This window comes from Streptomyces sp. NPDC050738, from assembly GCF_040654175.1.
In the GTDB taxonomy this organism is placed as follows: domain Bacteria; phylum Actinomycetota; class Actinomycetes; order Streptomycetales; family Streptomycetaceae; genus Streptomyces.
This window is the reverse complement of sequence record NZ_JBFAHN010000010.1, coordinates 228,819-276,122: the sequence shown is the minus strand read 5'-3', so window position 1 is coordinate 276,122 and position 47,304 is coordinate 228,819. Positions and strand designations below refer to the sequence as shown.

Annotated in this window: 45 protein-coding genes and 1 tRNA gene; 29 read left to right on the top strand and 17 right to left on the bottom strand. The window is 69.9% G+C overall.

Features of this window, described 5'->3' with window-relative positions:
• Positions 1 to 497: 497 nt before the first annotated feature.
• From AB0H78_RS25625 to AB0H78_RS25615, 3 genes are read left to right on the top strand one after another with little or no spacing between them, the layout of a single operon-like run.
• Positions 498 to 1,259, top strand: coding sequence for a DeoR/GlpR family DNA-binding transcription regulator (locus AB0H78_RS25625; protein ID WP_363236908.1), 762 nt, complete (start codon positions 498 to 500; stop codon positions 1,257 to 1,259).
• Complete coding sequence (gene pfkB, locus AB0H78_RS25620) at positions 1,256 to 2,209, top strand: 1-phosphofructokinase (RefSeq protein WP_363236907.1); 954 nt, start codon at positions 1,256 to 1,258, stop codon at positions 2,207 to 2,209. The genes AB0H78_RS25625 and pfkB overlap by 4 nt, the downstream gene beginning before the upstream one ends.
• Complete coding sequence (locus AB0H78_RS25615; protein ID WP_363236906.1) at positions 2,206 to 4,185, top strand: fructose-specific PTS transporter subunit EIIC; 1,980 nt, start codon at positions 2,206 to 2,208, stop codon at positions 4,183 to 4,185. The genes pfkB and AB0H78_RS25615 overlap by 4 nt, the downstream gene beginning before the upstream one ends.
• A 21-nt stretch (positions 4,186 to 4,206) precedes the next feature.
• Here AB0H78_RS25615 and AB0H78_RS25610 read toward each other — a convergent pair whose 3' ends face one another.
• From AB0H78_RS25610 to AB0H78_RS25595, 4 genes are all read right to left on the bottom strand, one after another.
• Positions 4,207 to 4,902, bottom strand: a complete 696-nt coding sequence (locus tag AB0H78_RS25610; RefSeq protein ID WP_363236905.1) for a VC0807 family protein — start codon at positions 4,900 to 4,902, stop codon at positions 4,207 to 4,209.
• A gap of 110 nt (positions 4,903 to 5,012) precedes the next feature.
• Positions 5,013 to 5,735: a DUF6227 family protein gene (locus AB0H78_RS25605; RefSeq protein WP_363236904.1), complete on the bottom strand. Its 723-nt coding sequence runs from the start codon at positions 5,733 to 5,735 to the stop codon at positions 5,013 to 5,015.
• 142 nt (positions 5,736 to 5,877) lie between these two features.
• Positions 5,878 to 6,906 carry a P1 family peptidase gene (locus AB0H78_RS25600; RefSeq protein ID WP_363236903.1) on the bottom strand — a complete coding sequence of 343 codons (1,029 nt, stop codon included), beginning with the start codon at positions 6,904 to 6,906 and terminating at the stop codon, positions 5,878 to 5,880.
• The gene (locus AB0H78_RS25595; RefSeq protein ID WP_363236902.1) at positions 6,903 to 8,075 is read right to left on the bottom strand and encodes a low temperature requirement protein A; all 1,173 of its coding nucleotides are present in this window, start codon (positions 8,073 to 8,075) and stop codon (positions 6,903 to 6,905) included. Before AB0H78_RS25595 ends, AB0H78_RS25600 begins: the two co-directional genes overlap by 4 nt.
• Before the next feature lie 169 nt (positions 8,076 to 8,244).
• On the opposite strand from AB0H78_RS25595, the gene pflB reads away from it, so the two are divergent.
• The 9 genes from pflB (at position 8,245) to AB0H78_RS25550 (ending at position 18,228) form a co-directional block, all read left to right on the top strand.
• A complete protein-coding gene (gene pflB, locus AB0H78_RS25590) occupies positions 8,245 to 10,512 on the top strand; it encodes a formate C-acetyltransferase (RefSeq protein WP_363236901.1) in 2,268 nt (755 codons plus the stop codon).
• Between the two features lie 94 nt (positions 10,513 to 10,606).
• Entirely contained in the window at positions 10,607 to 11,464 is an 858-nt protein-coding gene (gene pflA, locus AB0H78_RS25585; RefSeq protein WP_363236900.1) for a pyruvate formate-lyase-activating protein, read from the top strand.
• A gap of 66 nt (positions 11,465 to 11,530) precedes the next feature.
• A complete protein-coding gene (locus AB0H78_RS25580) occupies positions 11,531 to 12,658 on the top strand; it encodes an MFS transporter (protein WP_363236899.1) in 1,128 nt (375 codons plus the stop codon).
• Positions 12,655 to 14,946: a molybdopterin oxidoreductase family protein gene (locus AB0H78_RS25575; protein WP_363236898.1), complete on the top strand. Its 2,292-nt coding sequence runs from the start codon at positions 12,655 to 12,657 to the stop codon at positions 14,944 to 14,946. The genes AB0H78_RS25580 and AB0H78_RS25575 overlap by 4 nt, the downstream gene beginning before the upstream one ends.
• Positions 14,947 to 14,954: 8 nt before the next feature.
• Positions 14,955 to 15,554, top strand: a complete 600-nt coding sequence (locus AB0H78_RS25570; protein WP_363236897.1) for a 4Fe-4S dicluster domain-containing protein — start codon at positions 14,955 to 14,957, stop codon at positions 15,552 to 15,554.
• Positions 15,551 to 16,219, top strand: a complete 669-nt coding sequence (locus AB0H78_RS25565; protein WP_363236896.1) for a Rieske (2Fe-2S) protein — start codon at positions 15,551 to 15,553, stop codon at positions 16,217 to 16,219. Before AB0H78_RS25570 ends, AB0H78_RS25565 begins: the two co-directional genes overlap by 4 nt.
• Positions 16,216 to 16,584: a hypothetical protein gene (locus tag AB0H78_RS25560; protein ID WP_363236895.1), complete on the top strand. Its 369-nt coding sequence runs from the start codon at positions 16,216 to 16,218 to the stop codon at positions 16,582 to 16,584. The genes AB0H78_RS25565 and AB0H78_RS25560 overlap by 4 nt, the downstream gene beginning before the upstream one ends.
• 2 nt (positions 16,585 to 16,586) lie before the next feature.
• Complete coding sequence (locus AB0H78_RS25555; protein WP_363236894.1) at positions 16,587 to 18,011, top strand: NarK family nitrate/nitrite MFS transporter; 1,425 nt, start codon at positions 16,587 to 16,589, stop codon at positions 18,009 to 18,011.
• 22 nt (positions 18,012 to 18,033) lie between these two features.
• Positions 18,034 to 18,228 carry a hypothetical protein gene (locus AB0H78_RS25550; protein WP_363236893.1) on the top strand — a complete coding sequence of 65 codons (195 nt, stop codon included), beginning with the start codon at positions 18,034 to 18,036 and terminating at the stop codon, positions 18,226 to 18,228.
• 1 nt (position 18,229) lies between these two features.
• On the opposite strand, the gene mscL is transcribed toward AB0H78_RS25550, so the two are convergent.
• The 6 genes from mscL to AB0H78_RS25520 form a co-directional block, all read right to left on the bottom strand.
• Entirely contained in the window at positions 18,230 to 18,709 is a 480-nt protein-coding gene (mscL, locus tag AB0H78_RS25545; protein WP_363236892.1) for a large conductance mechanosensitive channel protein MscL, read from the bottom strand.
• A gap of 135 nt (positions 18,710 to 18,844) precedes the next feature.
• A complete protein-coding gene (locus AB0H78_RS25540; protein WP_363236891.1) occupies positions 18,845 to 19,339 on the bottom strand; it encodes a hypothetical protein in 495 nt (164 codons plus the stop codon).
• Positions 19,340 to 19,464: 125 nt separating this feature from the next.
• Positions 19,465 to 20,298 carry an S-methyl-5'-thioadenosine phosphorylase gene (locus AB0H78_RS25535; RefSeq protein ID WP_363236890.1) on the bottom strand — a complete coding sequence of 278 codons (834 nt, stop codon included), beginning with the start codon at positions 20,296 to 20,298 and terminating at the stop codon, positions 19,465 to 19,467.
• A 95-nt stretch (positions 20,299 to 20,393) separates the two neighbouring features.
• Positions 20,394 to 20,714: an FmdB family zinc ribbon protein gene (locus AB0H78_RS25530; RefSeq protein WP_363236889.1), complete on the bottom strand. Its 321-nt coding sequence runs from the start codon at positions 20,712 to 20,714 to the stop codon at positions 20,394 to 20,396.
• 66 nt (positions 20,715 to 20,780) lie between these two features.
• Positions 20,781 to 22,004: an MFS transporter gene (locus AB0H78_RS25525; RefSeq protein ID WP_363236925.1), complete on the bottom strand. Its 1,224-nt coding sequence runs from the start codon at positions 22,002 to 22,004 to the stop codon at positions 20,781 to 20,783.
• A 266-nt stretch (positions 22,005 to 22,270) separates the two neighbouring features.
• Complete coding sequence (locus AB0H78_RS25520; RefSeq protein ID WP_363236924.1) at positions 22,271 to 23,800, bottom strand: potassium/proton antiporter; 1,530 nt, start codon at positions 23,798 to 23,800, stop codon at positions 22,271 to 22,273.
• Positions 23,801 to 23,971: 171 nt separating this feature from the next.
• Here AB0H78_RS25520 and AB0H78_RS25515 point away from each other — a divergent pair, with 171 nt between their 5' ends.
• Positions 23,972 to 26,722 (top strand): penicillin acylase family protein, encoded by a 2,751-nt coding sequence (locus AB0H78_RS25515; protein ID WP_363236887.1) that lies wholly within the window; start codon positions 23,972 to 23,974, stop codon positions 26,720 to 26,722.
• Here the strand turns inward: AB0H78_RS25515 and AB0H78_RS25510 are convergent.
• Positions 26,719 to 27,312, bottom strand: a complete 594-nt coding sequence (locus AB0H78_RS25510; RefSeq protein WP_363236886.1) for a 5-formyltetrahydrofolate cyclo-ligase — start codon at positions 27,310 to 27,312, stop codon at positions 26,719 to 26,721. The two genes, AB0H78_RS25515 and AB0H78_RS25510, sit on opposite strands and share 4 nt — an antisense overlap.
• Before the next feature lie 57 nt (positions 27,313 to 27,369).
• Between AB0H78_RS25510 and galU the strand changes: the two genes are divergently transcribed.
• The 7 genes from galU (at position 27,370) to AB0H78_RS25475 (ending at position 32,555) form a co-directional block, all read left to right on the top strand.
• Positions 27,370 to 28,272 carry a UTP--glucose-1-phosphate uridylyltransferase GalU gene (gene galU, locus AB0H78_RS25505; RefSeq protein WP_363236885.1) on the top strand — a complete coding sequence of 301 codons (903 nt, stop codon included), beginning with the start codon at positions 27,370 to 27,372 and terminating at the stop codon, positions 28,270 to 28,272.
• Between the two features lie 4 nt (positions 28,273 to 28,276).
• Positions 28,277 to 29,560, top strand: coding sequence for a gephyrin-like molybdotransferase Glp (gene glp, locus AB0H78_RS25500; protein ID WP_363236884.1), 1,284 nt, complete (start codon positions 28,277 to 28,279; stop codon positions 29,558 to 29,560).
• 62 nt (positions 29,561 to 29,622) lie between these two features.
• Positions 29,623 to 30,105, top strand: coding sequence for a cyclic pyranopterin monophosphate synthase MoaC (gene moaC, locus AB0H78_RS25495; RefSeq protein WP_363236883.1), 483 nt, complete (start codon positions 29,623 to 29,625; stop codon positions 30,103 to 30,105).
• Positions 30,102 to 30,572 carry a MogA/MoaB family molybdenum cofactor biosynthesis protein gene (locus AB0H78_RS25490; protein ID WP_363236882.1) on the top strand — a complete coding sequence of 157 codons (471 nt, stop codon included), beginning with the start codon at positions 30,102 to 30,104 and terminating at the stop codon, positions 30,570 to 30,572. The genes moaC and AB0H78_RS25490 overlap by 4 nt, the downstream gene beginning before the upstream one ends.
• Entirely contained in the window at positions 30,569 to 31,198 is a 630-nt protein-coding gene (locus tag AB0H78_RS25485; protein ID WP_363236881.1) for a GNAT family protein, read from the top strand. The genes AB0H78_RS25490 and AB0H78_RS25485 overlap by 4 nt, the downstream gene beginning before the upstream one ends.
• A gap of 167 nt (positions 31,199 to 31,365) precedes the next feature.
• Positions 31,366 to 32,412: a gephyrin-like molybdotransferase receptor GlpR gene (glpR, locus tag AB0H78_RS25480; protein WP_363236880.1), complete on the top strand. Its 1,047-nt coding sequence runs from the start codon at positions 31,366 to 31,368 to the stop codon at positions 32,410 to 32,412.
• 69 nt (positions 32,413 to 32,481) lie between these two features.
• Positions 32,482 to 32,555 (top strand) — tRNA-Ala (locus AB0H78_RS25475).
• A 109-nt stretch (positions 32,556 to 32,664) separates the two neighbouring features.
• Here AB0H78_RS25475 and AB0H78_RS25470 read toward each other — a convergent pair.
• Both AB0H78_RS25470 and AB0H78_RS25465 read right to left on the bottom strand, forming a co-directional pair.
• Positions 32,665 to 34,089, bottom strand: coding sequence for a PQQ-binding-like beta-propeller repeat protein (locus AB0H78_RS25470; protein WP_363236879.1), 1,425 nt, complete (start codon positions 34,087 to 34,089; stop codon positions 32,665 to 32,667).
• 39 nt (positions 34,090 to 34,128) lie between these two features.
• Positions 34,129 to 35,133 carry a glycosyl hydrolase gene (locus AB0H78_RS25465; RefSeq protein WP_363236878.1) on the bottom strand — a complete coding sequence of 335 codons (1,005 nt, stop codon included), beginning with the start codon at positions 35,131 to 35,133 and terminating at the stop codon, positions 34,129 to 34,131.
• Positions 35,134 to 35,344: 211 nt separating this feature from the next.
• Here AB0H78_RS25465 and AB0H78_RS25460 point away from each other — a divergent pair, with 211 nt between their 5' ends.
• The 4 genes from AB0H78_RS25460 to AB0H78_RS25445 are packed head-to-tail and all read left to right on the top strand — an operon-like array spanning position 35,345 to position 39,696.
• Positions 35,345 to 35,617 (top strand): hypothetical protein, encoded by a 273-nt coding sequence (locus tag AB0H78_RS25460; RefSeq protein ID WP_363236877.1) that lies wholly within the window; start codon positions 35,345 to 35,347, stop codon positions 35,615 to 35,617.
• Positions 35,618 to 35,648: 31 nt separating this feature from the next.
• Positions 35,649 to 37,835, top strand: coding sequence for a bifunctional polysaccharide deacetylase/glycosyltransferase family 2 protein (locus AB0H78_RS25455; RefSeq protein WP_363236876.1), 2,187 nt, complete (start codon positions 35,649 to 35,651; stop codon positions 37,833 to 37,835).
• Positions 37,832 to 39,109: an acyltransferase gene (locus AB0H78_RS25450; protein WP_363236875.1), complete on the top strand. Its 1,278-nt coding sequence runs from the start codon at positions 37,832 to 37,834 to the stop codon at positions 39,107 to 39,109. The genes AB0H78_RS25455 and AB0H78_RS25450 overlap by 4 nt, the downstream gene beginning before the upstream one ends.
• A 2-nt stretch (positions 39,110 to 39,111) precedes the next feature.
• Positions 39,112 to 39,696, top strand: coding sequence for a hypothetical protein (locus tag AB0H78_RS25445; RefSeq protein WP_363236874.1), 585 nt, complete (start codon positions 39,112 to 39,114; stop codon positions 39,694 to 39,696).
• On the opposite strand, the gene AB0H78_RS25440 is transcribed toward AB0H78_RS25445, so the two are convergent.
• Complete coding sequence (locus tag AB0H78_RS25440; RefSeq protein ID WP_363236873.1) at positions 39,697 to 40,179, bottom strand: GNAT family N-acetyltransferase; 483 nt, start codon at positions 40,177 to 40,179, stop codon at positions 39,697 to 39,699.
• A gap of 50 nt (positions 40,180 to 40,229) precedes the next feature.
• Between AB0H78_RS25440 and AB0H78_RS25435 the strand changes: the two genes are divergently transcribed.
• A complete protein-coding gene (locus AB0H78_RS25435) occupies positions 40,230 to 41,027 on the top strand; it encodes an exodeoxyribonuclease III (RefSeq protein ID WP_363236872.1) in 798 nt (265 codons plus the stop codon).
• Here the strand turns inward: AB0H78_RS25435 and AB0H78_RS25430 are convergent.
• Positions 41,024 to 41,686 (bottom strand): MerR family transcriptional regulator, encoded by a 663-nt coding sequence (locus AB0H78_RS25430; protein WP_363236871.1) that lies wholly within the window; start codon positions 41,684 to 41,686, stop codon positions 41,024 to 41,026. The genes AB0H78_RS25435 and AB0H78_RS25430 overlap by 4 nt on opposite strands.
• A gap of 131 nt (positions 41,687 to 41,817) precedes the next feature.
• Here AB0H78_RS25430 and AB0H78_RS25425 point away from each other — a divergent pair, with 131 nt between their 5' ends.
• The 4 genes from AB0H78_RS25425 to AB0H78_RS25410 all read left to right on the top strand — a co-directional run bounded on the left by AB0H78_RS25425 (position 41,818) and on the right by AB0H78_RS25410 (position 45,416).
• Positions 41,818 to 43,344 carry an NAD(P)/FAD-dependent oxidoreductase gene (locus AB0H78_RS25425; RefSeq protein ID WP_363236870.1) on the top strand — a complete coding sequence of 509 codons (1,527 nt, stop codon included), beginning with the start codon at positions 41,818 to 41,820 and terminating at the stop codon, positions 43,342 to 43,344.
• Positions 43,341 to 44,222, top strand: a complete 882-nt coding sequence (locus tag AB0H78_RS25420) for an alpha/beta hydrolase (RefSeq protein WP_363236869.1) — start codon at positions 43,341 to 43,343, stop codon at positions 44,220 to 44,222. Before AB0H78_RS25425 ends, AB0H78_RS25420 begins: the two co-directional genes overlap by 4 nt.
• Positions 44,219 to 45,121: an SDR family oxidoreductase gene (locus AB0H78_RS25415; protein ID WP_363236868.1), complete on the top strand. Its 903-nt coding sequence runs from the start codon at positions 44,219 to 44,221 to the stop codon at positions 45,119 to 45,121. The genes AB0H78_RS25420 and AB0H78_RS25415 overlap by 4 nt, the downstream gene beginning before the upstream one ends.
• A 100-nt stretch (positions 45,122 to 45,221) precedes the next feature.
• Positions 45,222 to 45,416 carry a hypothetical protein gene (locus AB0H78_RS25410; protein WP_363236867.1) on the top strand — a complete coding sequence of 65 codons (195 nt, stop codon included), beginning with the start codon at positions 45,222 to 45,224 and terminating at the stop codon, positions 45,414 to 45,416.
• A gap of 81 nt (positions 45,417 to 45,497) precedes the next feature.
• Here the strand turns inward: AB0H78_RS25410 and AB0H78_RS25405 are convergent, their stop codons facing one another.
• Both AB0H78_RS25405 and AB0H78_RS25400 read right to left on the bottom strand, forming a co-directional pair.
• Positions 45,498 to 46,430, bottom strand: coding sequence for a ketopantoate reductase family protein (locus AB0H78_RS25405; protein WP_363236866.1), 933 nt, complete (start codon positions 46,428 to 46,430; stop codon positions 45,498 to 45,500).
• The gene (locus AB0H78_RS25400; protein ID WP_363236865.1) at positions 46,427 to 46,999 is read right to left on the bottom strand and encodes a helix-turn-helix domain-containing protein; all 573 of its coding nucleotides are present in this window, start codon (positions 46,997 to 46,999) and stop codon (positions 46,427 to 46,429) included. The genes AB0H78_RS25405 and AB0H78_RS25400 overlap by 4 nt, the downstream gene beginning before the upstream one ends.
• Between the last annotated feature and the right edge of the window lie 305 nt (positions 47,000 to 47,304).

Sequence of the window (47,304 nt, the reverse complement as noted above, 5' to 3'; positions counted from 1 at the left end):
CCCGCTCTCCCTATCTCACGTACCGGCCCCCCCCTCGTGGCGGGGGTTTTTGGGGGGGGGGGGGGGGGGGGGGGGTATTTCCCCCACCCCGCCCCTTCCCGCAACTGGGGCTGCGCCCCAGACTCCCGGGCCCCGGTAAGCGGGGGCTTCGCCCCCTGCGCCCCCGTACGCGACCTTCGGCCGCGTGTCCTCAATCGCCGGACGGGCCGGATTTTGCTGAACCCGGCTCGCAGGATCAAAGCGGTGGTGGGCAAAATCAAGCCCCTCCGGCGATTGAGGAGCGGGGGTCCGGGGCGGCAGCTCCGGTTTCGGGAAGGGGCGGGGTGGGGGAGAAGGGCCCGCGCAGCGGTGGGCCGCGCGGTCTGCGGGCCCGGGACCTACGGCCCCTATCTGCCCGAACATGCCCAACCATGCCCGATCGTGTTTACTTCGACGACTCGACGTCGTAACCTGGCGGAGAATCAACGAGTTCGGGCACGAAACGGACGTAAATCCACATGTACGCAACGGAGCGCCACCAAGAGATCCTGCGCCTGGCCCGCGAGGGCGGCCGCGTGGACGTCCTCTCCCTCGCGGACCAGTTCCAGGTCACCGCAGAGACCATCCGCCGCGACCTCAAAGCACTGGACCGCGCAGGCCTCCTGCGCAGAGTCCACGGCGGCGCCATCCCCGCAGGCCGCCTCGACTTCGAGCCGGACCTCGCCGAGCGGGAGTCGACCGCCGCCGACGAGAAGGACCGCATCGCGCAGGCCGCCGTCGCCGAACTCCCCACCGAGGGCAGCGTCATCCTCGACGCGGGCTCGACCGTCGCCCGCCTGGCGAACGTCTTCCCCCTGGAGTGCGGCCTGACCGTCGTCACCCACGCCCTCCCCGTCGCGGCCCGCCTCGCCGACCATCCCGGCATCGACCTCCACCTGGTCGGCGGCCGCGTCCGCAACCGCACCCGTGCTGCGGTCGACGCCTGGGCGCTCCGTGCGTACGGCGAGATCCACGCCGACGTCGTTTTCGTCGGCGCCAACGGCTTCTCGCCCGCCACAGGCCTCACCACCCCCGACCTCGCCGAGGCCGCCGTGAAGCGCGCCATCCTCGCCGCGGCCCGCCGGGTCGTCCTGCTCGCCGACTCCGCCAAGTACGGCCAGGACCATTTCGCCCGCTTCGGCGACCTCCGCCAGGTCGACCTGCTCATCACCGACACCAGCCTCAGCCCCCAGGACGCCGCCGCCATCGAGGCCGCCGGCACGGAGGTCGTACGCGCATGATCCTCACCGTCACCCCCAACCCGTCCCTGGACCGCACCTACGAGGTCCCGGCCCTGGAACGCGGCGAGGTGCTCCGCGCCACCGGCGACCGGATGGACCCGGGCGGCAAGGGCGTCAACGTCTCGCGCGCCGTCGCCGCCGCAGGCCACCGCACGGTCGCGGTCCTCCCGCTCGGCGGCGCCCCCGGCGCACTCGTGGCCGAACTCCTCCTCGCGGAGGGCATCGTGGTGGCCCCGGTCCCGGTGGCCGGCGACACCCGCTCGAACATCTCCGTCGCCGAACCGGACGGCACCCTCACCAAGATCAATGCGGCGGGCCCCGAACTCACCGCAGCGGAGACCGAGTTGCTGCTCTCCACCGTCCGCAGCCGCTCCGCCGGCGCCGACTGGATCGCCTGCTGCGGCAGCCTGCCCCCGGGCCTCGCGCCCGAGTGGTACGCGGCCCTCGTGGCCAGGGCCCACGGCGCGGGCGTCCGTATCGCCCTCGACACCTCGGGCCCCTCGCTCCTCGCGGCGCTCCCCGAGCGCCCCGACGTCGTCAAGCCCAACGCCGACGAACTCGCCCAGGCCGTGGGCCGCCCCCTCGCCACCGTCGGCGACGCGGTCAAAGCAGCCGAAGAGCTGCGGGAGTTGGGCGCGGCCGCCGTGCTGGCCAGCCTCGGCGCGGACGGCCAGCTGTTGGTCGCCGCCGAGGGCACGTACTTCGCCTCGGCCCCCGTCGAGACCGTACGCAGCAACGTAGGCGCCGGCGACGCCTCGCTGGCCGGGTTCCTGGCGGCCGGCGGCACGGGCCCCGAAGCCCTGCGCTCGGCGGTCGCCCATGGAGCGGCCGCCGTGCAACTCCCCGGCAGCGTGATGCCGACCCCCCAAGACCTGGACCCGGCCGCCGTCACCGTGACGGCCGACGTCCCGCTGGACCGCGTACTGACGGAGCAAGGGAGCCCCCGATGAGCGAGATGATCACCGCAGCCCTGGTCGACCTCGACCTGGACGCGACCGCCACGACCAAGCAGGAGGCGGCCCGCTCACTCGCGGAACGCATGGTCGCCCTCGGCCGGGTCACCGACCTGGACGGCTTCCTCGCCGACGTCGCGGCCCGCGAGGCCCAGATGCCGACCGGCCTGGACGGCGGCATCGGCATCCCGCACTGCCGCAGCGCCCATGTCACCGAGCCCACGCTGGCCTTCGGCCGCAGCGCGCAGGGCATCGACTTCGGCGCCCCGGATGGCCCGGCGGACCTGATCTTCCTGATCGCGGCCCCGGCGGGCGCGGACGACGCGCATCTGACGATCCTCTCGTCGCTGGCCCGCCAGCTGATGAACGAGGAGTTCACGACGGCGCTGCGCAACGCGGCGGACGCGGCACAGGCGGCGGCACTGATCAGCGGTGACCAGCCCGCACAGGCCGAGCCGGCGCCGGAGTCCGTCCCCACCCCCACCCCCGCCACCCCCTTCCGTATCGTCGCCGTCACCTCCTGCCCCACCGGTATCGCCCACACCTACATGGCCGCCGAGTCCCTGGAGAACGCCGGCCGCGACGCGGGCGTCGAACTCACCGTCGAGACCCAGGGATCCGCCGGCTTCACCCGGCTCACCCCCGCGGCCATCGCCGCCGCGGACGCCGTGATCTTCGCCCACGACGTCCCGGTCCGCGAGAAGGAACGGTTCGCCGGAAAGCCCACAGTCGACGTCGGTGTGAAGGCGGGCATCAACCGCCCGGCCGAGCTCATCGCCGAGGTGCGGGGCAAGGCCGAGCGCGGCGAGATCACCGCAACCGGCGGCGCGGCGTCCCCCGTGGAATCGGCCGGCGAATCCGACGACGGCTACGGCACCAAACTCCGCAAATGGCTGATGTCCGGGATCAGTTACATGGTTCCGTTCGTCGCCGCGGGCGGCCTCCTGATTGCTCTCGGCTTCGCCCTCGGCGGCTACAAGGTCGACAAGGCCCCGTCCGTGATGGAGCACTTCATCTGGACCGACACCACCAGCTGGGCCGCGCTCCTCTTCCAGGTCGGCGGCCTCGCCTTCGCCTTCCTCGTCCCGGTGCTCGCCGGGTACATCGCGTACGGAATGGCCGACCGGCCAGGCCTGGTCCCCGGATTCGTGGGCGGCTCGATCGCCGTCGCGATCAACGCGGGCTTCCTCGGCGGCCTGGTCGCGGGTCTCATGGCGGGCGCGATCGTCATGTCCATCCAGAAGGTCAGGATCCCCGCACCCCTGCGCGGCATCATGCCGGTCGTGGTGATCCCGCTGATCTCCACGGCGGTGGTCGGCTTCCTGATGTTCCTGGTCGTGGGCAAGCCCATCGCCAAGCTCCAAGAGGCCCTGACCGACTGGCTCAACGGCCTGTCCGGTGCCAACGCGATCATCCTCGGCGTGATCCTGGGCCTGATGATGTGCTTCGACCTCGGCGGCCCGCTCAACAAGGTCGCGTACGCCTTCGCGGTCGGCGGCCTCGCCAACCCGACTGACGGTTCGCTCAAGGTGATGGCCGCGACGATGGCGGCCGGCATGGTCCCGCCGCTCGCGATGGCCCTCGCCACGACCGTACGCGGACGCCTCTTCACCAAGACCGAGCGGGAGAACGGCAAGGCGGCCTGGGTGCTCGGGGCCTCCTTCATCACCGAGGGAGCGATCCCCTTCGCGGCGGGCGACCCGCTCCGGGTGATCCCGGCCTGCATGGCGGGCGGAGCGGTCACCGGCGCACTGTCGATGGCCTTCGGCTGCACCCTGCGGGCTCCGCACGGCGGCATCTTCGTGGTCCCGCTGATCGGAAACCCGTTCCTGTACCTCCTCGCCATCGTGGCGGGTGTGGTGGTCTCGGCCGCCCTGGTGATCCTGCTCAAGGGGATGCGCAAGCCGGTCGCCGACGCGGCCGCCGACCGGGCCCTGGCTCCGGAAGAGGCCAAGGTCCCGGTGGCGGCCTGAGGTTCGGCGCCCCGGGCGCGATCAGGCTTCGACCGGCGGAGGTGTGACCCCCAGGGGCTGCGCCTCCGCCGACTGGGCTTCGGCCGCCTCCGTCGCGGCCCTGCGGGCCCGCCCCTTGCGGCCGGTGCGGATCGTGTAGACCATCAGCAGCCCGAGCACCACGAACGGCAGCACATTCGACACCCCGACCATCGTCCCGGTGTCCAGCATGTACACGAGCGCCGCCTTCACCCCGGCCTCCAGCAGGAAGGCCACGCCCCACACCACCGTCAACTTCCGCTGCGAGGTGCGGAAGCCGGGGTACTTGTCCCACATGGCGTTCCAGTCCGCGACCCCCTCGGCTGTCCCGTCCGTACCGAACTTCCGGCCGAAGTAGAAGATCAGCGGCCGCTTCAGCGCCAGGCTGACCAGGAACGCGATCCCCAGCAGCCCGGTCAGGGCGGAGTCCTTGAGGAAGAGCAGCTTCGCGCTGTTGTACGCGAGTGCGCTGAGCGCCCCCAGCACCAGGGTGATCAGGATCAGCATGGAGAACTCGTCCACGCGCCGGTGGATCCCGAAGTAGATCGCGAGCTCCGCGACGGGCCAGCACGAGATCAGCAGCAGTGCGGGGACCTCGTGCATCCCGTGGTCGGTGAGCATTCCGTAGGTGATCCAGGGCAGCACGATACTGAACAGGATCGTGGGTCCCCAGACCGTCAGTATGTTGGTTTTACGCATGGTCGATTCCCTTCCCCCGAGCGGCAGTCAACCGCGTGGTCGGCGGAAGCGAACCATGGGAGTCGGACGTCTTCCGCCACTTGGGAAGGTCTTGACCTCAGGCGTTCATCTCAGCGCACCCGGGAGCGGAGCTCCATCGCGTCGCGGGCCGCGTTTTCCGTTGCGTACACCTCGCACATGTGGCGTCCGTCGGGTGTCGCCGTGTGCTCGACCTCCCAGAGGCTGACCTCGCTGCCGTCGAGCAGCAGGAAGGCGTGCTCGTACAGCGTGAAGCCGCTGGTCTCGAAGAAGCAGCCGGCGCCGAACGCCTGGATGATCTCGTGGGCGAAGGCGCGCCGCAGCAGCCGCGCGGTCACTTCGCCGGGGCGGTCCGCGTTCTCCGCGCGGCGCAGCACGCGGCGGGCGTGGTCCGCGGAGTTGTCCGGGACGTACACCCGGGGGATCTCCATCGCGGGCGCGGACATCAGCGACCTGAGGATCTCCAGATCGGCTTCCGGTTCCTCCTCGGGGGACGCCCCCTCCAGGGGATAGGACGCGCGGACCCGTGAGGCGGCGAGGCGGGCCTCGTCCTCCGACACGTACAGCTCGTGCTCCGTGTTGTGGACCATCTCCCAGAGGGTGAGATGGCTGCCGTCGGCGAGCAGGAACGTATGGCGGTAGGTCTCGCGGTGCAGTCCGGACAGCGAGCTGTGGTGCGAGGAGTGCAGTGAAGTGCTGTGCGCCAGCGAGGAGTCGAGGCGCCCGACAACGCTGTCGGGCAGCTCAAAAGAATTGAGGGCACGCCCGAGGAGCTTCGCGAGGTGCTCCTCGGTGGTCTCGGAGGGATCGCTCAAGGTGACTCCAGGCCGTCGCGGCTTGTGACGAGTGTTGGACTTAACGTAGCTCCTGGGTCTGACAATGGTGCCTTGGTTTCAAAAACGACCGGGGGCGCACACGAAGTTCCCGTACGCCCCGTCAATTCCCGTGCCCTGTATGTCAGTAGACGCCGGGCGGGCCGTAGAGATCGCGGTACGCGGGGAACGTGCCGCCGGGCCCTTCGACGGACCGGGCCGCCCGCACCGCTTTCACCACGGCACGTGCCAGTGCGTCCGCCCCGGCGGCCAGGATCTCGTTGAGCGCGGCCGCGTCGGGCGCGGGTCCTGTGCAGGTGGCGAGGGTGAAGACGGTGTCGCCGTCGTGCATCAGATGGACGGGGCGCACCGCGCGGGCGAGCCCGTCGTGGGAGGTGCCTGCCAGCTTCTGCGCCTGCGCGGGGGTGAGCGCGGCGTCGGTGGCGACGACGGCGATCGTGGTGTTCAGCGGGGGGCGCACGTTCGCCGCGCGCGCCTCCGTGAGGCGGCTCTGTGCCGTCGCGTGGATCTCCGCGTCCGGGTACGCGGGCCGCTCCGGGCCGCCGTACTCCCCGTACAGCACGCCCGTCAGCGGATCGATCGGCGAGCCGACGGCGTTGACGACGGCGATCGCCCCGACCCTCGCCCCGGAGGCGGTCGTCACGCTCGCCGTGCCGACGCCGCCCTTCATGCCGCCCGCGACCGCGCCCAGGCCCGCGCCGGCGTTGCCCTCCTCGACCGTCGCGCCGACTCCCGTACGGGCAGCGGCCTCCACGGCCGCCCGCCCCGTCGACGCGTCGGGCCTGGCGTGCCAGTCGCCGCCCCGCCCCAGGTCGAAGACGCACGCCCCGGGGACCACCGGCACGACGCCGGGACCCACCGGGAAGCCGCGGCCCTGCTCCTCCAGCCAGGCCATCACCCCGGACGCCGCGTCGAGTCCGTACGCGCTGCCGCCCGTCAGCACCACCGCGTCCACCCGCTCGACGAGGTTGCGCGGATCGAGGGCGTCCGTCTCGCGCGTGCCGGGCCCGCCGCCGCGTACGTCGGCACCGGCGACCGCGCCGCCCTCGGGGGCGAGCACGACGGTGGTGCCGCTGAGCGCACGCTCCCCGGGTACGCGCGCGTGCCCGACCCGGATCCCTGCGACGTCGGTGATCGCGTCTGCTGTTGTCATACGGCCGATTCTGCTTCCGCCGCGCCCTGTCGCGACAGCGTCACGCCGACGACCACGGTCAGCGCGGTCACCAGACCGGCCACCAGGACCGCCCGGTCGCCCGCGAACGTCGAGGCGAGCACCGCCAACGTCGATACGGGCAGCGTCAGTTGCTGCGCGGTGGTCCGCTTGAAGTGGCGTGCGTGCAGCAGCCACACCGTCAGCAGGAACACCGCGGCCGGAACCGTCACCGCTGCCGATGCGGCCCGTACCGAGATCTCCGCCTTGCCCGAGGCCTGCTCCACCACGACCTCCATGCCCGCCCCGATCGCGGCCGCCGACCCGAAGACGAGGAAGTGCCCGTATCCCCACAGGAATCCGTTCCGGGCGCTCGCCAGATACTCATGGATCGGCACCGCGAAGTAGATCCACCAGGCGGCGAAGACGATCAGCAGCCCGCCGCCCGCGATCGGCAGCAGCTCGCCCAGCGCCTGGTGCTCGTCGATCGACTCCTGTACGGCGACGGTCGCCGCGGCCACCGTCTCGCCGAGCACGATCAGCGTGAACAGCCCGTACCGCTCGGCGATGTGCCCGGGATGCCAGGGCAGCGGCGACGGGCGCTCCGCCCACCACGGCACCAGCATCTCGGCGACGGCCATGGCGGCGTAACCGACGGGCCCCGTGTCGAACACGAGCAGGGCGAGCACCCACCCGACCTGGCAGAGCGCCACGCCGCCGGCGTACCGCAGCGCCGTACTGCGAGCCCCCGGGTCGGTCTCGGAGAGGGCGGCCCGCAGCCACTGGCTGCAGAGCGCGAGGCGCATCACCAGATAGCCGGCGACGACGAGGCGGTAGTCGGCGTCGTCGAAGGCGCGGGGCACCCCGGCGGCGAGGACCAGGACGCCGGCGATCTGCACGAGCGTGACGACGCGGTAGAGGGTGTCGTCGATGTCGTAGGCGCTCGCGAACCAGGTGAAATTCATCCAGGCCCACCAGATCCCGAAGAAGATCATGACGTAGTGGAGGATGCCCTCGCCCGGGTGCCCGGCGGCCAGCGCATGGACGAGACGGCCGCCCGCCTGGGCGACGGCGACCACGAAACACAGGTCGAAGAAGAGCTCCAGCGGGGTCGAGGCACGGTGCGCCTCGTCGCGTGAGCGTGCGGTCATCAGTCGTGGGGTGAGCGGCATGGGCCCAGGACATCAGAGAAGTGGGCCGCAAGGCCTTAGGTCCCGGATAAAACACCAGGTCGGCGGGACCTTCGGTACCGGAACGAGGACCATTGCGGGCTGCGGGACCGCCCGTACAGGAGTGGAATGGGGGAGAAGGCAGAGCACGATGATTCGGAAGGTGCGGGCCATGACTGCAGCGGCAGCGGAGCCGAGGACCAACGGGGACGCGGGGAAAGCCTGGGAGGGCTTCAAGGGCGGGCTGTGGCGGGATGCCATCGATGTCCGTGACTTCATCCAGCAGAACTACGCCCCGTACGAGGGCGACGCCTCCTTCCTCACCGGCCCCACCGCACGCACCACCGCCGTCTGGGACAAGCTCCTGGGGATGTTCCCCGAGGAGATCGCCCGGGGCATCTACGACGTGGACGTGAAGACCCCGTCCCGTATCGACGCCTTCGAGCCCGGCTACATCGACAAGGACCTCGACCTCATCGTGGGCCTGCAGACCGACGCCCCGCTCAAGCGCGCGATCATGCCCAACGGCGGCTGGCGGATGGTCGAGTCCTCGCTGAACGACTACGGCTACGAAGCGGACCCCGAGGTCCGCGAGATCTACACCAAGCTCCGCAAGACCCACAACGCCGGCACCTTCGACGCGTACACCCCCGAGATCCGCGCCTGCCGCTCCTCGGGCGTCATCACGGGCCTGCCCGACGCGTACGGCCGCGGCCGGATCATCGGCGACTACCGCCGCGTGGCCCTGTACGGCGTGGACCGCCTCATCGAGGCGAAGGAAGCCGAGAAGGCGTACGTCGGCGAGCAGTGGGCCACCGAGAGCATCATCCGCGACCGCGAGGAGATCTCCGAGCAGATCAAGGCGCTCGGCGAGCTCAAGGCCATGGCGGCTTCGTACGGCTGCGACATCTCGGGCCCCGCCACCACCGGCCGCGAGGCCATCCAGTGGACGTACTTCGCCTACCTGGCGGCGGTCAAGGAGCAGAATGGCGCGGCGATGTCGCTGGGCCGCACCTCGACCTTCGTCGACATCTACCTCCAGCGGGACATCGAGGCGGGCCGGATCACCGAGGCCCAGGCCCAGGAGTTCATCGACGACTTCGTCATCAAGCTCCGTATCGTCCGCTTCCTGCGCACCGAGGACTTCAACCAGGGCTTCTCCGGCGACCCGACCTGGGTGACCGAGTCGATCGCCGGCATCGGCGAGGACGGCCGCCCGCTGGTGACCCGCTCCTCCTTCCGCTACCTGCAGACGCTCTACAACCTCGGCCCGGCCCCCGAGCCGAACCTCACGGTCTTCTGGTCGCCCGAACTCCCCAAGGGATTCAAAGACTTCGCGTCGAAGGTGGCCATCGACACCTCGGCGATCCAGTTCGAGTCGGACGAGCTGATGCGCCCGAAGTACGGCGACGACACGGCGATCGCGTGCTGCGTCTCCCCGTCCGCCATGGGCAAGCAGATGCAGTTCTTCGGCGCGCGCGTGAACGTCGCCAAGGCGCTGCTGTACGCGATCAACGGCGGCCGCGACGAGAAGTCCGGCAAGGTCGTCGCGAAGGGCTTCGAGCCCCTCACCGACGAGGTCCTCGACTACGAGACCGTCGCCGAGCGGTACGACGCGATGCTGGACTGGCTGGCCAAGACGTACGTCCACGCCATGAACGTCATCCACTACATGCACGACAAGTACGCCTACGAGCGCATCGAGATGGCGCTCCACGACTACAACCCGATGCGCACGATGGCGTTCGGAGCGGCCGGCCTCTCGGTCGCCGCCGACTCCCTGTCCGCCATCAAGCACGCCAAGGTCCGCCCGATCCGCGACGAGACCGGTCTGGCGGTCGACTTCGAGATCGAGGGCGACTACCCGGCGTACGGCAACAACGACGACCGCGCCGACGGCCTCGCGGTGCAGATCGTGCACGACTTCATGGGCAAGCTGCGCCAGTACCCGACGTACCGCGACGCGGTGCACACCCAGTCGATCCTGACGATCACCTCGAACGTCGTGTACGGCAAGAAGACCGGCAACACCCCCGACGGCCGCCGCGCCGGCGAGCCCTTCGCGCCGGGCGCCAACCCGATGAACGGCCGCGACGAGCACGGCTACATCGCCTCCGCCCTCTCCGTCGCGAAGCTGCCGTACGACGACGCCGAGGACGGCATCTCGCTGACCAACACCGTCACCCCCGACGCACTGGGCCGCAGCCCCGAGGAGCGCATCGGCAACCTCGCGGGCGTCCTGGACGGCTACATCGCGGCCGGCGGCTTCCACATGAACGTCAACGTCCTGAACAAGGCGACCCTGCAGGACGCCATGGAGCACCCGGAGAACTACCCGCAGCTCACCATCCGGGTCTCGGGCTACGCGGTGAACTTCGTACGCCTCACCCGCGAGCAGCAGCTGGACGTCATCAACCGCACGTTCCACGGCTCGCTCTAGACAGTCTCCGCAGCCCGGGGCCGCGCTTCCTCGCTCCGGCCCCGGGCTGCGGTGCCATCCACCAGGTCATACCGTGAGACCAGGAGGTCCTGCCATGACCGCCGTACTGCTGGGATCCGACATCCCCGTCGGAGAGCCGCCCAACGCCGACGCCCCCGATGCCCCCGGGGTCGCCGCCTGCGCGGAGGCCGCGACACCGGCCGGGGCCGCCACGCACCGCCCGATCTCCGGATCGGTGCATTCCTGGGACCTGTCGACCGGGCTCGACGGCCCGGGGACGCGTTTCGTCACGTTTCTCGCGGGCTGCCCGCTGTCCTGTCTGTACTGCCACAACCCCGACACGATGAAGATGCGCAACGGCAAGCGCACGTCGGCCGACGAGATGGTCGCCGAGGCGGCCAAGTACACGACCTTCATCAGGGCGTCGGGCGGTGGCGCGACCATCAGCGGCGGCGAACCGCTGCTGCAGCCGGTCTTCGCCGGTGAGCTCTTCCACCGCTACAAGCATGAACTGGGCCTGCACACCGCCCTGGACACCTCGGGATATCTGGGTGCGCGCGCCACCGACGCGATGCTGCGCGACGTGGATCTGGTGCTGCTGGACATCAAGTCCTGGGAGCCCGCCACGTACCGCGAGGTCACCAGCCGTGACCTGCGGCCCACCCTGGATTTCGCGCGCCGTCTCGCCGATCTCGGCAAGGAGGTGCATGTGCGCTTCGTGCTCGTCCCCGGACTGACCGACGCCCCTCACAACATCGACGGCGTCGCCGCCTTCGCCGCGTCCCTCGGCAATGTCTCGCGGGTCGACGTGCTGCCCTTCCACAAGCTGGGCGAGGCGAAGTGGGAGGCGCTCGGCAAGGACTTCACGCTGCACGACACCCCGTCGCCGACCCCGGACCAGGTCGCGGCGGCCAAGAAGATCTTCGCGGGACACGGGCTGCAAGCCATCTGAATGAACCGACCACCCGTCTGTCCCCTAAAAACGGCATAAAACGGGCGTAATTCCTAAAGTGGCGGGGTGACCGAGCCGCCTGCACCCCCCGCCGCACCACCGCCCGTCCCCGACGGGCCCCCCGCGCCACCCGTATCGACCGCGCCGCCCGCACCGGCCGCCGCAGCTCCCCGTTCCGTCGCCACGAAGGCCACGCTGGTGGGCGCGGCGGTCTCGCTGCTTCTGGTGGTGGCGATCGTCCTCGGCAGCCGCTTCCTGGAGAGCTTCGACTCGGCGCTCCTGCCGTACGCCGTCGCCTCCGTCTTCCTCGCCTTCGGCGTCGCCTACCGCTACACGGTGTGGATCTCCGCCCCCGGCGCCCGCCGCCTCTTCCGCCAGGGCTGGCGCAGCCTCTTCTCGATGGACAACTTCCGCAAGGCGCCCGTCGCCCTGCCGAAGATGATCGCCACCTACCTCGGCTTCCAGAAGTTCCTCGGCGCCCGCTCGCACGCCCGCTGGGCGGCCCACCAGCTGATGTTCTGGGGCTGCCTGCTGGCGGCCGCGATCACCTTCCCGCTCGTCTGGGGCTGGTTCACCTTCACCTCGTCGACCGGCTCGGGCCCGGGCTACGAGATGCGGATCTTCGGCTTCAAGGTGCTCGGCTACGACTCCTCCAGCGTCATCGGCTGGCTGATGTTCCACGGCCTGGACATCGCGGCCGTGCTGGTCATCCCGGGGGCCGCGTACTTCCTGTGGCGCCGGATGAAGGACCGCGGCGCGATGACGGGACAGCGTTTCGCCTACGACCTGGTGCCGCTCATCGCGCTGATCGTCGTCTCGGTGACGGGGCTGCTGCTGACCTTCTCGTCGCTCTTCCTCCACGGAGGCGGCTACGAATTCCTGGCGATCATGCACATGGTCTCGGTGGTCTTCACCCTCATCTACATCCCGTTCGGGAAGTTCTTCCACATCGTCCAGCGGCCCGCCGCCGTGGGGATGCAGCTCTTCAAGTACACGGCACGCCAGGACGAGCAGATCTTCCACTGCCGCCGCTGCCAGGAGCCGGTGGACACGGGCCCGTACGTCGAGAACCTCCGCTCCACCATGCGCGACCTCGACCTCGACTTCGACCAGTGGGCCGAGTACTGCCCGCGCTGCAAGCGGGTGCTGCGCGGCAGCGCCTACCTCACCCAGGTGAAGAAGGGCTTCAAGTGACGCTCCCGCTCGACCCGTCCATCGCACCGCCCGGCACCCGCAACTTCCGCGACGCGGGCGGCATCCCGGCCGACAAGTGGCACGCCGACCAGAACGGCGAGACCCTCGTCCCCACCCACTGCTGTTTCTGCGGAGTGCAGTGCGGGATGTATCTGCGCGTCGACAAGGGCGGCAAGGTCTTCGGCGTGGAGCCGCGCAACCACGACATCAACCGGATGCGCCTGTGCCCCAAGGGCATCAACGCCTACCAGCAGGTCAACCACCCCGACCGGCTGACCGCCCCGCTGATGCGCCGCTCCCGCGACGAGGAGTTCCGCGAGGTCTCCTGGGACGAGGCACTGGACTTCACGGTCTCCGAGGTCCGCCGCATCCAGTCGGCGTACGGAAACGACGCCTTCGGCCTCCTCGGCGGCGCGAGCCTCTTCTCCGAAAAGACGTACCTGGTCGGCAAGTTCGCCCGGATCGCCCTCAAGACCAAGCACGTCGACTACAACGGCCGCCTCTGCATGGTCAGCGCCGCCGGCGCCAACAAGCTGGCCTTCGGCATCGACCGGGCGGGCAACCCCTTCTCCGACATCCTCCTCTCCGACTGCCTGCTCATCGCGGGCTCCAACCTCGGCGAGTGCTTCCCCGTGATGACGCAGTACGTGTGGGGCGCCCGCGACCGCGGCGCCTCGCTCATCGTCGTCGACCCGCGCGAAACGGCCGTCGCCCGCACCGCCGACATCCATGTCGCGCTCAAGCCGGGCACGGACGCCGCCTTCTTCAACGCGGTCCTGCACGTGATCGTCAAGGAGAACCTCACCGACGAGGAGTTCCTCGCCGCCCACTGCACCGGTTGGGACGAGGTCAAGGCCAAGGTCGCCGAGTACACCCCCGAGCGCGCCGCCGAGATCTGCGGCATCCCCGCATCCCAGGTCGTCCAGGTCGCCCGCACCTTCGCCGCCGCGGACAAGGCGATGGCCTGGCACGCCCGCGGCATCGAGCACCACTCGCAGGGCGTCGAGAACTGCCTCACCGTCATCAACCTCTGCGCAGCCACCGGCAACATCGGCAAGCCCGGCGCCGGTTACGGCACGATCACCGGCCAGGGCAACGGCCAGGGCGGCCGCGAACACGGCCAGAAGTCCGACCTCCTCCCCGGCGGCCGCTCCATCCTCAACGAGGAGCACCGCAAGCAGATCTGCGAGATCTGGGGCATCGAGGAGTCCGAACTCCCCACCGCCGGAACCTCGATGATGGAAATGGTCTGGCAGATGCAGCGCCGCGAGATCCGCGGGCTCATCGGCATCTGCAACAACCCCTTCGTCTCCCTCCCCAACTACGCCGTGGTCAAGGAGGGTTACGACACCGCCGAGTTCCACGCCCAGTTCGACTTCTTCCTCTCCGAGACGGCGGCCAACGCCCACGTCGTCTTCCCCGTCACCACCTGGGCCGAGGACGAAGGCGTCATGGCGAACGCCGAGGCCCGCGTCGTCAAGCACAACAAGGCGCAGGAACCGCCCTCCGGAGTGCGCACCGACACCTGGGTGATGTGCGAACTCGCCCGCCGCCTCGGCGCCGGCGACAAGTTCGACTTCCCCGACTCCCGCTCGGTCTTCGAGGAACTGCGCGTCGCCTCCGCGGGCACGGTCAACGACTACTACGGCATCACCTACGAGCGCCTGGAGGAGACCGGGGGCATCGCCTGGCCCTGCCCCACCACGGATCATCCCGGCACCCCCCGCCTGTTCGAGGACGGCCGCACGTACCACCCCGACGGCATGATCCACATGCAGGTCGTCGACTGGCACCTCCCCATGGACCCGTACGACGACAACCACCCGATGTCGCTCACCACGGGCCGCACCGTCGCCCACTTCCTCTCCGGCAACCAGACCCGCAGGCTCGGTGGCCTCGTCGAACAGACCCCGCGCCCCTGGGTGGAGGTCCACCCCTCGCACGGCTTCAAGTCCGGCGACCCCGTCCGGGTCGTCACCCGGCGCGGCAGCGAGGTCTTCCCCGCCCTGGTCACCGAGGCCATCCGCCCCGACACCGTCTTCATTCCGTACCACTGGCCGGTCCCCACGGCCGCCAACGCGCTCACCATCGACGCCCTCGACCCCCGCTCCAAGATCCCCGAGTACAAGGTCTGCGCCTGCCGCATCGAGGCCGCCGATCGGATCGACGAAGTCCCCGCACCTCCCACCGCGCCGGGCCACCAGGCCTACCCGGAGACCCAGGTCTCGCGCACCGACCCCCTGCCGCCCACGTCCCCGCAGGGCCGTGGCACCGCAGACAGGAGCTGAGCCCCGCCATGATGGGTAAAACGATCTTCATCGATCCGGGCCGCTGCATCGGCTGCCAGGCCTGTGTCTCCGCCTGCCGCGAATGCGACTCCCACCGAGGCAAGTCGATGATCCACCTCGACTACACCGACCCCGGCCAGTCCGTCGCCTCCCTCCCCACGGTCTGTATGCACTGCGAGGACCCGGTCGCCCCGTGTGCCGAGGTCTGCCCCGCCGACGCGATCCTGGTGACCGCCGACGGAGTGGTGCAGCAGGCCGACACCACCCGCTGCATCGGCTGCTCGAACTGCGTGAACGCCTGCCCCTTCGGCGTCCCCAAGATCGACCTCCAGGCGAAGCTGCAGATGAAGTGCAACCTCTGCTACGACCGCACCGCCTACGGTCTCGCCCCCATGTGCGCCACGGTCTGCCCGACCGGAGCGCTCTTCTACGGAACGCTCGAAGAGCTCCAGGCGGAGCGCCCCGGTGTCCAGGTCGCCGACTCCTTCGCCTTCGGCGACGTCGTCGTCTCCACGGGTGTGGCCATGGTCGTCCCCGCAGACAAGGTCCAGTGGCCGGTGCCCGGCGGGCTTCCGGTCGTCGAGGTGAATGGAGTCGACGTCCGTTGAGCGTCACCGAACAGCCCCCCGCCCAGCCGCCAGGCGGCGACCCGCACCAGGAGCCGGACCTCGCCCGCGCCGCCCTGCACGACCGGATCGCCGCGGACTCGCTCACCACCCGCCGCGACTACCTGCGCATCGTCGCCACCGTCTCCGGCGGCCTCGCCGTCGGCGGCCTGGGCGTCGCCGCGGGAGTCCTGCCCCGCCACGGGGACACCGAGGGAGTCCCCGAACCCAAGAAGGTCACCGACCGGCTGCTGCCCGGCCAGTCCATCTCCTTCCGCTACCCCGGCGAGGAGGACCGCGCCGTCGCCGTACGCCTGACGGACGGCACCCTCGCCGGCTACTCCGCCATCTGCACCCACCTCGCCTGCGCCGTCCTGTGGCGCAAGGAGCGGGGCAGCGAGGGCGAGCTGTACTGCCCCTGCCACGAAGGTGTCTTCGACGTCCGGACCGGCGAGGTCACCGCGGGCCCGCCGCCCCGGCCGCTGCCCAGGGTGCTCCTGACCGAGGAGGCCGACGGCAGCGTCTGGGCCGTCGCCACCGCACGCTCGGGGGAGTCCACCAAGGACGCCCTGTGCCGTGAGTTCAAGGACTCCGACTCCCCGGTGGCCGGCCGGCTCGGCTGCCGGGGGGCCGCCGTACAGGACCAGAACCAAGGGGAGCAGCGATGAGCGACGCACAGCCCCCGCCCCGGCCCGAATACCACCCCGGCAGCGCCGATCCGAGGCTCAACCGACCGGTCGCCGAGCGCTATCCACAGATCCGCCCGACCAGCGGCTACGCCGACCCGCGGGTCCGGCACACCGGCCCGGGACCGGGCGCCGGCACCGACCAGGAGCCGGAACGCTCCGCCCGGCTGACCGCCCGCCTCGTCCTCGCCCTCACCGTCGTGGTCGGCCAGCTCTGGGCGCTGACGGTGACCGTCGACACCTGGATGGAGGGCCACACCGGAACAGCCTGGTGGGGCGCCGGATTCCTCTGTCTCTCCTTCCTCGTCGTCCTCGCCCTGTGGCGCCTCGACCCCAAGGACCGCTGACCATGAGCACCACAGCACCGACACCGCCGCCGACCGGGACGGACACCTATCGCCCCGGCACCACGATCAACGACTGGCGCCCCGAGGACGAGTCCTTCTGGGAGTCCACAGGTCGCAAGGTCGCCAACCGCAACCTCTGGGTCTCCGTACCGGCGCTGATGCTGGGCTTCATCGTCTGGCAGGTCTGGTCGGTCACCGTCGTCCAGCTCACCGACGTCGGCTTCAGCTACAGCGAGTCGCAGGCGTTCTGGCTGACGGCGATCCCCGGCATCACCGGCGGTACCTTCCGCATCCTCTACACCTTCATCGGGCCGATCTTCGGTGAGCGGAAGTTCACCGCGTTCTCCACCTTCATCCTGGTCGGACCGATGCTCTGGCTGGGCTTCGCCCTGCAGGACACCTCCACCCCCTACTGGGAGATGGCGCTGATCGCCGCGGCCTGCGGCATCGGCGGCGCGAACTTCGCCTCCTCCATGGCCAACGTCGGCTTCTTCTTCCCCAAGAAGGAGAAGGGCAACGCCAACGGCATCAACGGCGGCCTGGGCAATCTGGGCGTCTCGGTCGTCCAGCTGGTCGCCCCGCTCGTCGTCACCGCCGCCGTCCTCGGTTCCCCGGCCGGTGACCCGCTCACCAGCGCCAAGAACGGTGATGACGTCTGGCTGCAGAACGGCGCCTTCCTCTGGGTGCCGATCCTGGTGATCCTGGCGCTGCTGGCCTGGTTCCTGATGAACGACCTGAAGGTCGCGGCCGCCCCCTTCAGCAAGCAGAAGATCATCTTCAAGCGCAAGCACAACTGGATGATGACCTGGCTCTACGTCGGCACCTTCGGCTCGTTCATCGGCTTCGCCGCCGCGCTGCCGAACCTGATCAAGACGACCTTCACCCCGATCGACTCGGCCTACTCGGCCACCACCTACGCCTGGGTCGGGCCCTTCATCGGCGCACTGATGCGCTGGGCCGGCGGCTGGCTCGCCGACAAGATCGGCGGCGCCCGCGTCACCATGCTGTCCTTCGTGGGCATGGCGGTCTCCCTGGTCGTCGTGATCAACGCCCTGCCCTCGGGCGGCGACGACGGCAACTTCTGGGTCTTCTACGGAGGCTTCCTGTTCGCCTTCTTCTTCTCCGGACTCGGCAACGGATCCACCTTCCGCCAGATCCCGGTGATCTTCCGGGACCAGCACATGAAGGGCTCGCTGCGGAGCGAGTCGGAGAACGAGGCGCAGGCGCTGAAGCAGTCGGAGATGGAAGCGGGGGCCGTCGTCGGCTTCAGCTCCGCGATCGCCGCCTACGGCTTCTTCTTCATCCCCGCGATGTTCGCGAACTTCGCGATCACCAGTTCGCTCTGGTGCTTCATCGTCTTCTACGCCACCTGCCTGGTGGTCTGCTGGTGGTTCTACGCCCGCAAGGGTGCCGAGGCGCCGAGCTGACACTCCGCCGTACCCTGGATGCATGAGCGCCACCGACCCCACCCCGGCCCCCGAACCGAAGCCCAGGCCCAAGCCGAAACTGGATTTCGACGACCCGATGGACCAGCAGTCCTCGGACGACACGGACCAGGGGTGGGGCGAGCGCCCGTCCGGCGGCAGCAGCAGCGCCGCCGACCTGGCGCGTTTCCTCGACGAGAAGCCGCCCCACCACCTCTGAGCTACGGGCTGACCCGCCCCGGCCCGCCCTGGGCGACCAGTGCGTCGCGGATCTCCTTCAGCAACACCAGTTCCGTGACCTCGATGGTCTCCTGCACGGCCTCCTTCATCGTGGACTTCTCCCTGGTGGCCTGCCGGGCCAGGTACTTGGCCATCGGCACCACCATCAGGAAGTAGACGACCGCGGCCGTCGCGACGAAGGAGATGACCGCGCCGAGGACCGCACCCCAGCCGATGTAGACGCCGCTGACCTTGCCGGCCGCATCCGCCACACACGGGCCCTTGAGACAGAGCCGGTACCCATCGAGGTTGCTCGTGCCGAACGCACCGACCAGCGGGTTGATGACGTTGTTGACGACGGAGTTGATCACCTGGGTGAACGCGGCACCGATCACCACCGCGATCGCCAGGTCCACCACATTCCCGCGTGTCAGGAAGGCCTTGAAGCCTTCCAGCAGGCTCGTCTTTTCCTCGCTCGTCACAGCGCACCTCTTCACAGTCGCGATCGGGGGAAGGCCCCCCGGCGCCACCTAAGTCGGGGCGTCTCGGCGGTGTCCAATCCGCCGAATCGATCGAGTGAACCGCAGGAACGGCGGTACGAATCAGCCGTGTTGAGCTCAGCACAGTGTTACCGCCAGCCGTGACGTCGCACTCGCCCCGGCCAGCTCCGCCGCCGTCGCCCGCCCCACGCTGAGCACGACGAGCGCCCCGCCGTCGCCACCGGCCCCGTCGTCCCGCACCTCGGGGACCCTGGCGACCCGGGCCCCCGAGGCCACGACCCGTGCCTTCTCGTCTCCGGCCGCGATCACATCGACCCGGTCCCCGGGCCGCAGCAGCCGCACCGTCGCCGCATCCGCGATCCGTACCGGCGCCGACACCACATCGGCGCGCGGCCGCTCATGGAGCGGCAGTGCGTGCTGTTGCTGAGGACGCCCCGGATCGCGCGGCGCCGAAGCCGCCAGCGCCGCCGCGGTCATCGCGAGCCCCGCCGCCATCGCCCGCCGCCTGCGGTGCACGACCCGCCGCAGCCGGTGCCTTCCGCCGTGCACCCGCAGCGGGGCGAAGGGAGGAACCGCGGACGTGGGAGGAGGTACGTACGGTACGAGTCCCATGGCAACCACCGCCTGATCGTGAGGAGCCCGGGCAGTTCACCGGGCGCTCCTCACGATCCACCGTCCACCGAAATCCCGCTGAGCCCTGTGGACCACCAGCCGGATGTGGACAACTCGCTCACCCGCTAGGGGAGTTCGATCCCCGTATCGAGACCGTCCAGCGCGTGCGAGCACAGGCAGTCGCGCCCCTCGCTCGGCTGCAGCCCCGCCACCGCGTCGAAGAGCACAGGGCGCAGCCGGTCCACATTGGCCGCGAAGACCTTCAGTACTTCCTCGTGCGAGACGCCCTCACCGGTGTCGGCGCCCGCGTCCAGGTCGGTCACCAGCGTCATCGAGGTGTAGCAGAGCCCCAGTTCACGCGCGAGGATCGCCTCCGGGTGCCCGGTCATGCCCACCACCGACCAGCCCATCGCCGCATGCCACCGCGATTCGGCCCGCGTGGAGAAGCGCGGCCCCTCGATCACGACCAGCGTGCCGCCGTCGACCGGCTCCCACGAACGCCCACGCGCCGCCGCCACGGCGGCCTTGCGCCCCTCGGGGCAGTACGGGTCGGCCAGCGACACATGCACCACATTCGGCACAGAGCCGTCGGCCAGCGGCTCACCGTCGTAATAGGTCTGCGCACGCGACTTCGTACGGTCCACCAGCTGATCGGGTACGAGCAGCGTCCCCGGCCCGTACTCGGGCCGCAGCCCGCCCACCGCGCAGGGCCCGAGCACCTGGCTCACGCCCACCGACCGCAGCGCCCACAGATTGGCCCGGTAGTTGATCCGGTGCGGCGGCAGATGGTGACCGCGCCCGTGCCGGGGGAGGAAAGCGACCTTGCGCCCGCCGATCTCACCCAGGAAGAGCGAGTCGCTCGGCTTCCCGTACGGGGTGTCCACCTCGACCTCGGTGACGTCCTCCAGGAAGGAGTAGAAGCCCGAGCCGCCAATCACGCCGATCTCTGCGTTCGCCATGCGCATCACAGTACTTGGGCCCAAAAACCCGGAAAACGCCGAGGGCCCCACCGCCGGTGTACGACGGTGGGGCCCTCGGTGAAGTGGATCAGTGATCAGGCAGCGGACGAACCGCTGGACGCACTGGACGTGCTCGCCGGCTTGGCGGCGGCCGCGGGCTTCGACTCCGCCGGCTTCGACTCGGCAGGCTTCGACGCCGAGGACGACGACGTCGTCGCAGGCGTGGAGCTCGACGACGAGCCACGGCTGTCGTTCCGGTAGAAACCAGAGCCCTTGAAGACGATGCCGACCGCCGAGAACACCTTCTTCAGGCGTCCCTCGCAGTTCGGGCACACGGTCAGGGCGTCATCGGTGAACTTCTGCACCACCTCGAGGCCCTCGCCGCACTCGGTGCACTGGTACTGATAGGTCGGCACTTGATCCTCCTGGCACTCTCACTCAGTGAGTGCTAACGACGCTCCATAGTGACGTATTCCGCTGGATCAGTCCACTGAGACGGGCACGCGGTGACCCACGCCACGCGCGACGACCCGCGCCTCACCCCTCCTGGGCGCCAGCCGCGAACGCAGTACGAACAGCGTGATCAGCGCCAGCACCGTGCCGCCCATCGGCACCAGGAACCCGGCCCCGTCCCAGAAACGGTCCTCCAGCTGACCGGCCAGCGTGACCGCGCCCGCCTGCCCCAGCGCGACCGCACCGGTCAGCCAGGTGAAGGCCTCCGTACGGGCGCCGGGCGCGACCAGCGAGTCCACCAGCGTGTATCCGGTGATCAGCGCGGGCGCGATGCAGCAGCCCACCAGGAGCCCGATCCCGGCCAGCAGCAGCGCCGAGTGCGCCGTCCACAGACCGGAGGCGGTGACGGCGAGCGCCGTGTACCCGACCAGCAGGCGGCGCTGCGGCGCGACCTTCCAGGCGATGGCCCCGCAGACGAGCCCGGAGATCATGTTGCCCGCGGCGAAGACGCCGTACATCAGCCCGTTCCAGCCGGGGTGCCCGATCGACTCGGTGAACGCGGCCAGCGAGACCTGCATCCCGCCGAAGACGGCACCGATCCCCAGGAACGCGACGAGCAGCACCCGGACGCCCGGCACCGCCAGCGCGGAACCGTGGCGATCGGCCCCCGCCAGATGCCCCGAAGGCACCGGCTGGGTCGCCTTCTGAGCGGCGAAGAGCAGCCCGCCGACCAGCGTCAGCGAGGCCTCGGTGATCAGCCCGGCGGCCGGGTTCACCGCGGTGCACAGGGCCGTCGCGAAGAGCGGCCCGAGCACAAAGGTGAACTCGTCCGTGACCGACTCGAAGGCCGCGGCGGTCGGCATCAGCCTGCTCCCGCCCACCTTCACGCCCCAGCGCGCCCGGACCATCGGTCCGATCTGCGGTACGGAGGCGCCGGTCGGCACGGCGGCCGCGAAGAGCGCCCACAGCGGTGCGTGCGTCAGCGCGAGCACGGTGAGCGCGACGCCGGACGCGGTGTGCACCAGCACGCCGGGCAGCAGGACGGCCCGCTGGCCGTGACGGTCGGCGAACTTGCCGGTGAAGGGCGCGAAGAGCGCCATCGAGACACCGGCGACGGCGGAGACCGCGCCGGCGGATCCGTACGAACCGGTGGTGTGCTGCACCAGCAGCACGATGGAGATGGTGAGCATCGCGAACGGCTGGCGCGCGGCAAAGCCGGGCAGCAGGAAGTTCCATGCTCCAGGGGTACGCAGAAGCTGTCCGTATCCGGGGCGCTTCTCAGCGCCGGTGCCGGTGCCGGAGTCAGCGTCGGAGTCGGTCGTGACCGCGGTCGCCACGGCCTGGCCTTTCTGCTGCCTGGTAGCGCGCCCCGGGTCGCGGGGCTGCCGAGAGCTGTCCTCATGCGCGAAAGCGCGGTAGATGCCGGGCTGCCCGTCACTTACGAGGAGGGCGCCTCGACCGCCATACGGTCGCGCCAGCTCTGCTTCAGACAGAGTTGGTCGATCAGTGTCCCGCCAGTCTACCGACCGGACCGGCGCCCCGTGCCGGACTGCGGGCCCGTGCCCAGCCAGCCCGCCAGCTTGCCGCCCTGCCCGATCGCCCGAAGCCGAGCTTCGGCCTGGTCACGTACGGGATCCGTGGCGACGACGAGAAGTTCGTCACCACGTCGCAGCACGGTGGTCGGCGAGGGCACGAAGCTCGTCCCGTCGCGTACGACCAGGGTGACCGCGGCCCCGGCGGGCAGCCGCAGCTCGCCGACCTCCACGCCGTGCATCTTCGACTTGGCCGGGATGGCGACGGAGAGCAGATGCCCGCGCAGCCGCTCCAGCGGCGCTGATTCGATGCCCAGGTCCGAGGCGGCGTCCGAGTTGCCGAGCTTCAGCGCCTTCGCCAGCCAGGGCAGCGTCGGCCCCTGGACGAGGGTGTAGACGACGACCAGGACGAAGACGATGTTGAAGACCTTCTCGCTGCCCTCGATGCCCGACACCATCGGGATCGTCGCCAGGATGATGGGGACGGCGCCGCGCAGCCCCGCCCACGACAGCAGGACCTTCTCCTGCCAGGGAATCCGGAACGGCACCAGGCTGGCGAACACCTCCAGCGGCCGCGCCACCATCGTCAGCACCAGACCCACCACCACCGCGGGCCAGAAGTCGTCCACCAGCTCGTGCGGCGTCACCAGCAGCCCCAGCAGGACGAACATGCCGATCTGCGCGATCCAGCCGAGCCCCTCGGCGAACCCCCGGTTGGCCGGTGCGTGCGGCAGCCTGGCGTTCCCCAGCACCATGGAAGCCAGGTACACGGCGAGGAAGCCCGAGCCGTGCGCCATGGCGCCTGCCGCGTACGCCGCCACCGCGATGGCCATCACGGCGATCGGGTACAGGCCGGACGCGGGCAGCGCGATGTGCCGCAGCCCGTAGGCGCCGAGCCACCCCACCGCGAGTCCGATGGCCGTGCCGATCGCCAGTTCCAGTGCGATCTCGCCGACGAGCATGTACCAGCTGTCGACGGGGCCGACCGTGGAGAAGGCCACGACCAGGATCACCACGGGGGCGTCGTTGAAGCCCGACTCGGCCTCCAGGACACCGGTGACGCGCGACGGCAGCGGCACCTTGCGCAGTACGGAAAAGACGGCGGCGGCGTCGGTGGACGACACGACGGCCCCGATGATCAGCGCCTGACGCCATTCGAGCCCGACCAGGAAGTGCGCACCTGCGGCGGTGATGCCCACGCTCACCGCGACGCCGAGGGTCGACATCACGACGGCCATCGGGAGAGCGGGCTTGACCTCTTTCCACTTGGTGCCCAGGCCGCCCTCGGCCAGGATCACCACCAGTGCGGCGTAGCCGATCACCTGGGTCAGCTCGACGTTGTCGAACTTCACATGGAAGAGCCCGTCCTGCCCTATCAGCATCCCGATGCCGAGATAGAGGAGCAGGGAGGGGAGGCCGCTGCGGGAGGAGATGCGCACGGCTGCGACTGCGATCAGCAACACCAGGGAGCAGACCAGCAGGAGTTCGTTGAGGTGATGGACAGTCAGGGGCTGAATCCTTTCTCCGAATCACGGCAGGTACTTCGTTACCCTACCTAATTCTTGACGATTCCTTGACGCTAGGCGGATCCGAGCGGACACCGCGTCCAGACAGGTGAAGTGCTGCGCCTATGGTTGCTCCTGCGCTCCGTCGGCAATACAGCCCACCCTGCCCCTCGAAGGACAGCGATGCCCGCCAACACCTCCGCCGCCCCTTCCGGCATTTCCGGCAAGCAGTCCCGCAAGAAGAAGAGAGGGCGGGGCCGCCTGGTCGTGATCGTGCTGGTCCTGGCCATCGTCGCGGGCATCGCCTACGGCGCGTACTGGACCGTCGACTCCGTCCGCGCCTCCTTCCCGCAGACCACCGGCGAGATCAAGGTCGACGGCCTTTCGGGCAACGTCGACGTCAAGCGTGACGACTACGGCATCCCGCAGATCTACGCGGACTCCGACACCGACCTCTTCCGCGCCCAGGGCTTCGTCCAGGCCCAGGACCGCTTCTACGAGATGGACGTCCGCCGCCACATGACGTCGGGCCGGCTCTCGGAGATGTTCGGTTCAGGCCAGGTCAAGACCGACTCGTTCCTGCGGACGCTCGGCTGGCGGAAGATCGCGCAGCAGGAGTACGACACCAAGCTGTCCGCCTCCACGAAGAAGAACCTCCAGGCGTACACCGAAGGCGTCAACGCGTACCTGAAGGGCAAGGACGCCAAGGAGATCTCGGTCGAGTACGCCGCCCTGAACCTCACCGGCGACTACACCCCCGAGCAGTGGAACCCCGTCGACTCGGTGGCCTGGCTCAAGGCGATGGCCTGGGACCTGCGCTCCAACATGCAGGACGAGATCGACCGCTCGCTGATGACCACGCGCCTCAGTACGAAGCAGATCGACGACCTCTACCCGGCGTACCCGTACGCCACCAAGGACCCCATCGTCACCGAGGGCGGCGTCGACGCGGTCACGGGCAAGTTCTCCCAGAACGCGACGTCGTCCAACTCCGCAGCCGGAACCAACAGCGCCTCCGGCGCCACCCAGGGCCTGCAGTCCCAGCTCTCCGCGCTCTCCGACACTCTGGACGAGATCCCCGCGCTGCTCGGCCCGAACGGCAGCGGCATCGGCTCCAATTCCTGGGTCGTCTCCGGCAAGTACACGACGACCGGTGAGCCGCTGCTCGCCAACGACCCGCACCTGGCGCCGCAGCTCCCGTCCCTCTGGTACCAGATGGGCCTGCACTGCCGTACGGTCTCCGCGGCCTGCCAGTACGACACCGCCGGCTACACCTTCTCCGGCATGCCCGGCGTGATCATCGGCCACAACGCCGACATCGCCTGGGGCTTCACCAACCTCGGCGCGGACGTCACCGACCTCTACCTGGAGAAGGTCACCGACGACGGCTACCTCTACGACGGCCAGACGAAGCCCTTCACGACCCGCGAGGAGACCATCAAGGTCGCCGGCGGCAGCTCCCGGAAGATCACGATCCGCGAGACGAACAACGGCCCCCTGGTCTCCGACCGCGACGACGAGCTGGAGAAGGTCGGCAAGGACGCCCCTGTCGCCAACTCCGCCCCCGACCGCGGCACCGGCTACGCGGTGGCCCTCAAGTGGACCGCCCTGCAGCCCGGCAAGTCCATGGACGCGGTCTTCGAGATGGACAAGGCGAAGGACTGGGGCAGCTTCCGTAACGCCGCCAAGGACTTCGAGGTCCCCTCGCAGAACCTGATCTACGCCGACACCAAGGGCCACATCGGCTACCAGGCCCCCGGCACCATCCCGCAGCGCCCCGCGGGCTACGACGGCACCATGCCCGCCCCGGGCTGGGACTCCAAGTACGCCTGGAAGAAGGATCCGATCCCCTTCAGCGCGCTGCCGTACGAGTACGACCCGGCGCGCGGCTACATCGTCACCGCCAACCAGGCCGTCATCGACGAGAAGAAGTACCCCTACCTGCTCACCAAGGACTGGGGCTACGGCACCCGCAGTCAGCGCATCAACGAACTCATCAAGACGAAGATCGCGGGCGGCGGGAAGATCTCGACCGAGGACATGCAGACCATGCAGATGGACAACAGCAGCGAGATCGCCAAGCTGCTGGTGCCCAGGCTCCTCAAGATCGAGGTCAAGGACCCGCAGGTCCGCGAGGCCCAGAAGCTCCTCGAAGGCTGGAACTACACCCAGGAGCCGGACTCCGCCGCGGCCGCCTACTTCAACGCGGTCTGGCGCAACATCCTGATGCTCTCCATCGGCGACAAGCTCCCCAAGGAGCTGCGCCCCAAGGGTGACTGCATCAACGTCCACCCGGCGGGCGACACCGGCCCGGTCGACGACCAGGACTCCCTGGTACGCGAGTGCGGCGAGCGCGACGCGGACTCCGCCCAGCCCGACGGCGGCGACCGCTACTTCGAGGTCATGCGCAAGCTGGTCAACGAGCCGGACAGCGCGTGGTGGGATGCCGCGAAGAGCGGTGTGGACAAGGCCTCCAAGGGCCGGGACAAGCTCTTCGCCCGCGCCATGAAGGACGCCCGCTGGGAGCTCACCGCCAAGCTCGGCAAGGACATCGACACCTGGACCTGGGGACGGCTGCACCAGCTGATGCTGCGCAACCAGACCCTCGGCACCGCGGGCCCCGGCCTGGTCCAGCGGGTCCTCAACCGAGGCCCGTGGAATCTGGGCGGCGGCGAGGCGGCCGTGAATGCCACCGGCTGGAACGCGGCGGGCGGCTACGGCGTCATCTGGGTCCCCTCCATGCGGATGGTCGTCAACCTCAAGGACATGGACAAGTCCCGCTGGATCAACCTGACCGGAGCCTCCGGCCACGCCTACAGCGCGCACTACACCGACCAGACCGACAAGTGGTCCGACGGTGAACTCCTTGACTGGTCCTTCTCCAAGGCCGCGGTCGACAAGAACACCGTCGACACCCTGGTGCTCAAGCCCTAAGGCCTGAAGCTCCTCACCCCTTCGGGGGTCACCACCGCATGCACGGGGTGGTCGTGCGGCTCCTCCGGGACCCGGGCGACCACCTCGTTGCCGTACAGCAGCACGACCAGCGCGGGATCGGCGCCCGCCTTCTGGATGCGCTCCAGGACCCGGTCGTACGATCCGCCGCCGCGCCCCAGCCGCATCCCGCGCCCGTCCACGGCGAGCCCCGGAAGCAGCACGGCATCCGTCTCCAGGACGGCGTCCACGCCGAGCCGCGCGCCGCCGGGCTCCAGGAGTCCGCGGCGCCCCCCGACCAGCGCTTCGGGGCCCTCGTACGCCCCCCAGTCGAGGTCGTTGTCCTCCAGAAGTACGGGAAGCAGTACGCGGACGCCTCTTTGGCGCAAAGTGTTCAGCAGTGGCCGGGTGGCCGGTTCCTTACCGATCGCGACATATGCGGCAACGGTTTTCGCCGTGGCCAGTGCGGCCAGCCCCAGGGCGCGCGCCGCGAGATCGCTCCCGGAGTGCTCCACGTCCTCGCTGGTCAACGCCTTGCGGGCGGCCAGCAGGTGGCGCCGGAGCGACGCTTTGTCGAACTCACCCTGATTCACAGCTGGTTCACAATCCTCACCAATGTCCGCCTATACACAGCCGATAGTGTGCTCGTCATGACTCAGTCGCACCCCAGGATCAGCAAGGCTGTCATCCCGGCGGCGGGCCTCGGTACGAGGTTCCTCCCGGCCACCAAGGCCACGCCCAAGGAAATGCTGCCTGTCGTCGACAAGCCGGCCATCCAGTACGTCGTCGAAGAGGCGGCGGCCGCCGGTCTCTCCGACGTACTCATGATCACCGGCCGCAACAAGCGCCCGCTCGAGGACCACTTCGACCGCAACCACGAGCTGGAGTCGGCCCTCACCCGCAAGGGCGACACGAAGAAGCTCACCAAGGTCCAGGAGTCCAACGACCTCGCCACCATCCACTACGTGCGCCAGGGCGACCCGCGCGGCCTCGGTCACGCCGTCCTGTGCGCCGAGCCGCACGTCGGTGACCAGCCCTTCGCCGTACTCCTCGGCGACGACCTGATCGACCCGCGCGACCCGCTGCTCGCCCGGATGATCGAGGTCCAGGAGCGCGAGGGCGGCAGCGTGATCGCCCTCATGGAGGTCGAGCCGTCCCAGATCCACCTCTACGGCTGTGCGGCCGTCGAGCCCACCGGTGACGCGGACGTCGTCAAGATCACCGACCTCGTCGAGAAGCCCGCCGTGAGCGACGCTCCCAGCAACCTCGCGATCATCGGCCGCTACGTCCTGGACCCCGGGGTCTTCGGAATACTGCGCAAGACCGAGCCGGGCCGCGGCAACGAGATCCAGCTCACCGACGCCCTCCAGAAGCTCGCCGCGGACGAATCGGTCGGGGGCCCGGTGCACGGCGTCGTCTTCAAGGGCCGCCGCTATGACACCGGCGACCGCAGCGACTATCTGCGTGCCATTGTCAGACTCGCGTGCGAACGTGAAGACCTGGGGCCCGATTTCAAGGCCTGGCTTCGCAGTTACGTGACCGAGGAGATGTAGCACCGTGAGCAACACCCCGATCTGGTCGGTCGACGAACACCTGAAGGACATCCTCGGCACGGTCCGTGCGCTGGAGCCCATCGAGCTCCAACTCCCGGACGCCCAGGGCTGCGTACTTGTCGAGGACGTCACGGTCCCCGTCGACCTGCCGCCCTTCGACAACAGCTCGATGGACGGGTACGCGGTCCGCACCGCCGATGTCGAGGGCGCCAGCGAGGAGTTCCCCGCCGTACTGACCGTGATCGGGGACGTCGCGGCGGGCAGCGGCGAACTGCCCGAGGTGGGCCCCGGCCAGGCCGCCCGCATCATGACCGGCGCCCCGCTGCCGCCCGGCGCCCAGGCCGTCGTCCCCGTCGAGTGGACCGACGGCGGCACCGGCGGGGGAGCGGCCACCACCATGGCCGCCGCCGCCGACGCCCCCGAGGGCGCGAGCGGTGAGGTCCGCGTCCACCGCCCCGCCGAGGCGCGCGCCCATGTCCGCGCGGTCGGCAGCGACGTCAAGGCCGGAGACCTCGCGCTCGCGGCGGGTACGGTGCTGGGCCCGCCCCAGATCGGCCTCCTCGCCGCGATCGGCCGCTCCACGGTCAAGGTCCGCCCGCGCCCCCGCGTCGTCGTGATGTCGACCGGCAGCGAACTGGTCCAGCCCGGCGAGGAGTTGGCACCCGGCCAGATCTACGACTCCAACAGCTTCGCCCTCACCGCCGCGGCCCGCGACGCCGGAGCCATCGCCTACCGCGTGGGTGCCGTCGCCGACGAGGCGGAGTCGCTCCGCGCCACGATCGAGGACCAGCTGGTCCGCGCCGATCTCCTGGTCACCACCGGAGGCGTGAGCGTCGGTGCGTACGACGTCGTCAAGGAAGCCCTGACGGAGTCCGGCGAGGTCGAGTTCCGCAAGCTCGCCATGCAGCCGGGCAAGCCCCAGGGCTTCGGCGCGATCGGCCCCGACCACACCCCGCTGCTCGCGCTCCCCGGCAATCCGGTCTCGTCGTACGTCTCCTTCGAGCTGTTCGTCCGCCCTGCGATCCGCACCCTGATGGGCATGGCCGACGTCCACCGCCCGACGGCCCGCGCCACGCTCCGTACGGACAAGCCGCTCACCTCGCCCGCGGCCCGCCGCCAGTTCCTGCGCGGGACGTACGACGCGACGGCGGGCACCGTCGCCCCCGTGGGCGGCGCCGGATCCCACCTCGTCGCCGCCCTGGCGCACGCCGACTGCCTGATCGTGATCCCCGAGGAGACCACCGAGGCGACCGACGGCACGGAGCTCGAAGTGGTCCTCCTGGGCTGAGGAGTGTCCGGTGGCGGTACGGTGTCGTCCCACACAGGCCAGACCAGGAGCGCCACACCACCATGAGCACGCAAGGCAGCAGCCTCACGCACATCGACGAGGCGGGCGCGGCCCGTATGGTCGACGTGTCCGCCAAGGACGTCACCGCCCGCACCGCCCGCGCGAGCGGACGCGTGCTGGTGTCGCCGCGCGTCGTGGAACTCCTCCGCGGCGAGGGAGTCCCCAAGGGGGACGCCCTCGCCACGGCCCGCATCGCAGGGATCATGGGCGCCAAGCGCACCCCCGACCTGATCCCGCTCTGTCACCCGCTGTCCGTCTCCGGGGTGAAGCTGGACCTGACCGTCACAGACGAAGCGGTGGAAATCCTCGCGACGGTCAAGACCACCGACCGCACAGGCGTCGAGATGGAAGCCCTCACGGCGGTCTCCGTCGCGGCCCTCACGGTGGTGGACATGGTCAAGGCGGTCGACAAGGCGGCGGTCATCTCCGACATCAAGGTCGAGGAGAAGACGGGCGGCAAGTCCGGCGACTGGAGCCGGGCATGAGGGCCCTGGTCGTCACCGCCTCCAACCGTGCCTCGGCCGGTGTCTACCCGGACCGCGGCGGCCCACTGATTGCCGAGGCGCTCACCTCGCTGGGCTTCGAGGTCGAGGGCCCCCAGGTCGTCCCCGACGGCGACCCGGTCGAAGCCGCCCTGCGCGCAGGCGTGGAAGCGGCGTACGACGTGATCCTCACGACCGGCGGCACGGGCATCTCGCCCACCGACGCCACCCCCGAGGCGACGCGCAAGGTCCTCGACTACGAGATCCCGGGCATCCCGCAGGCGATCCGCGCCGAGGGCCTGGTCAAGGTCCCCACGGCAGCGCTCTCGCGCGGTCTCGCAGGCGTCGCGGGAACGACCCTGATCGTGAACCTGCCGGGCTCGACCGGCGGCGTACGCGACGGACTGGCCGTCCTGGAGCGGCTGTTGGTGCACGCCGTCGACCAGATCCACGGCGGCGACCACAGATGAGACCCTCCTGGCCCGTTGAGTTGTCGGAAGGGCCGGTCACCCTCCGCCCGATAAAGGCGCGCGACCAGAAGCCCTGGCGCGAGGTCAACCGCCGCAACCGCGACTGGCTGCGCCCCTGGGAAGCCACGATCCCGCCGCCCGGACCCGGTGGCCCCCTCGCGCAGCGCCCCACGTACCGCCAGATGGTGCGCCATCTGCGTGCCGAGGCGAACGCGGGCAGGATGCTGCCCTTCGTCATCGAGTACGAGGGCCGCCTGGTCGGCCAGTTGACGGTCGCCGGCATCACCTGGGGCTCGATGTGCTCGGGCCACGTCGGCTACTGGGTGGACCAGGAGGTGGCGGGCCGCGGCGTGATGCCGACGGCGGTCGCTCTCGCCGTGGACCACTGCTTCCGCTCGGTCGGCATGCACCGGATGGAAGTCTGCATTCGCCCGGAGAACGTTCCGAGCCGTCGCGTGGTGGAGAAACTGGGCTTCCGCGAAGAGGGATTGCGGCCGCGTTATCTGCACATCGACGGTGCCTGGCGCGACCATCTCGTCTTCGCCCTGACAGCCGAAGAAGTCCCCGAAGGCCTGCTCAACCGCTGGCGCAGAGCGCACCCGGGAACGCCCCACAAATCAAATTAATGTTCGAATGTGATCGGCAGCGGAACGTTTCTTGACCGTGAACACGCCCACTTTCGGCCCCTGTTGATCCGAACAATCACAAAAAAAGTTCGAGATATCAGTCGGATCGCGCGACACACCGGCGCAATTGGCAGATCCGTCCCCGAAGTCCCCTCTACGGTAAGGGGGTGAGCAGCAGCGGCCTCATCTACGCAGTCATTGTCGGGGCCTGGGCCGCCTACTTGGTGCCGATGTGGCTCCGCAGGCAGGACGAGCTGAACGAAGCCCGTCCGACGGAACGCTTCTCCACCGCCATCCGACTGCTGTCGGGCCGGGCGGGGATGGAGCGCCGGTACGCCAAGGAGCTGCAGGACCGCACTGCCGGTGAGGCCGATCCCGACGAAGCAGCGCCGGACGCCGTGACGGATCCCGAGAGTTCCGTCGACGTCCGGTCCTTTGCCGTGCCTCCGCCCGAACGAGAACGGCCCGAGCGGGAGCGCACCGACCGGGAGCGCCCCGAGCGGGAGCGTCCCGACCGGGAGCGCCCCCGCAAGGAGAAGCGCCCCGCCGCTCACCACCAGACCTCCGGTTCGGCCGCCGAACGGGCCCGCCGCACCAAGGCACTCGCCCGCCGCCGCCGCACCACGGTTCTGCTCTTCGCGGCCTTCTCGCTGGGCGCGGTGGTCGCCGCGGTCGGTGGCCTGCGCTTCCTGTGGGCGCCGGGTATCCCCGCCGCGCTCCTCAGTACGTACATCGTGCATCTGCGCACCCAGGAGCGGCGCCGCTTCGTCTTCACCATGGACCGCCGCAGGGCCGAGGCCGCCGCGCAGAACCTGCGCGAGAGCCGCCGCCCCCAGCCCCGCCCCGAGCCCGCTCCGGAACCCGCCCCCGCCGTCTCCCCCCAGGAGGCCGGCCGGCGGGCCCTGGTCGAGCAGACCGACCACGCCGAGTGGGTCGACCAGCAGCGGGACCGCGACCACAGCCGCGCGCAGGGCGACAGCTGGGAGCCGGTCCCGGTCCCGCTGCCGACGTACGTCACCGCCCCGGTGGCCCCCCGCGCCCCCGGCAACGCGACCCCCACCACCCCCGACACCTGGAGCCCCACCCGCTCCTCCACATCGGACCCCGCCCCGGCACCGCGCCAGCGCACCCCGCGCCGCGCACGCGAGCGCGGCCGCACCCCGCTCTTCGACCAGTACGACGAGGGCGACCGCCCCCGCGCCGCCAACGAGTGACCTCGTGACCAGCGCGGGAACCGATTTCCAAGCACCCCGATCGGGGTGCTAGAGTTTCACTCGTTGCAAGGGCCTGTGGCGCAGTCTGGTAGCGCACCTCGTTCGCATCGAGGGGGTCTGGGGTTCAAATCCCCACAGGTCCACCGCAGCTCAGAGCCCCTGCCGGGGAAACCCGGCAGGGGCTCTTTGGTGTCTGCGAGCAGCGAGGTACAGCGGCGGCTTCCCGCGCCGCGCGGCTGAGCTCCTGCCCGGTCAGCGGAAGAAGCGGATGCCGCCGCTCGTGCCCAGGGCGTCGAGTTCCAGGACTCCGCCGCCGGGCGTCACGTACACCGTGCCCGTGGTGAAGTGCTGGTGGCCGGAGACCGGCAGGGTCGCGGTCGGGGTGGCACGGCCGGTGCGCGGGTCGAGTTCCATCAGTTGGGGGGCGCCGGCCGGCCCGGCTATGGCGTGGATCCGGTCGTCCCCGGCGGTCGCGGTGACCAGGGCCGTGGCGTGGTAGGTCCAGAGCTTGGCTCCGGTCCTGGTGTCGAACGCGTCGATCTCGCTGCCCTTGGCGGTCTGGGCGGGGGCGATCAGGACGTTGTCGACGAGGCGGGCGGAGTGGTCGGCGGCGCCGCCGTTCCCGGGCGTGATCTCGGTGTCGCCCACCGCCAGTTTGCGGCTGCGGCCGGACGGCGCGAAGACGCGCACGCTGTCGTTGCCGGCCCGGTGTTCCGAGGCGATCAGCGGTGATCCGGAGAAGACGTGGGCCAGCTCCGTGTGGGTGTCCCGGGACTCGCTCCAGAGCACCTTTCCGGTCCTGCCGTCGTAGGCGGTGAGGGTGAAACGGTTCTTCTGGTCGGCGCAGTAGTCGTCGACCACGACGATTCCGTCGGCGCCCCAGTCGTAGGCGTTGCAGTAGTTGCCGCGCGGCTCGAAGCCCCAGACCCGGTGGCCCGTGCGGATGTCCAGGCCGCCCAGGAAGTTCTCACTGACGACCGTGGCGACGTTGCCCTGCAGGTAGGTCCGGGCGGACATCGCCGTCTTGTGGGCGGAGTCGACCAGCGGGACGCTCCACAGGATCTTTCCGATCGAGGCGTCGATACCGGCCAGCGTCGTACAGGTGTTGCCGTCCTCGCCGAAGGCGATCGTGCCGCGGCCGTCGGCGGTGAGCGTCGGGGACATCGCGCAGGGATGCGATCCGGCCTTGGCCGCCTTCGGCGGCAGGGCGGCGCTCCAGGCCACGCTGCCGTCGGCCAGGTCGTACGCGGTGACACCGCCCCGGATGCTCGCGCGGATCAGCTGCTTGTCGGTGAGCCAGCTGCCGATCAGCTCGTCGTCCTTGGCGGGCGCGGGCACTTGCCACACCGGAGCCAGGTGCTTCGAAGCGGTCGGGGCGGCCTCCTGGCGGTGCAGGGCGTAGGCCGCGGTGGTGCCGGACGCGGCCAGCACGGCGAGGGCGAGCAGGATCCGTCCGTACCGCCGACGGGGGCTCTGGGGGGTCGGCCGGTCGGGCTTGGGGTCGGTTTCGCGGGCGGGTTCGCGGGCCGATGGCAGGGGCTGTACGGGGATTGCCACGACCTGGAGGGGGAACGTCTCGGCATCGCGCAGCCTGTCCCCGACGGGACGGCGCGGGCCGAAGGCCCAGTCGACGTCCACCTGGGGAGCGCTTCGCTCCGGCGACGGTTCCGGTGTCATCCCCGCACTTCCACTCTGCATTGTTGTCGCGTACGTACGTCAGTGGTTCTTGAAGGAATGGCCGAAGCCGCTGCGCTTCGATTCCGTCTGGAAGGCCGCCCGGGCCCCGAGCGAGGTGCCGATCCGCCAGTCCATCACCTGCGCGCTGCCGGGCCACGACTTGCGCTGGTCGTACCAGACGAGGCCGATCACGCCGGCCTTCGCCGCCCCCTGGAACAGATCACGTATCTGCGCCTGCTTGCGGGCGCTCTCCGCGACTCCGGTCTCGGTGATCAGCACCGGTTTGTCGGAGAAGCGTGCGATCTCATGCAGGGTGGGCGTGAAGAGGCTGGAGAACGCGACGCCGTCGACCGGGCCGTAGTAGCCGATCAGCCCGGTCCAGTCGACGTAGGCGTCTCCGGGGTAGTACGGGCGGAGCTTCGCGGTGGTGCCCGTGTCGACGACGTGCGGGTTCCAGACCCAGATGACGTTGGTGACATGGAGGCTCCGGAAGACGTCGTGGACGTGCTTCCACGCCGCCACGAAGTCGGCTGCCGAGGCATGGCCGGGGCCCCAGGAGTTCCACGGGCCGTTCATCTCTCCGGCGAAGGACAGCGCCAACGGGCCGTGATACGCGGCGATCTGGCGGGCCAGGCGGCGGATGTACGCGTCGTCGTAGCCGCTGCCGATGTCGGTGAGCGAGGTGTCGGACGGCACGAGGGAGAGCATCGGCAGCTGGCCGTGCTCCCACAGGAAGGTGTTGCCCTCCGGGTCGAAGTCGCCGCCCCAGGAGCTGTAGTACTCGCGGATGTCCGGGGTGTGCCCCGACTCCTTGGCGAAGGTCTTCACGATGCCGTACTGCCAGGGCGTCTTGTCGTCGACGACGCCGAGCATCCGGCCCGACGGGCGGAGCATCGACGAAGCGTCGTACGGGCCCGCGGATGTGGCGGCGGCCTTCGGCGAACCGTGGCCCGACCCACCGTTCCCGCAGGCGTAGAGCAGGACCAGCGCGGCGACGGTGAGCACGGCGGCGGCCGACCAAACGGGGCGAAGGGGTCTGGCCATGCGCGCGGGATCCGATCGAGCAGATGAGGGCGTTTGCGACCAGGATCCTATGAGAAACGTGCCTGCTTGGATTTTTTCCGTATCAGTTCGATCACGTGAGTCGCATAGTTCGTGACAAATCGCCCTACCTCTATGTCATTTGGCGTTTCGCCACACTATTTTCAGCCTCGGGAGTCAGTGGCGAAGTGTTCAAGAAAGTGCGAGGCCCTCGGTGACCAGCACCCTCACAGAGGTTGAGGCCTCGCCTGTCTTCGTGGACCGCACGGGGCGGCGCGGCCGCCGACTGCGCGGCCTCGGCTGGGTCTTCGGCTTCGTCCTCGTCGGCCTGGCCGTGGCGATGATCTCCGGCCTGCTCGGCATGCAGTCCCACGCACCCGGCTTCGCGGTGCCCGACACCGCCGACACCGCACCGCCCGGTCAGTACGTGAACGCTCCGCTGCCCTCGCCGCCGGGGAAGGCCGCCCGCAGCAACCCCGCCCCGTAGCACCCCGCAGCAGCGCAAGAACCAGGAACCCATGTCCCGCCACCAACGCCCACGGCAGTCCACGCTGCGCCCGCGCAGACTCGCGGCTCCGCCCCTGCGCTTCTTCCTGCCCGTGACCGTGCTCGTGACGCTGCTGTCCCTGATGGTGCTGCGCGGCATGGCCAACAACGAGGTCTTCCACGACGACAGCATCGGCGTCTCGGTGGACAAGACCACCGTGCCGCGCAGCGTGCTGGAGGGCGGTCCCGTCGTGGACACCCGCGGGGACAAGGCGGACGCACCGGCCAGCTACACCATCCCCGACAAGACCGTGGTGCTGAGCTTCGACGACGGCCCGTCGCCCCAGTGGACGCCCAAGATCCTCAAGGTGCTCGCGGAGCAGGACGTACGGGGCGACTTCTTCGTCACCGGATCCATGGCCACCCGCAACCCGGCGCTGATCCGGCAGATCGTCGCCGGCGGCCACGAGATCGGCGTGCACACCTACACCCACCCCGACCTGGCCCTGCACAACAGCACCCGGCTCACCTGGGAGTTGGGCGAGACACAGCTCGCGCTGGCGGGCGTGGCGGGCATCCACACCAGCCTGTTCCGGCCGCCGTACTCCTCCACCGCCGACGCCCTCGACGACCGGTCGTGGCCGGTGACCAAGGAGTTGGGGGCCGACGGATACCTCGTGGCCTTCATCGACAAGGACACCGACGACTGGAAGCGGCCCGGGGTCAACGCCATCGTCAAGGCCGCGATGCCGGACCTCGCCGGACAGGGCGAGATGATCCTGCTGCACGATGCCGGCGGGAACCGCGAGCAGACGCTGGCCGCCCTGCCGATCATCATCGAGAAGCTCAAGGCCGAGGGCTACACCTTCGAGACCATCGGCGAGGCTCTGGGAACAGGGTCCGCCAACACCCCCGTCAGCGGCTACACGCTCTGGGCCGGCAAGGCGTTCGTGTGGTGCACCGGTTTCTCGGTGGGGCTGATGCCGTGGCTGGTGGCGCTGCTCGCCGTGGTCGGCGTGCTGGTCTTCGCCCGGTTCGCGATGATGCTGGTGCTGTCGCTGATCCACGTACGCCGTACCCGTAAGCCCGGCTTCTCGTGGGGAGAGGCGGTCACCGAGCCGGTGACCGTGGTCGTCCCCGCGTACAACGAGCAGGAGTGCATCACCAACACCCTGCTCTCGCTGGCGGCCAGCGAACACCCCATCGAGGTGATCGTGGTGGACGACGGGTCCACCGATGACACCGCCGCCCTGGTGGAATCCCTGGAGCTGGAGACGGTCCGGCTGATCCGCCAGCCCAACAGCGGGAAGCCGACCGCCCTCAACACCGGGGTGGCGGCCGCCTCGTACGACCTGATCGTGATGATGGACGGTGACACCGTCTTCGAGCCCGCGACCGTCCGCGAGCTGGTGCAGCCCTTCGCCGATCAGCGGATCGGCGCGGTCGCCGGCAATGCCAAGGTCGGCAACCGGGACACCCTGATCGGGGCCTGGCAGCACATCGAATACGTGATGGGCTTCAACCTCGACCGGCGCATGTACGACGTACTGGACTGCATGCCCACCATCCCCGGTGCCGTCGGCGCCTTCCGCCGCCAGGCCCTCGACCAGGTCGGCGGCATGAGCGACGACACCCTCGCCGAGGACACCGACGTGACCATGGCGCTGCACCGCGGCGGCTGGAAGATCGTGTACGCCGAGAACGCCCGCGCCTGGACCGAGGCGCCCGGCAGCATGAGCCAGCTGTGGTCCCAGCGCTACCGCTGGAGCTACGGCACCATGCAGGCGATGTGGAAGCACCGGCACGCGGTGCTGGAGCGCGGGCCGGCCGGGCGCTTCGGGCGGGTCGGGCTGCCGTTCGTGGCGCTGTTCATGGTGCTGACTCCGCTGCTCGCGCCCGCCATCGACATCGCCATGGTCTACGGGGTGTTCTTCGTCGACCCGGCCAAGAGCCTCGGCGCCTGGTTCGCGGTGCTGTCCCTGCAGGCGTTCTGCGCGTGGTGGTCCTTCCGGCTCGACCGGGAGAAGGCCTGGCACCTGATCACGCTGCCCGTGCAACAGGTGGTCTACCGGGTGCTGATGTACATGGTGCTGCTCCAGTCCTGGATCACGGCGCTCACCGGCGGCCGGCTGCGCTGGCAGAAACTGCGGCGTACCGGCGAGGTCGGTCTCGACATCGCGGCGGGCACGACGGGCACGACGGGGGCGGCACGGTCATGAACGACTCCAGCGAGACGATGGCCCTGCGGATGTTCGCGCCCCCGGCCGTGTCGATTCCCGCGCAGTACATCCCGCCGGACCTTCCCCCGGAGCGCCAGGAGCGCGGCGGCGAGGAGCCTCCCGCGGCGCCCCGCCCGCGCGGCGGCCGCGACCGCTATCTCGACCTGCTGCGCGCCCTGGCCCTGGTCCGCGTGGTGATCTACCACAACTTCGGGTGGACCTGGCTGCCGCTGCTCTTCCCCTCCATGGGCGTGATGTTCGCGCTGGCGGGCTCGCTCATGGCGCGCTCCCTGAGCCGTCCCGCGCTGAGCGTCATACGGGGGCGGGTGCGGCGTCTGCTGCCGCCGATGTGGATGTTCGGCGCGGTCGTGCTGACCGCGATGATCCTGGACGGGTGGGGCCCGGATTCCGAGGGCCACCCCAACTGGTGGTGGGGCAAACTCGCCTTCTGGATACTGCCGTTGAGCACCCCGCCCTTCGCCGAGACCGTGCACGGCTTCGGCGGCCACCTGCCGCACAGCTGGGCCGAACAGATCGTCGTCCCGCTCTGGTACCTGCGGGCGTACCTCTGGTACGTCCTGCTCTCGCCGCTCATGCTCAAGGCCATCCGCAAGCTGCCCTGGGTGACCCTGGCGGTCCCGCTGGTGCTGTCGGCGGTCCTCAACTCCGGGCTCGTCGACCAGTCGAGCCGCCTCATGGAGACCGCCACCGACTTCACCACCTTCGGCGCCTGCTGGCTGCTGGGCATGGCGCACCACGAGGGGGTGCTGCGCCGTATCCCGCAGTACGTCGTCCCCTCGATCGCGCCGCTGATCCTCGGCGCGGGCTTCTGGTGGCTGCAGCAGGCGCCGGTCGACGACCCCCGGATCGGCCCCGACCTGGAAGCGGTGCCGCTGGCGCAGGCCATCTGGTCCTTCGGCTGCGTCCTGCTGCTGCTCCACCTCAGCCCTTCGTGGGAGCAGTGGCCACGTCGGCTGGAGCGGTTCAACGGGGTGGTCACCCTGCTCAACTCCCGCGCGGTCACGGTCTATCTGTGGCACTGCGTCGCGCTGGTGATCACGGAGCCGCTGATCGAACCGCTCTGGAACAACGCGTTCTTCTACGCCCACCTGCGCTGGCTGCTGACCAGCCAGTGGTTCCCCCTGCTGATCGCGATCCCGCTGATCGCGCTGGCGCTGGTGCTCTTCGGCTGGGTGGAGGACGTGGCGGCCAAACGCAGCCCACGGCTGTTCCCCTACCCGCGGCGCGCGCGGGGGCGACGGCGGTCGCGGTAGGCATGGACGTCACCAGGCTGCTCGAAGCGGCGCGGCTGCTGGTTCCCGAAGAGGTCGCCGCCGAGGGCGACTTGACCGTGAACGATGTCTGGGAGCACCTCGCCCACGACGAGTGGGAGGTGGGTCTCGGGCTCCTGGAAGAGCTCGGAGACGCCCACCCGCTTCCGGCGGCATTCTGGGAGTCCCTGGCCGCCGCGGCCCAGGAGCTGCGGCTGGAGCGCAGTACGGCCTGGTGTCATTGGCGGGGCTATGAGGCGCGTCGCGGGGTCATCCGGGCCGACCTCACCCTTCTGTCGGCCACTGAAGGCCGGCGGCAGACCCCCTTCTCCGGCGCCGGCGTCATGCGGCCGATGTGGGACATCGGGAACCGCACGCCGGACGGTGACGGGCCCTGCCTCGACATTGCAGCTCTGTGGGGGGAGTTCACTCCGTTCCTGGAGCCCGGCGGGTGCTACGCGGTGCGTCTTGCGCCTCTCGATTCCGCTCAGTGGCGGCACCTTCGGGTCGGCCAGGTGATCACCATGTACGAAGGGCGACCCGTCGCCGGGGCGGCCACCGTCACGGAGGTGCGGTGGCCGCGTGGGTGATCACTTCAGGGGCTTGGCGAAGCAGCGGCTGCTCTCGTACTCACGGTAGTAGCCGAACTTCTCCACGCAGGGTTCGTAGCCGCTGGAGAGGTAGAGCGCGATCGCCTCGGGCTGCTGGTCCCCCGTCTCCAGGACCATGCGCGTGCGGCCCGCCTCGCGGGCGCTCTCTTCCAGGGCGGCCAGTATGCGGCGGGCCACTCCCAGGCCGCGGGCCTCGCGGACGACGTACATGCGCTTGAGTTCCGCGTCGCCGTCGGCGTAGTTCTCCTCGTTCTTCTCGTGCGCGCGCCAGCCGCCGGTCGCCACGGGGCGGTCCTCGGTGTCGTACGCCAGGAGGTAGAGGCCCAGCGGGGGGTGGAACATCGCGGCGTCGAGGTGGGTCTGGTCGCCGCCGTCGCCGTAGCGCTCGACGTATTCGAGCTGGACCTGGTCGTTGAGCTTCACGGCGTCGGGATGGTCGTAACGGACCGGGCGGATGTGCATGCGCACAAGCGTACGTGTGTGCGGTGGGCCGCTGTCGGTATTGTGCCGGAATGCTGACTGTGACCACCGTGAACGTCAATGGGATCCGCGCCGCCGCCAAGAAGGGCTTCGTCGAGTGGCTGGCGGAGACCGCCGCCGATGTGATCTGCCTGCAGGAAGTGCGGGCCGAGCCCCAGCAGATTCCCGAGAACGTCCGTGAGCCCGAGGGGTGGCACACCGTGCACGCGCCGGCGGCCGCCAAGGGGAGGGCGGGTGTCTCGCTCTATACGCGGCGGCAGCCCGAGCGGGTGCAGGTCGGATTCGGGAGTGCGGAGTTCGACGCGAGCGGGCGGTACGTCGAGATCGATCTGCCCGGTGTGACCGTCGCCAGTCTGTATCTGCCCTCGGGGGAGGTCGGGACGGAGCGGCAGGACGAGAAGATCCGGTTCATGGGGGAGTTCGCCACGTATCTGGCCGGGCTCAAGGAGCGCGCCGCCGCCGGGGGCCGGGAGGTCCTGGTGTGCGGGGACTGGAACATCGCCCATCAGGAGGCCGACCTCAAGAACTGGCGCGGCAACAAGAAGAACTCCGGCTTCCTGCCCGAGGAGCGGGAGTGGCTCGGGGAGATCTTCGGGGCCGCCGGGTACGTGGACGTGGTGCGCGGGCTGCACCCCGATGTCGAGGGGCCCTACTCGTGGTGGTCCTACCGGGGGCGCGCTTTCGACAACGATTCAGGTTGGAGGATCGATTACCAGGTGTCCACGGCCGGACTCGCCGCCAGGGCCGCCAAGGGCTGGGTCGAGCGGGCCGTCACCCACGAGGAGCGGTGGAGCGATCACGCGCCGGTGACCGTCGCGTACGACTTCTAGCGCTCGGGCTCCGCGCGCAGGCGGCGGTCCAGGGCCATCGAGAGTTCGGCCTCCACCACGCTCTTGGCCAGGGGGCGGAAGCGCTCCATGGCCTCGCCCTGCGGGCCCTGCGTGTGCTTGCGCAGGAGTACGACGAAGAGGTCGGCCAGGGCGTCCGCGTGGTCGCGGACCTTGCGGGCCGAGGCGAGGACCTCTGCCAGCGGGACGCCTTCGCGTACCAGCGCCGCCGAGACGTCCAGCAGGCGGCGGCTGACGTGGATGATCTGCTCGCCGTCCGTGGCGAGGTAGCCGAGGTCCATGGCGGCGGTGAGGTTTTCGGCCGTCGCGTCGTCCCCGAAGTAGTCCGCCAGGCCCTCGGGGGTCAGGCGGACCGGCTCCTCGTCCGTCGGCTGCTGGTCGATGCCCAGGACCTGGCCCACGTCGCGGCCCGACTCGAAGGCCTCGGCCAGGTCCGCGATGCCGTTGAGGGTGTGGCCGCGCTCCAGGAGGGCGGCGATCGTACGCAGCCGGGCCAGGTGGTGGTCGTCGTACCAGGCGATGCGGCCCTCGCGGCGGGGCGGTGGGATGAGCTTGCGCTCCCGGTAGAAACGGAGGGTGCGCACGGTGATACCGGCCTCCTTGGCCAGTTCTTCCATGCGGTACTCGCGCGTCTCGGGCATGTCCGAAGCCTATGTCGTACCCCCGGTAACTTGCTCCCGCCGGACCCCTACCCATGAGTACGGGACTGCTCTACTCTCCGAATGGTGCCAGTGTTTGCTGGCAGGGTCCGGGGTTCGCGAGAGGCGGCGGGATGGCCGAGCAGGAGCAGGAGCAGGGGCGTGCGTACGAGCACGTGCGGGTGGCGGTGATCGGATCCGGGTTCGGCGGGCTGGGTGCCGCCGTCCGGCTGCGCCGCGAGGGGATCACCGACTTCGTCGTTCTGGAGCGGGCCGGGTCGGTCGGCGGGACGTGGCGGGACAACAGTTATCCGGGGTGTGCGTGCGACGTGCCCTCGCATCTGTACTCGTTCTCCTTCGCCCCCAATCCCGAGTGGCCGCGCACCTTCTCGGGGCAGCCGCACATCAGGGCGTACCTGGAGAACGTCGCCGACACCTTCGGGCTGCGGCCGCACATCCGGCTGCAGCACGAAGTGCTGCTGATGCGGTGGGACGGGGAGGAGCTGCGGTGGGAGATCGAGACCTCGCAGGGGACCCTGACCGCCGATGTCGTCGTCTCCGCCACCGGGCCGCTGTCCGATCCCAAGGTTCCCGAGATTCCGGGGCTGGACGGCTTCGGCGGGAAAGTTTTCCACTCCGCTCAGTGGGATCACGACTACGACCTGACCGGGAAGCGCGTCGCCATGGTGGGGACGGGCGCGTCCGCCATTCAGATCGTGCCCGCCATCCAGCCGCAGGTCGCGAAGATGACGCTCTTCCAGCGCACCGCGCCCTGGGTGATGCCGCGCATGGACCGCAAGATCAGCGGGGCCGAGCGGTGGCTGCACGAGAAGGTGCCGGCGACCGGTGCCGCGCGGCGCGGATTCCTGTGGGGGATAAGGGAGTTGCAGGTCGGGGCGTTCACCAAGCATCCCGACCGGCTGGGGCTCATCGAGCGGATCGGGCGGAGCAACATCGCGCGCTCGATCAAGGATCCGGCGCTGCGGGCCAAGCTCACGCCCTCGTACCGCATCGGCTGCAAGCGGATCCTGCTGTCGAGTACGTACTATCCGGCGATCGCCAAGGACAACGTCGACGTCGTCGCCTCGGGGCTCAAGGAGGTGCGCGGCAATGTGGTGGTCGCCGCCGACGGCAGTGAGGCCGAGGTCGACGTCATCATCTTCGGCACCGGCTTCCATGTGACCGACATGCCCATCGCGGACCGCGTCGTGGGCGCCGACGGCATCACGCTCGCCGAGGCCTGGAAGGACGGGATGGAGTCGCTGCGCGGCGCCACCGCCGCAGGCTTCCCGAACTGGATGACGGTCATCGGGCCGAACACGGGGCTCGGCAACTCCTCGATGATTCTGATGATCGAGTCCCAGCTGAACTATCTCGCCGACTACATGCGGCAGTTGGACGTCCTGGGCGAGCGCGCCGCGCTCAGCGTGCGGCCCTCGGCCGTCGGCGCGTGGAACCGGCGCGTGCAGGAGCGGATGAAGCGGACCGTGTGGAACACGGGCGGCTGCACCAGCTGGTATCTCGACGCCAATGGCCGCAACACCACCATCTGGCCGGGTACCACCGGGGAGTTCCGTGCCGCCACGCGGTCCGTGAATCTCGGTGAGTACGAGGTCGTGCGCGCCCCCGTGCGCGAGAAGGAGAAGGAGACTGCCGCGTGAAGACGCTGAGTGTCGATTCCGCCGACGGGTCGCGGGTCCATGTCGAGGTGTACGGGCCCGACAGTGCGCCCGCGGTGGTCCTCGCCCATGGCTGGACCTGCTCGACCGACTTCTGGAACGCGCAGATACGGGACCTGGCCGACGACCACCGGGTGATCGTCTACGACCAGCGCGGGCACGGGAGTTCGCCCGCCGCCCGGCCCGGCGGGTACTCCACCGATGCGCTCGCCGACGACCTGGAGGCCGTGCTCACCGCGACCCTCGCGCCCGGCGAGCGCGCCGTGCTCGGCGGGCACTCCATGGGCGGGATGACCATGATGGCGGCCTCGCGCAGGCCCGCCTTCCGGGAGCACGCGGCGGCGGTGCTGCTCTGCAGCACGGGCTCCTCGCGGCTGGTCGACGAGTCGCTGGTGCTGCCGATGCGGGCCGGCCGGCTGCGGACGCGGCTGACCCGGGCGGTGCTGGGCGCGCGGGCTCCGCTCGGGCCCGTCACTCCCGTATCGAAGCGGATCCTGCGGTACGGGACCATGGGTCCCGCTTCCGCACCGGCGAAGATCGCGGAGTGTGCGCGGATCGTGCACGCCTGTCCGCGGGCGGTCCGGGTGGCCTGGTCGCACGTACTGGCCGAGCTGGAACTGGACGCCGGGGTGCGGGAGTTGGACGTACCCACCGCGGTGATCGCGGGGACCGCCGACCGGCTGACGCCGATCGTGCACGCGCGGCGGCTGGCCGCCGAGCTGCCGCAGTCGCTGGGTCTGGTGGAGCTGGTGGGCATGGGGCACATGACCCCTGTCGAGGCTCCTGAGGTGGTCAGTTCGCGGCTGCGCGAGCTGGCGGAAACGTATGTACGTGTGGAGCTTGAGGAGGAGGCCGTATGAGCAGGCACAGTCTTGAGGGTCAGGTCGCGGTCGTCACGGGCGCGGCCCGCGGCGTCGGCGAACTGCTGGCGCGCAAGCTCTCCGCGCGCGGGGCGCTGGTGGCGCTGGTCGGTCTGGAGCCCGAGGAGCTGAAGGCGGTTTCCGGGCGGCTGCACACCGAGAGCGACTGGTGGTACGCCGATGTGACCGACCACGAGGCCATGGCGCGGGTCGCGGAGGAGGTCAAGGAGCGGTTCGGCAAGGTCGACATCGTCGTCGCGAATGCGGGGGTCGCCTCCGGGGGGCCTTTTATGGACTCCGATCCGGTGGCATGGCGGCGGGTCATAGAGGTCAACCTGATAGGCGGCGCGGTGACGGCGCGGGCCTTCCTGCCCGTACTGATGGAGAGCCGTGGCTACTTCCTGCAGATCGCGTCGCTGGCGGCGATCACGCCGGCGCCGATGATGACCGCGTACTGCGCGTCCAAGTCCGGAGTGGAGGCCTTCGCGCACTCGCTGCGCGCCGAGGTCGGCTACAAGGGAGTACGGGTGGGGGTCGGGTATCTGTCCTGGACCGACACGGACATGGTGCGCGGGGCCGATCAGGACGATGTGATGCGGGAGTTGAGGCAGCGGCTGCCGTGGCCCTCGAACCGTACGTATCCGCTGGGTCCCGCGGTGGACCGGATCGTGGCGGGCATCGAGCGGCGGTCCTCGCATGTGTACGCGCAGTGGTGGCTGCGCGGGATGCAGTCGGTGCGCGGATATCTGCCGGGGGTGATCGGGGCGGTCGGACAGCGTGAGATGCGGCGCCTCGAACCGCGTCTGGGCGGGGTGGGCACGGGGCTGGTGGGCGCCGGCGGAGAGGCCGACGAGAAGGCCCGTACCCAGGCCCTGGGCGGGTCGCACACGGAGCGTTAATGATCGAAATGCGCGGATTGTCGAGGCGTGTGAGTCTGGTGGAAGCCCAGGGGGCCTTCATCGCCCCCGATCCCATCACACCCCTCTAGGAGTGAACCTCATGGGCATCATGGACCAGTTCAAGGACAAGGCGAACGAGCTTTCGGAGCAGGCCAAGTCTGCTGCGGGCGGTGCCAAGGACGAGGCGTCGGAACGAGCCGCCGAGGCACAGGACGCCGCGCAGGAGCGGGGTGCGGAGGCGCAGGACGCCGCCCAGGACAAGGCCCAGGAGGCCCAGGACCGCTTCGAGTCCTGAACGTAGGTGATGCGCGCACACCGGCACATTGCGCGTGGGGCCGTACCTTCCGCTTCGGCGGGGGGTGCGGCCCCTGCGCGTTTACACCTGCTTTTCGTGGACGCGCAGTTGCATGGTCGTGAGGTCGAGGAGCGGGGTGGGCACGCCGTAAATGCGGGCGCGGGCGGTGAGGTCGGCGAAGATCTGTTCCACCTCTGTGGGGAATCCGGACTCGACGTCGCGGAACATCGAGGTGGAGGGGACCGTGAGGGTCCCGGTTTGCGTCACCATCCCTGTGGTGGCGGCCAGTTCGCGTTCCGGTACGGGGTGGCCGGCTGCTGATGAGACCGCTGCCGCCTCGGCCAGGATCGCGGGGCCGAGCTGGGGGCCGCCGGGGACGGCGTTGATCGCGTCCACTGATCCGCGCATCAGGATCGTTGTGGCGCTGAGCGTCGAGATGAAGACCCACTTGTGCCACATCGCGGAGACGATGGCGGGGGAGAGCGTCGTGGTGATGCCGGCTTCGGTCAGGGCGGCGTGAATCGCTTGCGTGCGGGGGGAGTCGGAGCCGTCCTGTTCGCCGAGCGCGATGGCGGCGAGCGGTGCGAGGCGGACGATGTCGCCGTTCGTATCGACGGTGGTGACGACTTTTGCCACGCCGCCGAGTACCGGGCCCGTGCCGAAGCGGGAGTTGAGTTCGTCGAGGTGGGCCATGCCGTTGAGGAACGGGACGATCGCGGTGTCCGGGCCGACGGCGGGGGCGATGTCGTCGAGGGCCTGCTTGAGCGCCGTCGACTTCACGGAGAGGAGTATCAGGTCGTACGGGGATGTGGTCGGCAGCTCGTCCGCGGTGAGGAGTCGAGGCGTGATCGTCTCCTCCTGGGGCTGGGCGGGCCCGATGATCCGCAGACCGCGCTCGCGCAGGGCCGCGGCTCTGCGGGGGCGGACCAGGAACGTCACGTCCTGGCCTGCCTGGGCCAGGCGGGCACCGAAGTATCCGCCGGTCGCTCCGGCTCCGACTACCAGGATCTTCATGGGTGTTGGCCTTTCGTGGTGCGGCGGGATGGGTGGAGCGGGAGTGGTTCGAGGAGGCGGTGCGGGGTGCGCAGGGCGCGGGAGACGGGGTCCTCGGTGTCTCCGGGAGTGAGCGGTGCGAGGCCCGGGCCCGGGGTCAGGAGGATGTCCGCGACGTCAACTGCCTTGTCGCAGTGGGTACATCGGCCGTCGGGTGTGAGGGGCGCGTCGTCCGCGGCGTGGCGGAAGATGCGGCGCGGGCCGTCGGGCGGGGCGTAGTGCTCGTCGCCCCAGGCGCTGAGGGCGCGGACGGAGGGCCAGAGCGAGATGCCCTTGGGGGTGAGGACGTACACCTCGCGGCGTCCGCCGGCTGGGTGTGGTGTGCGGTCCATGACTCCGGCCTCGATGAGCGCGGTCAGGCGGTCGGTGAGGACGGCGCGGGGGATGTCCAGGTGGGCCGCGAAGTCGCCGAAGCGGTGGACGCCGTAGAAGGCGTCGCGGACGATCAGGAGGGTCCAGCGCTCGCCGATGATCTCCAGGGAGCGGGAGAGGGCGCAGGTGAGGGCGGTGTAGTCGCGGGGGAGAGCCACGGGTCGAATATAGCCCGAAGAGTTCGGTCAGTGAACTGTTTTCTCCGACGCTCCGCGCCGGGCCCCCCGCCTTCGCGCTCCGCGCGGCCCTCCACCGCGCTCCGCGCGGCCCTCCACCGCGCTCCGCGCGGCCCTTCCACGGCGCTCCGCGCCGACCCGTCTCCCACCCACGCACCGCCCACGAGGCCTGACGAGATCAGGCAGGCTCCCCCCGTGGGGACTCCCTCGCCGTTGGCGGGTGCGGGTTGTGGGGTGGGTGAGGCGTGACGAGATCAGGCGGGCTCCCCCTGTGGGGTGTTGCTCGC

Coding starts and splice junctions, on each gene's coding strand:
- AB0H78_RS25425 (WP_363236870.1), top strand. CDS start 41,818: ATGGCCGAGCAGGAGCAGGAGCAGGGGCGTGCGTACGAGCACGTGCGG.
- AB0H78_RS25455 (WP_363236876.1), top strand. CDS start 35,649: ATGTCCCGCCACCAACGCCCACGGCAGTCCACGCTGCGCCCGCGCAGA.
- AB0H78_RS25440 (WP_363236873.1), bottom strand. CDS start 40,179: ATGCACATCCGCCCGGTCCGTTACGACCATCCCGACGCCGTGAAGCTC.
- AB0H78_RS25535 (WP_363236890.1), bottom strand. CDS start 20,298: ATGGCGAACGCAGAGATCGGCGTGATTGGCGGCTCGGGCTTCTACTCC.
- AB0H78_RS25610 (WP_363236905.1), bottom strand. CDS start 4,902: ATGCGTAAAACCAACATACTGACGGTCTGGGGACCCACGATCCTGTTC.
- AB0H78_RS25430 (WP_363236871.1), bottom strand. CDS start 41,686: ATGCCCGAGACGCGCGAGTACCGCATGGAAGAACTGGCCAAGGAGGCC.
- AB0H78_RS25595 (WP_363236902.1), bottom strand. CDS start 8,075: ATGCCGCTCACCCCACGACTGATGACCGCACGCTCACGCGACGAGGCG.
- AB0H78_RS25570 (WP_363236897.1), top strand. CDS start 14,955: ATGATGGGTAAAACGATCTTCATCGATCCGGGCCGCTGCATCGGCTGC.
- AB0H78_RS25435 (WP_363236872.1), top strand. CDS start 40,230: ATGCTGACTGTGACCACCGTGAACGTCAATGGGATCCGCGCCGCCGCC.
- AB0H78_RS25470 (WP_363236879.1), bottom strand. CDS start 34,089: ATGACACCGGAACCGTCGCCGGAGCGAAGCGCTCCCCAGGTGGACGTC.
- AB0H78_RS25550 (WP_363236893.1), top strand. CDS start 18,034: ATGAGCGCCACCGACCCCACCCCGGCCCCCGAACCGAAGCCCAGGCCC.
- AB0H78_RS25515 (WP_363236887.1), top strand. CDS start 23,972: ATGCCCGCCAACACCTCCGCCGCCCCTTCCGGCATTTCCGGCAAGCAG.
- AB0H78_RS25540 (WP_363236891.1), bottom strand. CDS start 19,339: ATGGGACTCGTACCGTACGTACCTCCTCCCACGTCCGCGGTTCCTCCC.
- AB0H78_RS25485 (WP_363236881.1), top strand. CDS start 30,569: ATGAGACCCTCCTGGCCCGTTGAGTTGTCGGAAGGGCCGGTCACCCTC.
- galU (WP_363236885.1), top strand. CDS start 27,370: ATGACTCAGTCGCACCCCAGGATCAGCAAGGCTGTCATCCCGGCGGCG.
- AB0H78_RS25445 (WP_363236874.1), top strand. CDS start 39,112: ATGGACGTCACCAGGCTGCTCGAAGCGGCGCGGCTGCTGGTTCCCGAA.
- AB0H78_RS25490 (WP_363236882.1), top strand. CDS start 30,102: ATGAGGGCCCTGGTCGTCACCGCCTCCAACCGTGCCTCGGCCGGTGTC.
- pfkB (WP_363236907.1), top strand. CDS start 1,256: ATGATCCTCACCGTCACCCCCAACCCGTCCCTGGACCGCACCTACGAG.
- AB0H78_RS25555 (WP_363236894.1), top strand. CDS start 16,587: ATGAGCACCACAGCACCGACACCGCCGCCGACCGGGACGGACACCTAT.
- AB0H78_RS25465 (WP_363236878.1), bottom strand. CDS start 35,133: ATGGCCAGACCCCTTCGCCCCGTTTGGTCGGCCGCCGCCGTGCTCACC.
- AB0H78_RS25410 (WP_363236867.1), top strand. CDS start 45,222: ATGGGCATCATGGACCAGTTCAAGGACAAGGCGAACGAGCTTTCGGAG.
- AB0H78_RS25600 (WP_363236903.1), bottom strand. CDS start 6,906: ATGACAACAGCAGACGCGATCACCGACGTCGCAGGGATCCGGGTCGGG.
- AB0H78_RS25560 (WP_363236895.1), top strand. CDS start 16,216: ATGAGCGACGCACAGCCCCCGCCCCGGCCCGAATACCACCCCGGCAGC.
- AB0H78_RS25450 (WP_363236875.1), top strand. CDS start 37,832: ATGAACGACTCCAGCGAGACGATGGCCCTGCGGATGTTCGCGCCCCCG.
- AB0H78_RS25615 (WP_363236906.1), top strand. CDS start 2,206: ATGAGCGAGATGATCACCGCAGCCCTGGTCGACCTCGACCTGGACGCG.
- AB0H78_RS25625 (WP_363236908.1), top strand. CDS start 498: ATGTACGCAACGGAGCGCCACCAAGAGATCCTGCGCCTGGCCCGCGAG.
- pflB (WP_363236901.1), top strand. CDS start 8,245: ATGACTGCAGCGGCAGCGGAGCCGAGGACCAACGGGGACGCGGGGAAA.
- moaC (WP_363236883.1), top strand. CDS start 29,623: ATGAGCACGCAAGGCAGCAGCCTCACGCACATCGACGAGGCGGGCGCG.
- AB0H78_RS25405 (WP_363236866.1), bottom strand. CDS start 46,430: ATGAAGATCCTGGTAGTCGGAGCCGGAGCGACCGGCGGATACTTCGGT.
- pflA (WP_363236900.1), top strand. CDS start 10,607: ATGACCGCCGTACTGCTGGGATCCGACATCCCCGTCGGAGAGCCGCCC.
- AB0H78_RS25415 (WP_363236868.1), top strand. CDS start 44,219: ATGAGCAGGCACAGTCTTGAGGGTCAGGTCGCGGTCGTCACGGGCGCG.